The organism is Mariniflexile aquimaris, assembly GCF_042676825.1.
In the GTDB taxonomy this organism is placed as follows: Bacteria; Bacteroidota; Bacteroidia; order Flavobacteriales; family Flavobacteriaceae; genus Mariniflexile; species Mariniflexile aquimaris.
Genome location: NZ_JBHTIB010000028.1, coordinates 57,672 through 104,272 on the forward strand (window position 1 = coordinate 57,672; position 46,601 = coordinate 104,272).

Consider the following 46,601-nt stretch of genomic DNA (forward strand, 5'->3'; position numbering starts at 1 on the left):
CGCATACGTATATTTTCTTGCTTTGGTGTTTTGCAACATCACCAAACCGTTCTTATCATCTACATTAACTAATGCAAATGCCTTTTCTGGAAGTGCATCGAAAAACGATTTTTTCACATCGCGATATTCAGCAAAAGTGCTATGATAATCTAAATGATCGTGTGTAAGGTTTGTAAAGATGCCACCTTCAAATCGTAATCCTTCTGTTCTGTGTTGATGAATCCCATGCGAACTCACTTCCATAAAACAAAATTCAACACCGGCCACATTCATCTCATCCAGGTACTTATTAATTGTTAATGAATCTGGCGTGGTATGTGTTGCTTTATGCTCTACGGTATCAACCATTATTTTAACAGTCGACAATAATCCAACTTTATACCCTGCTTTTTTAAACAATTGATACAACAAACTTGCAACCGTGGTTTTTCCGTTTGTTCCTGTTACACCAACTAATTTTAAGTTTTCGGAAGGATTATCATAAAAATTGGATGCCATAAAGGCCAATGCTCTACTGGAATTATCAACCTCAACATAAGTAACACCTTCTTTTAATTTTTCTGGCATCGATTCGCAAACTACAGCAACAGCTCCTTGCTCTACAGCGCGATCAATAAATTGATGCCCATCAGAAAGCGTTCCTTTTATAGCAACAAAAACACACCCATTTTTAATGTTCCTAGAATCGAAATGAATGGCATTCAACTGAACACCGGTAGATCCTATTACCGCATTAATGGTTACTTTATATAATATGTCTTTTAATGCTATCATGAAGCGGACAAAACGATTAGTTGATTATTTTTTAGTTTTATATTTTGCTCGATGGATTGTTTTTTAACAATGCCACGACCTTCCAATTTTACCTTTACTTTTACCTGCATATTTTCTAATAATGCGAGGGCATCCATAGCTGGTAAGCCAATTACATTTGGCATAATAGTTTTATAGGTTTGTGCTGTTTTATAATAACTATTGTATTCTTTTTCTACCGAAGCTATTTTAACATTTAAAGATTTAACCTCATCTACAATGGGCGTGTCTGTAAATATTTTTTGTGCAATTTTTTTAAATACCGGACCAGATACATCTGCCCCATAATATCCCACACTTTTATCGGGTTCATGAATAACTACAATGCATGAATATTTTGGGTTTTCGGCAGGAAAATAGCCTGCGAAAGAGGAGATATAACTTAATTTATCTTTATTAGCATAATCTTTTTGACAGGTACCCGTTTTTCCTGCCATCGAAAAATTTTCAGAATACAATTTATGGCCCGTACCATGCTTTTTTTCAACAACATTCTTAAGTAACTTTTGTACTTTTAAAATGGTTTCTTCAGAGCAAATTCGCTTATTAATTACTTCCTTTTCAAAAGGCACCACCACCTGATCAAATTCTTTTACTTCTCGTAAAAATTGCGGTTTTACCATCTCACCATTATTAGCAATAGCATTGTAAAAAGTAAGCGTTTGCAATGGCGTGAATGACACCCCATAACCATATGCCATCCATTGCAATGCAATACCACTCCAACGTCCGTTTTTAATCCGTGGATCCGGAATGATAGGTTTTGGCTCTCCAATTAAAGGAAGTTTTAAATCGCTATTAAGATTCATGGAATACAACCGGTCTACAAATTTGCTTGGGTTTTTAGCATAGCCCTTATCTATCGCCCTAACAATACCTGTGTTTGAAGAAACCTCGAATGCTTTTGACACTGTAATTTTACCATAACCACCATGATGCGAATCTCTTACTGCTTTTCCGTAATAATAGATGATGCCCTTTTCGGTATCCACCACATCACTGGTATCAATAACTTTATCTTCTAAGGCCGCTGTTAAGGCCATAAGTTTAAAAGTAGACCCGGACTCGTGAGATTCTCCAATCGCATAATTCAAACGTTCATAATAATAACCATCGCTATTTCGTCCTAAGTTTGAAATGGCTCTTATTTCTCCGGTTTTAGTTTCCATTACCACTACACAGCCATGATCTGCTTTGTATTTTTCCAATTGCTCTAAAAGTGCATGATGTGCTATATCCTGGATATTGACATCGATTGTGGTATAAACATCGTAACCATTTTTAGGGTCAATTTCATTAGCATCATTTAAAGGTTTCCATTGCCCTTTACCAATTTGTTGTTTTTTTCGTTGACCATCGGTACCTCGCAAATATTTTACCCCAAAAGCACCATCTATTCCGGCTCTTGTTACATTGCCATTTTCATCGAAACGTTCGTAACCTATCGAGCGTTGCGCAATGCCACCCATTGGATGTTCGCGTTTAGTTGTTTGCTCAACAATCAATCCGCCCTTAAATGCTCCCAAACTTAACAATGGAAAATTCCGTAATCGTATATATTCTGAATACCCAACATTTCGCGCTATCAAAAAATAACGATTCCGCAAAAGTCTGGCTCTTCGTATTTCGTTCTCATGATAGCTTGACGATTTTCCTGTGTATTTTGATAAAGAATCACTTAATGGTTTAAGATATTTTTCGAAAGTTTTAGATGTTGGTGTTAAAGCATCAAATCTAATATCGTATTTAGGAATAGAGGTTGCCAACAAATTTCCTTTTACAGAATAAACATTACCTCTGTTAGCTGGTATAATTACATTTTTAATAACCCGCTCGGTAGCTAATGCTTTATATTTATCGCCTTGTAAAAATTGAATACTAAATAATTTAAAGGCAACAGCAAGCCCGAAGATGAACATACATCCTGCAACAAAATACACTCGGTTTAATATGCTTTTCTCGTTACCTGCCACGAATTAACCTATTTTTGAGATTTAACTTTTATCTTTTTTGGTGGAATTACCGAAGGCGCTATTCCTTTTTCCTTCATAACCTCCACAATACCCGACTCCATTTTTAGCTTCATAAGTTTAGAACGACCATCTATAAAAGCCGAACGCATTTCACTAGCTTCATTTTTCAATCTGGCAATTTCGTATACTTTTTTATCGGCACTATGCGAACTTGCAATCATTATTATAGCCAACGCTGAAATAAAAATTATAAACCGCCAATTTTTAAATGAGTCGTCGCTCACTAAAAAAGTCCCTTTTAATATTTTATAAACATTTTTTTTCACGTGTCAATATTTATTGCTTTTCAACTATTTTCCAAACAAGCCATTTATCACTCTGGCGTTTTACTTATAACTTTTCGGCAATTCTAAGTTTGGCACTTCTTGCCCTACTGTTTATATTAATTTCTTGCTTAGATGGCACTATTAACCCATTCACTTTTTTAAACGGCACATCAAAATTCCCATACATATCGCGCTCTGGCTCCCCTTCAAATAATCCATTTCTAATAAAACGCTTTACCAATCTATCTTCCAAAGAGTGATAAGAAATAAAACTTAATCTTCCTCCCTTTTTTAAAAGCTCTGGCGTTTGCATCAAAAATTCTTTCAATGCTTCTATTTCCTGATTAACCTCTATTCGAATGGCTTGATATATTTGAGCCAAAACTTTATTTTCATGTCGTGGTGGCAAAAACTTTTTCAAGACTGCTTTTAATTCTTCACTTGTTACAATCGGTTTCAAAGCACGCTGCTCTACAATAACTCTTGCCATTGCTGGCGCCGAACGCAATTCTCCATATTGCAAAAGCACTTGTTTTAATTGCTCTTCATCATATTTATTAACAACCTGATACGCAGATAATTCGTTTTGCTGATTCATGCGCATATCTAAATTTGCCTCAAAACGTGTAGAAAAGCCACGTTCTGCAACATCAAATTGATGTGACGACACTCCAAAATCTGCTAAAATTCCATCTACCTCTTTCACCCCATAAAACCTTAAAAAGCGCTTTATATACCTAAAGTTTTCATTGATCAAGGTAAACCTACTATCGTCAATCGTATTTCTAAGAGCGTCTTGATCCTGATCGAAAGCAAATAATTTTCCTTTCTCACCTAATCTTTTTAGTATTTCTTTACTGTGACCACCACCGCCAAAGGTGACATCTACATACACCCCATCAGGATTAATATTTAACCCATCAACGGTTTCTTTTAATAATACGGGATTATGATATTCCATCTTCGTCATCATCTTGTCCCATAACTTCTTCAGCCAAATCTGCAAAATCAATAGTAGCATCATCAATAGCCTGCTCATACAAATCTTTGTCCCAGATTTCTATAATATTGATTGCCGAAGTAATGACTATGTCTTTTGAAATATTTGCAAAAACTGTTAAGTCTTTAGGTATTAATAATCGGCCATTCATATCAACTTCAACCATTTTAACACCAGCGGTAAAGCGACGAATAAAATCGTTGTTCTTTTTCTTAAACTTATTAAGCTTATTTATTTTCTGCATAAGCACTTGCCATTCGCTCATTGGATACAACTCTAAGCACTTTTGAAAAACAGAACGACGCAAAACAAAACCGTCTTGCAAAACCGAAGACAGCTGTTTTTTTAGTGGCGCGGGCATCATAAGTCTGCCTTTAGCATCCACCTTACAATCGTATGTTCCTGTTAATAAGTCCAATGTGATTTGAAAAACTTTATAAGTTTAAAACTCAAATATATTGAAAATTTTACCACTTTTTACCACTTTATACCACTTTGTTAATAAATTTTCGTTCAAATACGGTTTTTACAGCAACCAAACGCGTTTTTAAAACCATGCATCCTAATTACCAATAGATTAAACAGGTAGAGAAAATGGCCTTGTAAACAATAAACTTTATATTTTGAAATATTAATTTTGAATACCAATAAAGTAGTTGAAATATGAATGAAATAACTATATTTGTTTCAAAGCAATGACTAATTGATTAATGACGCATAGTTTAAAAAAAGAGAAGAATTACAGCTATATTGAAGCTGGTAAAGGCACCCCAATTATTGTTCTACATGGCTTAATGGGAGGTTTAAGTAATTTTGATTCGGTTATAGAATATTTTAGCCAAAAAGGCTATACTGTTGTGATACCCGAACTGCCAATTTACTCCATGTCTTTATTAAAAACCAACGTAAAAAGTTTCGCAAAATACCTACATAATTTTATAGAATTTAAAGGCTATGATGAAGTTATTTTGTTAGGCAATTCGCTAGGTGGCCACATAGGATTATATCACACAAAACTCTACCCAGAAAAAGTAAAAGGACTTATAATAACAGGTAGCTCTGGACTATATGAAAGCGCCATGGGAGGCGGTTACACAAAACGCAGTGATTACGAAGTAATTAAAAAGAAAGCACAAGATGTGTTTTACGACCCCGCTATTGCGACTAAAGAAATTGTTGACGAAGTTTATGCTACGGTAAACGACCGTAACAAACTGGTTAAAACTTTAGCCATTGCAAAAAGCGCTATCAGGCATAATATGGCAAAAGATTTACCAAAGATGCATGTTCCAACGTGCATAATATGGGGTAAAAACGACAACGTTACGCCACCAGAAGTCGCCGTAGAATTTGATAGTCTTTTACCAGACTCTGAACTGTATTGGGTAGACAAATGCGGACATGCCGCCATGATGGAACACCCAGAGGAGTTTAACCAAATTATGGATACCTGGTTGCAAAAAAGGGGATTGTAACGAAACATTCAATAAATTAAATCCAAAGTTTAAATTAATAAATTCTCGTCTTCGCGGGAATGACAAATATTTTTTAGCATGCACATTAAATCTGCTGAATTTGTAATGAGTAATTCCGATGTGGCGAAATGCCCAAAGGCAAAATTACCCGAATACGCTTTTATTGGCAGAAGTAATGTTGGTAAATCGTCGCTTATAAATATGCTAACTGCTCGTAAAAGTTTAGCAAAAACCTCAGGACGACCGGGAAAAACACAACTGATAAATCATTTTTTAATAAATAGCAACTGGCACTTAGTAGATTTACCTGGTTATGGCTATGCCCGTGTTTCTAAAAACGCAAAAAAGACATTTCAAAAATTTATAACCGAATATTTTAGTCAACGCGAGCAATTAGTCAGTGCATTTGTGTTGGTTGACATTAGACACGAACCCCAAACTATCGATTTAGAATTTATGCAGTGGTTAGGCGAAAATGGCGTTCCTTTCTCTATCATTTTTACCAAAGCCGATAAGTTAAAACCAAAAGCCATTTTAAGAAATATTGAAGCTTATAAAGCTGTTCTTCTAGAAACTTGGGAAGAAATGCCTAATTATTTTATAACTTCTTCTTCGAACGAAACAGGCAAAGATACCGTTTTAGAATACATCGACACCTTGAATGACAACATGAAACTTGACGACTTTTAAACACCTGTTAATTCATACGAACAGCAATACTATCACCCATTCAAAAAAATAATATTTTATTAAATGTAAATTTGAAATGCTAAAGGAGTTAAAAAATTGTTTACTTTAGATAAGTACAATTTATTTTATTTTTTTTACAAGATTTCTAAGAACCACAGGATTATGAAAAAGCTTTTTATATTATGTTTCGTTTTAATTACTGGCACTATAACATCTCAAAATAGCGATGACATGTTCTCGCATAAAATAGATGACTTGGTTAGTTTAGATGTGCCAAAAGATTTTATTGAATTAGACACCCTTGTTGATGGGGTGAAAATACACGAAATCAGATTTAAAACTAACTCTTACAGTTTTATTCTTCAAAGAGTACTTTTTGAAAATGAAGACCAGAAAGAAAGCCTATCTAAACTGCCTTATGATTACGCGAGTTTAATTGATGAATATGATCGCGTTGTAGCCAGAATGAGATACCGAGTTCCTTATTTTTTGAAGAGCAAAACGCTTGTTGAAAAACAAGGCTTTACTGGTTATAATTTGAAATTTGCAAACGATTTAGAAACCCCTACCTACGAAGCAGAATTTTATTTGTTAAACAAAAATTTATATACCCTTTTCTACGCAAGCGACACACAATTTGATGCCGATGTTAAAACCAAACTCTTTAATTCTATAAAAATAAATACCAATAAGGACATTAGTCAATATTTAGGTAAACCACCAAAATACAGAATTGGGTATGTAATTGCAACGTACTTTTTCTTAAGTTTAATAGTGGTTGCAATTATAATTTATTCTATTAAGATTTACAGAAAAAAGAGCGGAAAATCTAGTATCTTTCATGAGTAAAAGAAGGGTTATTTCTTCTTTTAAATCATTTTTATAATTAGTTCTTTTAAGTTTAGAAAGACCAACCATATTATAAATAGATCTAGTTTAATAGAATGAATCACCGATTTAGGAATGATTTAGTGAAATAACACCTACTTGAAATAAATCTTAGAACCCATGATATATTTCAACAAGATTACGGTCTTTTTAGTGTGCCTTTTGGGAATTATTTGTTCTTGTTCCTTTAAGCAGAATAAATTTCTAAAAACAAATAACCTCTACCCTTGGTGTATTGTGGCATACGACTCCATGCAGCGTTCACCTCAAGAACGAATTTCTATGCTAAAGGAATTGGGTTTTACCAAGTACGCCTACGATTGGCGAGATAAACATTTAGACGACACAGAAACCGAACTTAAATTAGCACGAGAAAATAACATCGAAATTATTTCTGTTTGGCTTTGGCTTAATGCCGAAAGAGATAGCTTGGGCAGATTAAGTCCGTCGAATGAAAGAATTTTTGAAATTTTAAAAGCACAGCAAATAAAAACTACCTTATGGGTAAGTTTTAGCAATAACTTCTTTAAAAATCTAACTCAGGAGCAATCTATTTTTAAAGCCAGTGAGTTCATTACATTTGTTTACGAGAAAGCACAAGAAATAGACTGTAATATTGCATTATACAACCATAGCGGTTGGTTTGGGGATATAAACAATCAGATTGAAATTATTAATGCGTTGCCACAGCACAAATTAACTATGGTATATAACTTTCACCATGCGCATCAATATTTAGATGACTTTCCGCAAATAGCACAAAAAATAATGCCTTATTTAGCTTGTGTTAATTTAAATGGCATGACAAAAGATGGCCCAAAAATTTCACCAATTGGATCGGGTGATTTCGAGAAAGACATGATAAAGCAATTGCGAGATAATGGCTTTAAAGGCCCTTGGGGGATCATGGGACATGTTGAAAATAAAGACGCTAAAAGTGTTCTTGAGCAAAACATTAATGGTTTACGCTCTTTAATAACAAAGTAGTAGCATAAATTGTTACTAATTTGTTTACAACCTAAGCCTTCACGTCTAAAGCATCGCGCAGTGCATTTCCAACTAACATAAATGCCATCACTAAACTCATAATACAAATACCAGGTATAAGGGCCAGATAGGGCTTTCCAAGTATAATATAATTATAATGATCTTTAATCATAGCTCCCCAGCTTGCCATAGGCGGTTGTGCACCAATACCTAAAAAGCTAAGTCCGCTTTCAATTAAAATGGCTGCCGCAAAATTAGCTGCCGAAATTACAATAACAGGCGCCATAATATTTGGCAATATATGTTTCGTAATGATTCTATAATCGTTGTATCCTAGAGCTCGTGCTGCTGTAACATATTGCATTTCTTTAGCACTAATTATTTGTCCGCGCACTACTCTCGCCACTTCAACCCACATAGTAAGTCCCACTGCAATAAATACCTGCCAAAACCCTTTTCCTAATGCCAGTGTAATAGCAATTACCATTAACAAGGTTGGTATAGACCAGGTTACATTAATAATCCACATAATAAAGGCATCTATTTTACCGCCAAAATAACCTGCCACACTTCCCATAAAAATGCCAATTATCAAGGAAATAAATACTGCTACAAAACCAATAAAAAATGAAATTCTAGCCCCTACTAAAATACGACTTAATAAATCGCGTCCATATTTATCGGTGCCAAAAAGAAATGTTTTTTCCTTTATATATTCATCAACTTTCTTGTTAGTAAATACATTTAATGGTATTGATTTTTCCACTCCCTCCAAGCCATCAGAAGCATATTCTAAATAATTTAAAGTATCGCGACTTACATTATATTTTGAAATTGGAATTTCGGTATCGGTATTTTGTTTTCCGAAGAAAAATTTATCAATCCCGCTTTGATTCGATTCTAGCTGCGAAGGAATTGTAAGCATCGTTACTTTAAACCCCGGTTTTTTTGAATGAATTGTTAAATGCATCTGATTGGCATATTGCGAGTTATCTGGCGCAAAAGCATAAGCAAACACAGAAATGAATCCTACCAAAACAATAAAATAGAAACTAAAAACGCCCCAAAAGTTTTTTTTAAATTTTTGGAGCGCTAATTGTTTTAGCGAGTTCGATTTATGACTCATAAATACACTAATTTTTTACAGCTCTTGCTACCTTTTTAATTGGGTATGATGCTCTTAAATCTTCTAACACATTTACGGCTTCTTCTACGTAAACATCATGAGTTAAACTTTCATGCCAACGCATCCTTTTTTCTTTTAAGTCGGTTGTGTCTTTAGTAAAAAGTGTTTTTTCATAAGAAGTCGAATCGAATGTTAAATTCGTTTTATAATTTGAAAGAGCTTCAAATTGCTTCGCTTCTTCTTCGTTTAGTTTTAAACCAGCTTTATATTTGTTATAATTTAATGGCACTATGGTTTCATCAATTTTATTTTTAACCCATCTCGCGTTATCTTCTATTAGTTTTAACTGCGGATTATTACTCATGCGCTCTTTGCTTTTCTTAATGGCTGTGGTATAATCAAAATAATTATCCCAAGGCGTGTATACTGCAGCATCAATTTCGTCCCATGGTAAGGCGTTTTCCTTATCCTTCTCACCTACCTCTATAAAACTAAATTTACCTGGCACATTAACATCACTCTTAACACCTTCTAATTGCACAGAACCTCCGTTAATTCTATAATATTTCTGGGTGGTTAAGGCTAATGCTCCTAAATCGCCACTGGTATTATTTCGAAGCATATTATTTAGGTTAATTACATTTTGAACTGTTCCTTTACCATAGGTTTGTTTACCACCAATAACGATGGCGCGCTTATAATCTTGCATAGCTGCAGCCAAAATCTCTGATGCCGATGCCGATATTTCATTTACTAAAATGACTAACGGACCATCCCACGAAATGGAAGAATCTCTATCTTTTAACACCTCTTTAGATTCGCCTGTTGATCGTACCTGGACTATAGGACCATCTTTAATAAATAACCCCGCCATTTCTACCACGGTTGGCAAGGAACCACCGCCATTATTACGCAAATCTAACACCAAGCCATCAATACCTTCAGCTTTTAAACGTTCAATTTCTGTTTTAACATCTTTGGCCGCGTTTATGTTTTTATAATCGTTAAAATCTACATAGAATGATGGCAAATCTATAATTCCAAAAGTCATGTTGTTCCTTTTTATAACAGAAGACTTTGCATAAGTTTCTTCTAACTCTACAACGTCTCTTGTAATAGTCACGTCTCTAATAGTACCATCAACTTTTTTAATAGTAAGCGTTACTTTAGTGCCTTTTGGGCCTTTAATATATTTTATGGCATCGTTAATACGCATACCCACAATGTTAACGGGGAACTCTTCGTTTTCCTGCTTCACTTTTAATATGACATCTTCAACCTCAAGCTCTTTACTTCTCCATGCCGGACCTCCAGAAATCAACTCTACAATTTTTATGTAATCCATTCTTTTTTGCAATCTTGCTCCAATCCCTTCCAATTTACCAGACATGCGCTGATCGAAATCCTCTTTGCTTTTAGGCGCTAAGTAATAAGTATGTGGATCAAATTCTTCAACAATGGTGTTTACATAAATAGCAAACCAATCTTCTCTTTCAAAATCATCGATATTATCATTAAAATAAACATTAATCGATTTTAATGTAGATTCGCGCGCTTCTTTCTCGATTTGTGCCTCGGTTTTCATTACATAAGAAGGATCTCTTTCTTTTGTTCGTCTTTCCTGATTATATAAATCATCATAATTAGAAAGTGTGGAAAACTTTAATTGTTGTCTCCAGCGCTCTTTCATTTCTTTTCTGTTTTTTACATAAGGTGTAAGTTCGTAATCAGTATCAAAATTTTCGTCTGTTGAATAATCAAAAGGTTCAGACAAAACTTCTTGATAAATTTCCTTAACCTCTGCAAAACGCTTTAACATACGCTCATGAACTACATTAAAAAATGTAATATCGGTTGCTTTCAACTGATCGTCTATGGTGTATTTATACTTTTCAAAATCCTTAATATCAGACTCGTAAAAATACCGCTTCACAGGATCTAGCACTTCCAAATAATTATCGAATAAATTTTCAGAGAAATTATCATCAAATTCTTTTGGATTAAAATGACCTTGTTGCAAGACAAACGTAATTACCTGAATAAGCAATTTATCTTTATCTGGGTTGCTAAATTTTTTAGTAGTAAAACTACATGACCCAAAAGCCAGCAGTATTGATAACAGCAGCACTATATATTTCCTTTTCATACTTTAATTTTAATAATTAGCCTTCATTATAGACTGAACAAAATTAGTAATCGCTAAACAAAAAACAATAGTGCGTTAAAATCGGCAGCATCCTTATTTTTTATTCAGTTATTAGCTATGGCTTGAAAACAAACCAACATTTTTTTACTAAAATAAAGAAAAAACTATGCCAACAACTGCAATGTGCTACTAATTTTTTGTTAAACTGAAGAAATACTAAGTAAACTGTGGAATTTATGTATTTTAGCGGTACTATTCTTATTATATAAATGAAAAACAAACCTCTTATATTAGTTACTAATGATGATGGCATTAATGCACCGGGAATCAGAGCTTTAGTAAAAATAATGAATACCATTGGCGATGTTGTGGTGGTCGCACCAAACAGTCCACAAAGTGGCATGGGGCACGCTATAACATTAGATGCTACATTATATGTTGAACAGGTTTTTGTTAATGAGGGTCCACAGACTGAATATAGCTGTTCTGGAACACCTGCCGACTGCGTAAAACTTGCAATTAGAGAAAAACTTGACAGAAGACCAGACATTTGTGTTTCTGGTATAAATCATGGGTCGAATGCTTCGATTAATGTTATCTATTCTGGCACTATGAGTGCTGCCATTGAAGCTGGTATTGAAGGCATTCCTTCTATTGGATTTTCGCTTTTAGATTATACCTGGACTGCTAATTTTGATGCATGCGACGACTATGTAAAAACAATCACTGAAAATGTATTAAAACATGGATTACCCAACGGCATTGTATTAAATGTAAATATTCCTAATATTTCGAAAGAAGAGATAAAAGGCATAAAAATTTGCAGACAAGCAAGAGCCAATTGGGTTGAAAAATTTGACAAGCGAATCAACCCGCAGGGTAAAGACTATTATTGGCTTTCGGGTAAATTTGTTAATTTAGATGGTGGCGAAGATACCGATGAGTGGGCGTTAGAACACGGTTATATTTCGGTGGTACCAAGTCAGTTTGATTTAACAGCACATCATTTTATTGAGAAATTAAACTCTTGGGATTTAAATAAATCTGTACAAATTAAGTAACAAATGAAAAAGGATATTTTTACAGGCATGTTGGTAGGCTTAATAGCTAATAGCATAGGATTAATACTAGTGGCTACTTTATTTGGCAATGGGGACGATTTTACTCATGTTATAAAAGCTGCTGCAAACGAAGGTTTTTTAGGAAAATTAATAAGCTTAGGTGCTATTTTAAATTTAGCTGCATTTTTTGTTTTCATAAAAAAAAGACAAGACTATCGAGCTCGCGGTGTGCTATTAATAACTGTATTTGTGGCTGTATTTACTTTTGTTTTTAAACTTTTTTAAATGAAGTATTATATTATCGCTGGAGAAGCTTCGGGAGATTTACACGGATCAAACCTTATGAAAGCCTTGGCTAAGGAAGACCCATCGGCCAATTTCAGGTTTTGGGGTGGCGATTTAATGCAGGCAGTTGGTGGTACGTTGGTAAAACACTATAAAGAACGTTCTTTTATGGGGTTTGCAGAAGTAATCATGAATCTGTCTGCCATATTTAAGGACATCGCATTTTGCAAACAAGACATACAAAACTTTAACCCAGACGTAATTATTTTTATTGACAATTCTGGATTTAATTTACGCATTGCGAAATGGGCAAAACAACAAAATTTCAGAACAAATTACTATATTTCTCCGCAAGTTTGGGCCTCCAGAGCAGGACGTGTACCAGCCATAAAACGCGACATTGATGCCATGTTCGTAATATTGCCATTTGTTGAAGATTTTTATAAAAAATACGATTACAAGGTGACCTTTGTTGGGCATCCATTAATTGATGCGATTGCCAATAGAAAAATAATAGACGAAAAGCAATTTAGAACCGAAAACAATCTAAGCGAAAAACCGATAATTGCCTTATTACCGGGAAGCCGAAAGCAGGAAATAAAAAACATGCTTAGCGTTATGTTAAGCATTGCTAAAGATTTTACAGATTATCAATTCGTTATTGCAGGCGCTCCAAGTCAAGATTACAATTTCTACGAACCGTTTATAAAATCGAAAAACATAAATTTCATTTCTAATAAAACCTACGATTTGTTAAGTGTAGCTTCGGCGGCATTAGTTACCTCAGGAACGGCAACTTTAGAAACTGCCTTATTTAAAGTGCCACAGGTGGTTTGCTACAAAGGCAGCGCCATTTCGTATCAAATAGCGAAAAGAATAATTACTTTAAAATATATTTCTCTAGTTAATTTAATTATGGATAAGGAAGTAGTTACAGAACTTATTCAAAATGACTTCAACAAAAAAAGATTAAAAAAAGAACTTAATATAATTTTAGACGAAAAAGAGCGTTCTAAAATATTTGCTGATTATAACGAATTAGAAAAAATATTGGGCGGAAAAGGCGCTAGTGAAAAAACCGCCAAATTAATTTATAACGCCATCAAAGCATAACCAAACCTATGAAGAAAGCCATTATATTGTTATTAGTAGTTTTTTCTGGAATAAGCTGTAAAACTTCAAACCACATAATAGTAAAAAAAAGACAAGCTATTAAAACTGGTATTGAACAACCTGAGTTCGATGAGAAATTAATTTCATCTGATTTTGAAATAAATACGGCTTACACAAACAGCGTTGAATCTGAAGATGCTAAAGTAATGAGCATAGTCGATTATGCAAAACAATTTAATGGTGTAAAATATAAATTTGGAGGCGCCACCGCAGATGGAATGGATTGCTCTGGTTTAGTTTTTGAATCGTTTAGAGCATTTAACATTTTATTACCCAGAAGCTCTAGGGATATGGCCAGAAAAGGTGAAAAAATCTCGTTATCGAACACACAAGAAGGCGATTTACTATTTTTTAAAACCTCGAACAGAAGAAACGACATAAATCATGTTGGACTGGTAGTTAATAGCGAACCCGGGAAAATAGAATTCATACATGCTACATTAAGTGCAGGCGTAACCGTTTCGAAACTCTCAGAAAATTACTGGAATTCTGCCTTTGTGGAAGCCCGTCGGATTTTATAAGAATTTTTATATCTTTCGGTGAAATGAGACTACTAAATTTCACCATCATAAAATTAACTTTCTGCCTAGTAACTGGTATTATTATTGGTTACTTTTTTAATATTGCTTTAAAGTTAAACTTGATGCTTACCGGGGTCTTGTTTGCTCTACTCCTCTATTCGTATCTCATTGCAAGAAAACAATTCATTAAAACCATTTGGTTTGGTTTATGCACGTATCTGCTAACAATTTCTGTGGGAGTACTACTCACCAATCTACACAACGAAAAAAACAATCGGTTTCATTATACACATCAACTTTTTGAAGCAAAAGATTCTCTTAAAACTATCAAATTTAGAGTGCGTGAGGTTTTAAAACCTGGGAATTATTATGACAAATACATTGTCGATTTGTTTGAAATTGACAGCAAAAAAATCTCCGGAAAAACACTCTTAAATATTCAAAAAGATAGCTTACAAAATACTTTAAAAGTAGACGATGTCTTTATAACAAAAACCGAATTTAAAGATTTAATTCATCCTTTAAATCCGTATCAATTCGACTATAAAATCTATTTGGAGAAGAAGTATATTTATCATCAAATTTTCACATCAAAGCAGGCGCTTTATAGATTAAATTCCGATGAACTTACACTTTTTGGCATTGCGAATAACATACGTAATCATATTAACAAAAAACTAAAACGCTACCCTTTTACGGCAGATGAATTAGCCATTATTAATGCCCTTTTACTCGGGCAACGACAAGACATTAGCGAAGAAATTTATTCCAGTTACACGAATGCTGGCGCTATACATATATTAGCGATTTCAGGACTCCATATAGGTATCATTTTATTGCTTTTGCAATTTGTATTTAAACCAATAGACCGTATTAAAAACGGAGCGCTTTTAAAGTCAATCTTAATAGTTTCAATTTTATGGAGTTTTGCCATTATAGCAGGACTTTCGGCTTCGGTAACCAGAGCGGTTACTATGTTTAGTATTGTTGCCATCGCTATGAATTTAAAAAGGCCAACCAATATTTATAACACTTTAGCGATTTCCATGTTTGTAATATTGCTTTTTAAACCGCTTTTTTTATTCGATGTTGGTTTTCAGCTAAGCTATTTGGCCGTTTTGTCTATTGTGGCTATCGACCCCTTATTATTCAATTTATGGAAACCCAAAAACAAAATTGTGAAATTTTATTGGCATACTTTAACGGTAACTGTATCGGCACAATTTGGCATTATACCACTTAGCTTATATTATTTTCATCAATTTCCTAGTTTATTTTTCCTTTCTAATTTAATTATTATTCCGCTTTTAGGTCTTATTCTAGGTTGTGGTATTGGCGTTATTTTGCTTGCTGTTTTAAATGCACTTCCACCTGTTGCAGCTAGTATTTATGGCTATATTATAAGTTTAATGAATAGGTTTGTTGCCTGGGTATCTCAGCAAGAATCATTTCTATTTAAAGACATCCCATTTAATCTTTTATATGTTATAGTCGCATATATTTTTATTATCGCTTTGGTTGGCTTCTACATTAAGCGCAACTATTCCACTTTAAAACTTTTTTTAATAGCCATTCTAATTTGTCAGGTTGCCATTAGTTATACTTCATTAAAAAAACCAGAAAATGAATTTATAATATTCCACAAAAGCAGGAATTCTCTTTTGGGAACAACAACAAAAAACAAAATTACTGTAGCTTCAGATTTTGACAGTGTTAATGAAGTAAAAAGCAAAATAATTAAAGATTACGTAGTTGGTAATCATATAAAAACCGTTGAAAAAGATTCGATTCAATCAGTGTACTTACTTAACAATAAAAAGATATTAGTAATTGATAGTTTAGGTGTTTACAATATAAAATCGTTTGAACCTGATTATGTATTGCTTCGGCAGTCGCCTAAAATAAATTTAAACAGGCTGATTGATTCGCTAAACCCAAAACATATAATCGCAGATGGCAGTAATTACAAATCATACATTACCCATTGGGAATCTGTGTGCAAAAAACGAAAACTCCCTTTTTACCAAACGAGTAAAAAAGGAGCTTTTGTTATAAAATTTTAGGTTTTCCCCTATTAACAGACGGTGTTAGCTATAATAGTTTATCCTTTAAAGGCTGGTTTAAACGCCGAATAATAGGAGTTAAATTTTTCTTGAGTATCTAAGGTTTTATGCTCATCTGCTCTAAACATTTTTAAATACAATTCTAATTGCGGCGGTGATTGATAGCCTCTTATAGGTGCAATTACATCGCCTTTTTCATCTAGAAAAACAATGGTTGGATATGCCTGAATTTGCAATAATCGAGACAACTCATGAGCTGAATTACGACTGTTAACCAACTCTGGTTTATACCCAGGATTGGTATAACTTTTACCTTTATAATTTACTTTCTCATTGCCCTCGGCATTAAACTTTACCGCATAATAATTGGCATTCACATATTTTACAACATCAGCATTTCTGAACGTGTTTTTATCTAACATTTTACAGGGCCCGCACCAATTGGTGTAAACGTCCATCATAATTTTCTTTGGAGTCTTCTTTTGAAGTTCAATCGCCTTTTCTAAAGACACCCAATTAATTTCTTGTGAAAACCCTTCAACAGCCGTTAAAAGAGTCAATACTAATAATAATCCTAATTTCTTCATAATTCAATTTGTAGCAAAACTTGTTCCGAACTTACAAAAAATGCTCCAAATTAGGAGCATTTTGAAAAATTTTTAACGTTATTTTCGATTAACGAACGCCATGCATTAATTTTTTAAGCAATGGACTTAATGACAGTGCTATAAAACCTATAATAATGGGCACAATTGTAAATATTAAGAAAAAGGTTGAAATATTATAATTAGCGGTAATTTCATCAATCATTGAGCCCATTTTACCAGATGTTTTATTTCCAATGGCCAAAGCTAAATACCAAACTCCAAACATAAATGCAATCATACGTGGCGGCACCAATTTACTCACATAGGAAAGCCCTACAGGCGATACACATAATTCGCCCAGAGTATGGAATAAATAAGCCAAAATTAACCAAACAATACTCACTGAAGCCGTTTTTGCCCCTTGTGGAATACCTGCCGCACCATACGCTAAAAACGCAAATCCAATACCTAAGAAAAAGAGTCCGATGGCATATTTGTTCGCAGGTTTTGGGTTGTATTTGCTTTCCCACCATTTTGAGAATAATGGGGCAAACGTAATTATAAATAACGAATTTAATATTAAAAACCAAGTTGCAGGAATCTGAATTTCATTGTCCTTCTTTCTTACAATTGTAGCATCAATATTGGTATCTATAGAAGTTGCTTGTTCAGGGGTTAAATACTTAAAGTTTGCTCCTTTTTTATCAATATCAATAATGTCGATTTGATCGTTTTTAACAAAATCGTTTGATGATAAAATAACAGTTGTATTTTCAACTAAAACAGCATTATCAGGCACGACTGTTTCGGAATTAACAGGAAATTCTTTTACAATTTCTTTCCCATCAATAGTTTCAGAAATTTGATACGTATTATAAGTAATTTCATAAGAATAAGTATTGAAATTGTTATAAATTTTCCAAATTACAATTCCCCAAATTAGCACGAAGCTAAATGCTAAAATTAAATTTGATAAAAAGTATTTTTTGAAAGTTTGCTTAAACAGTAAAAACAGCACATATGTAATTATAGCAATTGGAACTACGGTTATAATAATATCGACAATATTAAAAATGAAGGCAGCATTACCTGATAAAATACGACTTGTGTAATCTTTTGCAAAAATACTCATAGAACCTCCGGCTTGTTCAAATGAAGCCCAAAAGAAAATAATAAAGAAAGCAAATACAACCACAGCTAACATTTTATCGCGTGTAATAGGACTATATCTTACAATTCTTGAACCCAATAAATACACGAATAAAATAAGTGTTACAACAATTATTTTTCCCGAATAATCGACACCACCAAATTCTAAAAAATTGACAGTTCCAATTTTTGAAAGCGGATCGTTTATAACCCATGTTAAACCCATAATTGAAATCAATACAATTAAAATTTTGTCAATTGTTGTAAATGGGTTCAATTTATCTTCAACCTTTGTATGATCGTCGGTTTCAATGGTTTTGTCCTCTTTATTTGGTCTATTTCCTACTTCACCAAAAATAGGTTGGGCGAAAGTAAATTGTAACAAACCCAACAACATAAAAATACCAGCCAATCCAAATCCCCAGCTCCAACCTAAGATTTCACCTAAATAACCGCAAAGCATAATACCCAAAAAGGCTCCTGCATTTACACCCATATAAAAAATGGTATAAGCCCCATCTTTTTTATCTGGGAAATCTTTATATAAAACAGAAATAAAGGAAGTCATATTTGGTTTAAAAAAACCAGTTCCAATAACTAGTAAAGCTAAGCCTGAATATAAAAAAAACGGATTTGATTCTATCGCCATACTTGCGTGACCCAAGGTCATCACAACAGCTCCTATAATAATTGCTTTTCTATTTCCTAAATATTTATCGGCTAAAGTTCCACCAATGATAGGCGTTAAATAGAGTAAGGCCAAATATGTTCCGTACAATGCAAGTGCGTTCTCTCGTGGCCAGTCCCAACCGCCAATGCCTAAGGCACTTACTAAAAACAGAACCAATAAGGCGCGCATTCCATAAAATGAAAAGCGCTCCCACATTTCTGTGAAGAATAATACAAAAAGCCCTGAAGGGTGTCCTAAAACCTGAGTGTCAAAAAATTCGTTTCTTTTTAAATTCATTTTTTCAAATTAAAAATTTAGTTTCCTGCTTTAGCAGCTGCTTCTTTTGGACGAATAACTAATCTGTCATAAATTGATAATGCTAAAATTGTAACAATACCTATAGCTACAATTACATACCAAATTTTGTTTGGATTGTATGTATCCCAAACCATTTGAGTCATTTCAACTTGAGTCATTCCTAATTTTTCAGATGCGGTAGCAAAATAATCGTTTTTTGTAAATTCTTTAGTTATTTCTGGCATTGCTATATTTCTGGAAGCCATTTCTGTTTGTAATAAACTAATTTTATCTGACCAAGCTTCGTATAAATTTCCAGAAATAAAAGTGGTTAAAAAATTACCTAAGAATATCGGTAAGAAATAAGTCCCCATATATAATGCTTCTTTCCCTTTAGGAGAAATTAAAGCAATGAATGAAGAAAATGTTGGATTCGTCATCATTTCACCAATAGCGAAAATAACAATACCTAAAATTGTATAAAGACCGTTTCCGGTATAAAATGTAATTCCAATACCTATTGAAGCTATAATAAAACCGGTAATCATTGCGCTGACATGACGCATTTTAAGAACAAAATAGGATACAAGTAATTGAAATAAAATAATAGCACCTGCATCAATATTTATCAACATTTCTGGATTAATAGATGTACCACCACCACTCATAAAACTTGCCAACCAGGGAGAAATCTGCGCGATAGAATCGTGTAATGCTGCAGTATCTACCCAATCTTCGATGAATGTAGGAAGTGTATAAAATAATTGATTGAACATAGTCCAGAAACCAACCATTATAACCAAAAGAACAGAAAGACGCGTGTCTTTAACCGCTTCCCACATATTTTTAAGTGAACCTATAATTGCTTCCCCTAATGTATCGGTACTTTTAACTCTATCTTTTTCTTTGTAAAAAAGTAGCAGAATTACTAAGTTAATTGCAATAACCATTGCGGCTTGCAAGAAAATAATTTTCCAGCCGTATTGTGTTCTTAAAGTTGAAGACATTGCAGGACCAACAAATCCTCCAATATTTACCATCATATAAAAAATCCCGAAGCCTAAGGTCGAGTTAGATTCATCAGTATTTTTTGTAATTATAGCTGAAGCTACTGGTTTAAACATAGCGGCACCAACGGCTACCCATAGAAAAACTAAAAATACAGAAGAATAACTTGAAACTTCACCCATTAAATAATAACCAGTGATTAATAAAATATAGGCTATTATTAATGAACGTTTATAACCAATTTTATCAGCAATTACTCCAGTAATCATTGGTAGAAGGTATAATATTGCAGTTACAATACCCATAATTTGTCCTTTCTCAGTATGGGTAAATCCTAGGCCGCCTTCATCGGTTGACCCTGTGAGATATAAGGCTAACACCGCGAATAAACCGTACCAAGCCCAACGTTCAAATAATTCCATTCCGCTTGCCACCCAGAAGTTCTTATTATAAGACTTCATTACACCAAAAAATGATTTTTTTTCTATACTCATAGTAGATATTTTCAAGAAAAGCTCAAGAAACTAATTTCTTGAGCTTTTAAAATTATATTATTATATTTTTTGACATTTTAGTGAATACCTTTCATTGCTTTGTTTAAGAAAGGAGACAATATAACAAGACATAGTCCTGAGCCTAACATTAACATAGTTATAAAAGGATATAACTGGAAATCATATTTAAGTAAAATACTTTCTAACATACCAGCTAAATAGTTACCTGCAGCAAAACTTGCCATCCATAAGCCCATTACAACTGAAACTAATTTTTTTGGTGCTAGTTTAGTAATCATAGAAAGTCCAATTGGAGATAACATTAATTCACCAAGAGTTAAAACAACATAAACAATTACTAACCACCAAGGAGAAACTAAATCTCCGCCAGCAGCAGAATTACTTGCTTGTGTCATAATCCAGAAAGCGAATGCTCCTAAAAATAAACCGATGGCAAATTTTATAGGTGTTCTTGGGTTAAATTTCATGGCATCTAACTTTAACCACATAATAGAAAAAATAGGTGCAAAAATTAAAATTGCAATCGGATTTATATTCTGATACCAAGTTGCAGGAACTTCCCATCCGAATAGAAGCCTATCTGTATTTTCTTTTGCAAATAAGTTCATTGTTCCACCAGCTTGTTCAAATCCTGCCCAAAATGCAACGTTAAAGAAAGCCAATACTAAAATAACAATCATTCTACTCCATTCAGCCGAACCATTAGTTCCTTTGAATACAACAGTCCCGAGACCAATAATACCAACTGCAAAACCTACATAAGTAATTATATCGGTGACATTGTAGGGCAACATTCCCCAAATAAAAACAATTACTAATGTTGCAACTACTAATGCAATAGCATATACAATAATATCGCGCCAATCTTTGCTGTCTAATATAAATTTATCGTCAGGTGAATTTGGTGGTAATCCTTTTTGTTCTAATGTACCTTCTCTCATTTTAAGCCATAAAACACCTATTATCATACCTATACTTGCCGCTAAATAACCATAACCCCAAGACACATTTTCACCTAAGGCACCTGCAACAAATGGTCCTAAAATGGCTCCTAAGTTTATTCCCATATAGAAAATATTAAAAGCAGAATCCTTTCTAGGGTCATTATCATCATAAAAATCTCCCACTATTGTAGAGATATTTGGTTTGAAAAACCCGTTCCCTATAATAAGTACACCTAAACCAAAGTTAAATAGAAACAGTCGTGTTTCTGGATCCAATGAATGTGATAAAAATGCACTTGCAGCCAATAAAGACTGGCCAACTGCCATAACCAAACCACCAATATAAACTGTTTTTCTTTTTCCAAGGAAATTATCGGCAACCCAACCTCCAAGTATTGGAGTTAAGTAAACTAAACCTGTGAAAATGGCATAAAGTGCTAATGATTCTTCTCTATTCAAACCAAATCCACCATTTGCTAATTCAGCAGTAAGATATAAAGTTAATAAAGCTCTCATTCCGTAGTAGCTAAATCGCTCCCACATTTCTGTAGCAAAAAGCGTATAGAGTCCTTTTGGATGCCCTAATCCCTTGTCTTTAGAAAGGTTATTGTCTGTATTCATATTAATTTATTGTTTTATAAAAAATTTAAGCTATTTATTTTTTCATATTCAAATCCAAGTACCATTCAAAAATTTTACTGTTCATTATCTTCTGCTGCATGTGTTAAGCGTTTTAATGGCTTCAATAGTAAAATAAATATCGTTCCAATGAGTACCGTAAATATTAAAATGCCAGAAAACACCGAATATTCGCCGTAATTAGAAGCCGACTCACCAATAAGGCCTGCTACTTTATTTCCTAAACCTGACGATGCAAAATAAACGCCCATAATCAACGAAGCGTATTTCACTGGCGCCAATTTAGTTATAAAAGATAATGCGACTGGAGACAAACATAGCTCGCCAATTGTGTGAAACAAATAAGCCAAGACTAACCAAATCATACTTGAAGTTCCAGAACTCTCAAATTCCATAGCTGCAAATACCATGAAAAGAAACCCAAAACCCATTATGATAATACCCAATGCCATTTTAAATAATGAAGAAGCTTCCTTACCTTTAAGTTTCCGTTTAGCCCAGAAACCAGCAACTATAGTCGCAAAAATGATAATAAAACCAGCATTTAAACTTTGAAACATTACTGTTGGAATTTCCCAACCTAACAACACTCTATTGGTCTTTGTATCTGTATATAAATTCATTAGCCCTCCAGCTTGCTCAAAAGCGCCCCAAAATATTATGACCATTATAAAAGAGAGTAATAAGACTAAGAATCTGTCTTTAAATATTTGCGAATCTAATTCTTTATAAATCATAATTAGCAACGCAGCAATGGCAGTTAAGAAAATGAATAACAAACCAAAGCCCCATTCTAATTTATACCATCCATAAATTGAAGCTAAAAGTAAAATTCCAACAATAAGTAATTGTTTTGGAGAGGTTAACAGATTAGAATATAATTTGCCGTATGATACTTCATTTTCATCGTTAGTGCTTGGTACAAAATCACCCACTTTATCTAAATACTTTTGACCAAAAACATAATTAATCAACCCTAAAACCATAACAATACCGGCAAGTCCAAAGCCAGCATGCCAACCCCATTTCGCCACGACACCTCCAATAATCATAGTTGCTAATAATGATCCGGTATTTATGCCTATGTAGAAAATACTAAATCCTTTGTCTCTTCTAATATCACCTTCTGCATACAATCCGCCAACCATGGTCGAAATATTTGGTTTTAATAGACCCACCCCTAAAATTACAAGGCCAAGTCCCGTATAAAACGCCCAAATATCTGTTAATATTAAAACGCCATGACCCATGCACAAAATTATAGCGCCATACAAAACGGCCTTTTTTTGTCCTATAAATTTATCTGCAATCATCCCACCGGGGATTGACATAACATATACTAACATGGTGTACCAACCGTAAAGTGCGAGTGCCTCTTTACTCGTCCAACCCAAACCTGCGCCTCGCGCATCATCACCCAAAGTCGAGGTAGTCATGTACAACACCAATAATGCCCGCATACCATAGTAAGAGAAGCGCTCCCACATTTCGGTTAAAAACAATACATACAATCCAATGGGTTGCCCCCAAAGTTCTTTCTGGTGTGGTTCTAACTTACTGTTTACCATTTATTTATTATCATTATAACTATTCCTGAATTCATGAATTTTATTCTGGTAAGATTAATATAATCTTGTTAATTTCAATCATTCATTGCGGTTTTATTAAAAGTTTCCAAGTTTACTAAAAATTCTTCAAAAAACAGTAATTAATCACAATTAAATAAGGCTCGACATATATAAATATTAGATGTAGTATCTTTGTGTTTTTAAAATTAAAAAACATGTGTGCTTCAATTTCTGGTTTTTCAAAATTATCGAAATCAAAAAAAATTGATTGGATCGTTGAAACCTACTTTTCTAATGCCGAAGATGCCAAACGTATTTTAAAACAATACTGGAATACCAACGACAAACTTCAGCAACTTCACGACGAATTTATTGAGAATACCATTACTAATTATTACTTGCCATTAGGTGTAGCTCCCAATTTTTTAATTAATGGAAAGCTGTACACGATACCCATGGCTATTGAAGAAAGTTCGGTGGTTGCTGCGGCTAGTAAAGCTGCGAAATTTTGGATGGACAGAGGCGGATTTAAAACCGAAGTAATTTCGACTACCAAAATCGGGCAAGTGCATTTTATGTTTCAAGGGGATTTCGAAACATTGCAGCGCTTTTTTAATGACATAAAATCAAAACTTATTCAAGAGGCATCACATATCACCAAAAACATGCAAAAACGTGGTGGTGGTATCTTAGATATAGAATTAAGAAATAAAACTCAGGATATTCAAGGCTACTACCAGCTCCATGCATCATTTGAAACTTTAGATGCTATGGGTGCCAATTTTATAAATTCTTGTTTAGAGCAATTTGCTAAAACATTTAAAAACGAAGCTTTAAACTTTGAAGGTTTTTCTGCTGAAGAAAAGAACATTCAAATTGTGATGAGCATACTTTCTAACTATGTGCCCGATTGCCTGGTACGAGCAGAAGTAAGCTGTAAGATTGAAGATTTATATGAAGATGACAGCATTTTACCTGAAGAATTTGCCTTAAAATTTATTCAAGCGGTGAAAATTGCTGAAGTTGAACCTTATCGAGCAGTAACGCATAACAAAGGCATTATGAATGGCATCGATGCGGTGGTTTTAGCAACAGGAAACGACTTTAGAGCCATTGAAGCTTGTGTACACGCCTATGCCTCTCGAAATGGAACATACAGTAGTTTATCGCATGCAAAAATTGAAGATGGCATTTTTACTTTTTGGATAGAAATCCCATTAGCCCTAGGAACCGTGGGTGGTTTAACAGGATTACACCCCTTAGTGAAATTGTCTCTAGAACTATTGCACCACCCGTCTGCAAAAGAATTAATGCAGATTGTTGCTGTTGCTGGTCTAGCTCAAAATTTTGCTGCACTCAAATCGCTTACAACCACTGGTATTCAACAAGGCCATATGAAAATGCATTTAATGAATATTTTAAACCAGTTTAATGCTACCGATGCCGAAAAAAGTACCCTAACCAATCATTTTAAAACCAATACGGTAACCCATAGTGCTGTTGCCGAGGCTATTGAAAAATTAAGAATGTAGATTAATAATCAACCAATGCAAAAATTTTATAGCAACGGAAAACTTTTAATTACCGGAGAATATGTGGTGCTTGATGGTGCGTTATCGCTTGCCTTACCTACTAAATATGGTCAATCGCTACAAGTTGAAACGTTTGAAAATCAAACTATCGTTTGGGAAAGTTATGACGAAAAGGGACAAGTTTGGTTTGAGGATACCTTTTCTTTTAACGAACTTGCTTCGGGTTTGACGAATGGTCGCAATGACATTTCGAATAGAATCATTCAAATTTTAAAAGCAGCACGATTATTAAACCCAGAATTTTTAAGCATAACAAAGGGTATTAAAATTTCTACACACTTAACATTTCCAAGAAATTGGGGTTTGGGCACTTCTTCAACCTTAATTAATAATGTAGCGCAATGGACTCAAGTAGATGCCTACAAATTATTAGAAAACACTTTTGGTGGCAGTGGTTACGATATTGCTTGCGCACAACACAAATTCCCCTTAACATACCAATTGAAGAACAGCGTACCACATGTTAATAAAATAGATTTCAATCCCACTTTCAAGAATAATTTATATTTTGTTTATTTAAACAAAAAACAAAACAGTCGAGATGGTATCGCTAGTTTTAAAGCGAATAAAGGCTCTATTGATACCGCTATTTCTGAAATTAGTGACATTACTAATAAAATTATACAGTCTAAAACACTTTTAGATTTCGACACTCTAATTACCCAACACGAAGTCATCATTTCAAAAATAATTAAACAACAACCAGTAAAAGAACTATTGTTTAACGATTATAACGGAAGTATTAAAAGTCTTGGTGCTTGGGGTGGCGATTTTATATTAGTCACTGCCGAACTAAACCCATCGGAATATTTTAAAAATAAAGGCTATCATACTATAATACCATATAAAGAAATGGTACTATTATAAAACAAAAAATGCCTCGATTTATTTCGAGGCATTTTTGTATACATTATTTAATAAGATAACTTCTTATTGAATTTGGTTTTTAGCTCTATAGTCTTCAATTTCTGAAGCCTCTTTTAAAGCTGTATAAAGTTTAGAAGCCACCACATTTAGTTTTTGTTGTTCAACTCTATTAGCGACTGCTTGGTAATTATCTAATTTAGGTGCACGTTCTATTTTAGTTACCTGTACCATATACACACCATTAGCACCATCTATCAATTTAGAGGTTTGTCCTTGTTTCAAAGCAAAAGCAGAACCAACCACAAGTGGTTCTCTTCCCACACCAGTAATGGTTGGGTTTTTCATATTAATTCCGGTAGCAGTTCTTACGGTAGTTTTTTCAGCTTTCGCTAATGCTTCCAAAGTAGTTGCAGTAGCTCTTTTTCTAATCATTTCTGCTTTCTTCTGGTTACGAATAATTGGAGCAACAGTTAATTTAGCATCTTCAACAGACATAAGTCCTTTTTTATGTTTTGCAACTAACTGTGCAATTACATAACCATTCGGAATGTTAAAACGTTTAATATCGCCAACTTTAGCATCTTCTTCAAAAGCCCAACGAACAATTGTACGTTGACTACCAATTCCTGGAATATTTTCATCTAACTCCTTTAAAGCATTCACCGGATTAACAGTGTATTTTTTATCTTTAGCGGCGCTCTCAAAATCTTTATCAACCACGGCTAATTCAAAATTTGAAGCATCTCTAAATACTTTGTCTACTGTAGTTTCAGAAGCTTCAATTTTTCTAGCGATTGTTCCAACTTTAACTGCTTTGTTTTTAGCTTTTTGACCTTCAATTTCCATAATATGGAATCCGAAAACCGTTTTTACAACGCCCATATCACCAACATTACCTTCAAATTCAAAGTCGTTAAATTCAGGAACCATAGAATTATATGGATGCCAATCGTAACGTCCTTCTTTTTCGATACTTCCTTGGTCTGAAGAATATTCTTTTACAAACTCTGGAAATTTACTTTTGTCAGCTTTTAATACATTTAATAAACTGTCTGCAAAAATTTTAGCTTGAGCTTCTGTTCTGCTTACATCTGCTCCTGCACTTTGAGAACCAACAAAAGGAATTAAAATATGTCTTACTTTAGCAGAATCTGGAATTTGCTTAACAGCAATTAGTTTAGACATTTTATAGTAGCCATTATCTTTATATGGACCATAAATTGCACCTTCTTTAAGGTTATAAATACTATCGGCTGCAGCTATAGGTAAACTAGATTTAAACACAAAACGGTTATCAAATTTAATGTCTGAATTCGAGTTAATAAATCCTTCGTTTTCAGTAGTATTTAAAAATCCAACAATAGTTTCACTCGATTTAGAACTTTCGTTATACTCAACTTTATTCTTTAACAGACCTTTTAAATCTGCCACAATCGCTTTCTCATCTTCCGGCGAAGCAATCTCATTAAACTGTACAAATTTAATATCTCTTGTAGCTTCTACTTCAAATTGTTTTTTGCGCTTGCTAATATAATCTGAGATATCTGATTTGCTAATTTTCACTAAACTATCGGCTATCGAAGTATATGGTATTTGAACAAAATTAATATCTACTTTATTACCTTCTAATTTATGCTCTAATTCGCCTTCTAACAAAGTACCCGTTAAACCAGCCTTAACCATATTAATATAGTTTTGCTGTAAAGCGTTTGCTGCGATAGTTGTTTCGTAATCAACCCAACTTTGGTAACCTTGCGGCGATGTTTCTTTTAAATTGGCAATATATTCATTCATTTTATTTTCATCGAATAAGCCTGCTGCATTTAAAAATTCTGGACTACCAGACAATGCCGTTTTTAACAAATCTCTCATTTGTTCTTTCTCGATAGTAATACCAAGTTTCTCGTATTGAGATTCCATTACTGCTTGTCTAACTTCTTGCTCCCAAACTTGATTCATTATTTGAGTGCTTGTTGCATTAGGTCCTGCTTGACGTTGTAAAGCTTCAACTTTTTCTAAAAAATACTCACGGGTAATATCTTTTCCATTTATAGTTGCCACTATATTTTGGGATTTACCTGCAAATGCATTTTCGTTTTTAAACAAATCTGCTAATACAAAAGAAAATAACGCTAATGCTATTACTATTATTAAAAATAGGGAACGTTGTCTAATTTTATTTAAAACTGCCATCTGATATTATTTATTTTACCTAATCTTAGGATTTACTTGTTAAGTTGGTTGCCAACTGCTAATTGACTAATTATCGTGCGCGAAAATACTATTTTCTATTTAATAATAAAAGCAGTTACATGTTTAATTATTTTAAGTTAATCGTCGTCTAAAAGTTTGAGTTCTACTAAGTCTATTTTAGTATTTGAAACTTCTAAAATTGTAAATTGAAATCCCTCAATTTTAACTATCTCATTTTGTTTTGGTATCTCTTCAGTATGGCTAACAATTAAACCTCCAAGTGTCTCAAAATGTTCATGTTCCGGCAAATTAAGCTTGAAAGTTTCGTTAATATAATCAACCTCTAATCTTGCAGAGAACTTATAAGTTGAATCGTCTATTTTTTCTTCAATGGAATCTATCGTATCGTGCTCGTCTTCAATTTCGCCAAACAATTCTTCAACAATATCTTCAACGGTCATTATTCCAGAAGTTCCACCATATTCATCTAACACTACTGCGATGCTTTTTCGTTTTTTAATTAGCACATTAAGCACGTCTTTAATAAGTACTGTTTCTGGCACAAATTCAACAGGAAGCAACATGGCTTTAATGTTTTTTGGCTTTTTAAACAACTCGAAAGAGTGCACATAACCAACAATATCGTCAATAGTGTCTTTATACACCAATATTTTAGTGAATCCGGTTTCAGTGAAGAGGGCGTTTAATGATTTGATGGAATCGTTAATTTCTACAGCTGTTATTTCTGTACGAGGCACCATGACTTCCCTAGCTTTTACTTCGGAAAATTCTAAAGCATTTTGGAAAATTTGAATTTCTGAATCTACATCGTCGTGCGCTTCAACAGATTCCATTTGTTCACTAATATAATTACCTAACTCTACTTTGGTAAAAGCCAGTTGTATTTGATCGCCTTCGGTTTTAAAAACATGTTTTAATACAAAATCTGATATCCAAATAACAAAATCTGAAATAATAGAAAACACAACATAAAACATATACGCGGGTACCGCTAATGCCTTAATTAGTTTGTTAGCATATATTTGAAAAAACACCTTTGGCAGAAATTCGGCAGTTACCAAAATTACCAATGTAGAAATTATAGTTTGTGTTAATAAACTAAAGTCGGTAAGCATTAAATCTAAAAATGCCACCGATGTTGGTACCATTGTTTTAAACCAATCGACCAACAAATCGCCCATAAAAAAACCATAAATAACAAGTGCGATATTGTTTCCAATAAGCATACTTGCAATATATTTTGAAGGTTTAGAAGTAAGTTTTGTTAAAATTCTTGATAGTAAACCATCCTGCTTTTTTTCAATTTCTATATGAATTTTGTTTGAAGAGATATAAGCAATCTCCATTCCTGAAAAAAACGCAGAAAGTATTAATGATACTATAATGATAATAACATCGACACTCATTTAGTTTGAATTATCTTTATTCTGATTTTTTGTGTTAAATCTTCTTCTAAAAAAAAACATAAATATAGCAAGTGCCGCCAATCCTAGCGATAAATAAGAGGCTGTTCTATCTAGGTTCCATTTTGAAATACCATCATATAAAAACAATACAGCAAACACCAAATATGCGTATTGAAAAATCTTAGAAAACATCATAATTATAAGTTTAATCTTGGGTAAAGATAATTAAATTTAATCTTCGACAGTTACATATCCTGTAACTTCTAACACTTCGGCATTAGTGAATTTGGAGTTAGAATCGAAACCATTGCCATTAATAATATCTTTCTCGCTTGAAAAAGTTACTGGCTTATTCGTATACAACCATTCCCTTTTCTGGTCGTAGTATAATTGCTCGGTTTTTAAAATTCTATTATCTGCAGTAGTAATTACAACATTACCTTGTAAATCTATAAGGTTAGTAGCGTCGTAAATAATGGCGTAATCTGAAATTACAGTACTTTTTTTATTCTCTTCATCATAGATATAAAGTGTAATACCTTGAGGGAATTCATTATAAGGGAAATCTCTGTTAGTAAAATCTAGCATTTTCGGACTTAATAGATTTGCCGTTACTCTGCCAGAATCTGTATATTTTAAGTTAATGTTTTCTGCAACACCAACGGGTTCATTATCAGAAATTCCCATTTTCTGAACCTGTTTAAAACTGTCGTTACATGAAAAAAACATAGTCACCAAAAATATGGTGACTATGTTAAAAATATTATTTGAAATTTGTTTTCTCATTAAAGGTTCGGCACTGTTATAGATGCTCCTATCCAACAACCAATATTGATTGTTTTTCCAGCCATACCACCACTAAATATTTCGGCTTTAGTTGGTGCTTTAGATAGGTAACTAGCAGCGGATTGATTTGCATTACCTTGTTGGGTTGCATCAACACGTCCCGCTTTTCTTGCCTCTTCTGCCGCTAACCAATATACAGCTCTTTTGTTAAAGTTAGTATCACCACAACTATTAGCACTTGCAGCATACATAGCAGCAATTGATAAATATGGACGACCGTTTGATGGGTTCAATCTAAGTGATTCTCTGAAAAAGCCTCTAGCTCTACCATAATTACTTTTTGCTTTTAATTTCAATCCGATTCTATTGTTTAAATCAGCTTTTTTGTAATTATCTGTTTCTAATTTAATAGCTTCCTCGTAGAAAGAGATAGCCTCGTTAGATTTTCCTTGTTTATCTTTAAGTACACCTAAGTAATATGCAGACTTAGCTGTTGGGCTTAATTCGTGATAAGCATTTACTAATTTAAAGAATAATGGATCGCCTGTACAGTCTTTTTCAACCATTTTACCTGCTGCTCTTTGTAACCAAACGGCATTTTCTTTATTAGATTCGAAATTCTTTTGATATAAAGGGATTAAGATTTCGCAATTTGCTCTAGACCCCATTTTTTCATCGATACCCGATGCAATTAAATCGTAATTTGTTAAGTAACTTTCGAAATATGCTTTGTACTGAGTATCTTTTCTAGATAATTCTGTTCCTTCTTCTTCCTTAACAATAATCTCATTTAAGCTTTCAGAGTAATTTTTCACTTCCTCTTCTACTTTTTCTACAATATCATCATATTTGTCGAATAATTCTTCAGCAGGTTTTTTTCCGGCATCAAACAAATCAACCATTAATGAAAAATATGTATACAAACTTTGTGGGTTTGTAAAAGTAGCTTTATCTTCTTTATATACAGAATCAAAACACGCATATAACTCATCTATAGATGCGTTCATAGCACCTTTATTATCATACATTAACTGACATGCTTGCGCGCCGTACTCACCTTTTGGGGTTTTGTCTGGAAAGTATTGTGCTCTCTCTCCCCACATTTTTACTAAGTCTTTAATGGCTGCAACTTTCTCTGCACCAGTAAATTTCTCAACTCTGTCTTTTAAGATTTTCTCGCCATCTACATAAATAGCATTATTAAATTCTGGACATTTTGTTCTCACATCCATCCATGGTTGATAAGCTGCGTCATAGTTTTTTGCTTTTACATATTCGTGGAATATGGACAATTTAGTCATGCATTCTTCATCTTGCTGCGCAAAGCTTATATTTAACCCAATAAATAAAAAAGCTAGTAATAATGTAATTTTTGTTTTCATGTTAATAATGTTACGCTGTTAATCATATTTTCTTTTCACAAACCATCTATCGTTCAAAGATAAACTTATTTGGAAATTAATAAAATTCTCTTGAATTAAATTATTTTTTGTAGTTCCTCTTTTCCCTATTTCAAATCCTACGTTCGCATTAGAGAAATAGCTCCCTACTGGTAAACCTACACCAAAAGATATGCCAAACTCATTTATCGACTCATTTTCTATATTTAATCCGGTTTTTTCGTAGTGTAAACCAGCTCTATATACAACACGTTTTAAATAACTATCAAAAGAATTATACATTGGTATATAAAATCCTCCTAAGGCTATAGTACTTCCGTCTTCGTATTTTGTTGCACCACTGCTATACAAATCATTAGAGAAATTGCTCGTTTTTTGTGTTGTGTACTCTGCCCCAACAAACCATTTTCTCGGTTCGCCAATACCAGTTCCTATCGAAAATTTAGAAGGCATTACCAAATCGGTTTCCTTTAAACCAAGAGATTCTAAATCTGTATCGATGGTATTGATTTCAAATTCTTGACCTGTAGTAGCGCTGATGGTGATGGTTGAAAATGATCTTTCATTTTTAGACACCAAACTACTTTCTGGTGTATATGTAGCTCCCGAAACGAGTTCTAACTTATCGGTTATCATCTTTTTATATGATACTCCTAAATTTAAATTGATTCCACTTAAATCTGACCGATTATTTTCTCTTGATTGATATTGCGTTAAATTACCATCACTATCGTAAGTATAAGTAACGGTGCTATTTTGTACATTCCCAAAATTATAATGTAAATCGACACCAATACTTAATTCTTTAGTAACTTGATATCCTAAACCAAGAAAAGCCTTATTTAAACCTCCTTGACCTCTAAATTTATCAATAACATTTCCTTCTGAATCGTTTGACTGTAATTTATAACCAACCGATGTAAAAGGCAGCAATCCAAAACCGAAACCAAATTTTCCAACAGGAACAGATAATGCAAGATAATCAAACGTAGCTGAAGATGCCCTATCGGTTTCTACATCGCTTTTTAATTTAAGTGCATCATTACTACCACCAACCGTAAACTTAACTGGTCTGCTTTCATTATTCCACATTTCCAGACTATTACCAGCATAAGACGCAGGATTTTGTAAATTTATATGAATACTGTCTGTATAAATACTTAAACCACCCATACTTCTATTTTCGACTGTTCCTTTAAATTTTAGGCTACCAATACCATAAAATGAATAAGGTGAAGCTGTTCCTTCTTGTCCGTAACTGCTAATCGTTAAAACTGCAATAAAAACTAATAAAAGTTTTTTTATCATTCGTTTGAATTATAATGTAAAATAAAGTTTAATCCCTCTAAAAGAAAATTAGAAGTCGCAAATATGCTACTTTTTAATTGTTTAGACAAGAAATTACTATCACCTCCTGTTAAAATAACTGTTAAATCTGAATATTTTTGATTATAAACCTCTATAACCCCTTCTATTTCCTTTAAAACACCATAAACAATACCCGAATGTATGGCTTGTTGCGTTGAGTTTCCTGTGATGCTTAAGGGCATTTCGGTATTTAATAACGGTAATTTCGCCGTAAAATTATGTAACGATTTATACCGCATCTGTAACCCTGGTGAAATGGCACCTCCAAGGTATTCGTTCACTTCAGTAATAAAATCGTATGTTATACATGTACCTGCATCTATAATTAGGACATTACTATTTGGAAATTGTTGTACCGAGGCGCATACTAATGCTATTCTGTCCACGCCTAAGGTTTTAGGCGTTTGGTATGAATTTTTAAAAGGTAAGTTTGTGTTCGCATCTAATATTAATACGTCGAAATATTGTTTAATAACAGCAACAGCATCACTTTTTAAACTTCCAACCGAAGAAATAATGGCACGTTTAATTAGCTTAAAATTATTCTTTATGGCCTTAACTTCTTCAATAATTAAATCTAATTCAACTTGTTTTTTATATTCAATCTTGTCGCCGTTAAAAACAGCAAGTTTTACAAAAGTATTACCGACATCGATTATTAAATTCATAATTTTAACTAAAAGGGATAAAATTACAAAATGACAATTTATTAATATTCTAATTTAACTTATTATATTGATTTCAAATTACATAAAGTTAAATATTTCTTACATATAAAAAATCGAGTGATTTTTTGCAATTTTCTTTTGGTGAATAGCAAAAATGAATATATATTTGCAACCGCTTTGGCGAGGTACCTTAGCTCAGTTGGTAGAGCAAAGGACTGAAAATCCTTGTGTCCCTGGTTCGATTCCTGGAGGTACCACGAAAAAATCCCGAAACTTTTGTTTACGGGATTTTTTGTTTATTTATACATGGTACACTTTCTTTATATTCTATTCAGCCCATCTAAAAACACCCATTATATAGGTGAGACTTATAATTTAAATGAAAGATTAGCAAAGCACAACAACCACCAATATACAGGAAGTTTTACAAAAATAGCCAATGACTGGGAACTTGTTTTACATTTAAAATGTCATTCAAAAGATGATGCTATCTATCTTGAAAAATTCATAAAACGAATGAAAAGCAAAAAATTCATTCTCAAAATTATTGACAATCCAAATATTTTAACGGATATACTCAATAAAAAATAACTCTGCCCTGGTTCCTCCGACGCTTCGGAGCTGGAGGTACCACGAAAAAATCCCGAAACTTTTGTTTACGGGATTTTTTGTTTTTTGTAACTATTTCTATGTCACTTCGGACTGAATCTATAACAAAACAAAAAAAGTTTAGAGGTTTTCAAATACAGGACCTTTTGTTTATAACCAGTTTGTTCAACCTTTCTTTTAAATTAAACTCATTTCAAAAGCCATACGCACTAGAGCGGCTGTATTTTTAGCTTCAAATTTAATGAGTAAATTTTTTCTATGTGTATCAACCGTTGTGGTGCTTATAAACAATTTTTCAGCAATTTCGTTATTGGTTAGTCCTTTCGAAATTAACAAAATCACTTCTTTTTCTCTTCTTGTTATTATTGGGATTTTGGTAAGTTCAGAATTATGCATGATTAATGCAGCCTCATGACTCAAAAATAAATCACCTTTTATAACTGCATCTATTGCTTTAATTAGTTCATCTCTAGAGGCATTTTTTATAACATACCCAGACGCACCGTTATCCATCATTTTTTTTATAAAACTTTGCTGATTAAAAGAACTAAGTGCAATAATTTGAATATCTGGGTAATGCGTTTTAATTTCTTTACATAAATCTATGCCGCTTTTGTCTGGTAAGTTTACATCTAAAAAGAGAATATCGGGCTGTTGGTTTTTTATAAAAGCTAAACAAGAATCTGCAGTCATGGCATGACCAAGCCATTCAATGTTTTTTTCGTCTTGAAGTAACGATCGAATGCCTTCAATAATCATATAATGATCGTCTGTAATAAAAACTTTTATTGCCATTTATATATTTATTTCTATCAATACAGAAGTACCTTTTCCTTCTTCTGAATCAATATTGACTTTGCCTCCAAGAAAATCAATTCGATTTTTAATATTCTCCCAACCCATTCCTTTTGAATTTTTAATTTTTTCAGGATTAAATCCTTTTCCATCATCTTCTACGGTTAAGGTTAAAACCGAATCTGTTAATGTTACTTGTACGATGGCTGAATTTGCCTGTGCATGTTTTATGATATTGTTTATTAATTCTTGAACAACTCTATAAATAGTTATTGAGGTGGTTTGGTCTATTTTAACAGCATTAATTCCTATTGATTGGTATTTTAAATTTAAAGCTCCACTTGTGTTTATTTCATTACAAAAATCTTTAATGGCTGTATCTAACCCAAATTTTACCAACGATTCAGGCATCATATTATGAGCTACTCGGCGCATTTCCCTAATTGAACTATCTAACATATCCATACTACGCTCAAAGGATTGTTGGTTATCTGGAGTCATAATAAGATTTTGTTTCATACTTTGGAAAGAAAATTTTATACCCGAGAGCATTCCTCCTAACCCATCATGCAAATCTTTAGCCAACCTAATACGCTCGCGTTCTTCACCTTTTAATACTGCTTCGGTTGCTGTTAACTGTTTTTCCTTTTCTAATTCGTTTATTCGATGTTGCTGCATTTTTTGTTTGTGACTGTAGTTTTTAAATAAAAGAAACATAACAAGTAAGGCTATAATGGTAGAGCCAATAAGAATATAATTTAGTGTGTTTCTCCTTTGCAGTTTTAAATCTTGCAATTTTATTTTAGCGTTTTTTTCTTCAAACGCATATTTCTTTTCTAGCAATAAGGTGTTTTTCTGAATACTTTCGTTTAAAATACTGTCATTTAACAAGGTACTTTTAGTCGCATACAAATTTCCTTCTTTAGTATTTTGAACTGCAAAAGAAAGGTTGGATAAAAGTGTATATATTTTTACGCGTTCTACATTTAATTTATATCTATTAGCAAGTACTAATGCTTCTTGTGCATATTTTTCGGCCGTTGGATAATTCTTTTCGTTCAAATAATAAAACGCCAGTCCTTTAAGGGCGATGACCTCTGTTTCATAAAGTTCCAATTCTTTTGCAAGCATTAAAGCCTTTTCCATAAAAGGTTTAATCTTTTCGTACTCACCTTTTTGAATATAAATATCTCCAAGATTCAGGTTTTGAACAGCAATAGCATTCTTAGAATTAATTTTAATACCTAAATCTAACGCTTCTTTAAAAAGAGCTTCGGCTTTATCTAATTGTCTTAGGCTACAATAATTAGTTCCAAGATTATTAAGCGAGCTAATTAACCAAGGCAAATTATTTAGTTTTTTAAAACCTTTTACAGCCCTTTCGCCATGTTCAATACCCTTCTTATATTGCCGCATATTATAATAAAGAAGTTGAAGCAGGTCGTCTGCCTTATACGCGGTTTCTTCGTTTCCAATTTTAGCAAATATTTTTTTTCCTTGAATATAATAGCTTATCGCATTTTCATAATCACCTAACATGCTATACGAGGTTCCTGTATTAAACAAGGTATTTGCAAGATTTAAAGAGTCGTTAATTTTTTTTGAAAGTGCGACCGCTTGCAAGTTTAAAATTAAGGATGAATCCTTTAAACTTTGCATATTTAGCACATAAGTATAATTAGAAATATATTTAATAATACCTTTTGGATAATTAATCTCTTTGCTTAAATCTCTCGCCTTTCGATAATATTTTTTGGCAATTTCTGGCTCGCTGTCTTCAAATTGCTGACCTATATTTAAATAAAGCAAGACTGTAGAGGTATCCTTTTTTGCGTTTGGCAGCAATCTTAACAAACTGTCTTTATCCATTAAATTTTGTCCATGAGTAATACCACCCAAGCCCAAAAACAATAACAGAAGCCAAACCTTTTTCATAAAACAAGATTTTCTAGATACAATACAAATTACGCATTTTACATACTATTTCTTTATCCCCTTTTTCCATGATTTTTTCAATTTATTGCAATATCCTGTTTTTAGGGGATTGTTTGGTTTTGTATTTATAATCAATTTTACATCAGAAAGTTACGAGATTACAAACACTTAAAACACACATATTATGAAAAAATTTACAGTTCTCTTGTTAATACTTTTTACTTCGTTATCAAGTTTTTCGCAAACAGGTAAAATTCGTATTTCTTTTGCAGGTTTTGATTGTTATCGTGAAACCTGGGATGATATTTTACACACCGATGGTAAGGGTGATGAAGTTTACTTCACATTTGGCATTACACTTGCCGATAAAAACGGCAACACTAAAATAAACTATGATAAACGTACTCCAGTTTATGGCGACGCTACGGGAGCTTATAATAATCGTGTAAATGTTGGCTCTTTTGTTGATGCCTTTGGGAACAAACGCGGTGGAATTAAAGGAGGAGACACATACCGCTGCAATGATATTATAGGTGAGTTTGATATGAACGATGGTAGTATGAAAGTTTTAAACAGTGATGGTGCAACTTTGGCCAATGGCTCTTATACGTTTAATAACAACGTTATTGCTGCTACTTATAATTATACTGGCGGCGGCACATTTTCTATATACGGAAATTACGAAACCAACAGCGGCAAATTAATTGGTACTTGGGGTAGTAAATCCAGTAATACTGATGGTGGTAAATGGGCTATGTTAAAAAAATAGTTTGTTTGTATAAATCTATAACAAATTTTTACACCATAAACCATGAAAAAAATAATATTTCTTACTGTTCTTTTGGGAAAAACTATACTTATATCTTCCCAAACACCTTTTCTGGTAAAGGATATAAACCCAGGAGGGCAACCATCCTACATTACTAATTTAACCAAAGTAAACAACACCTTATTTTTTGCAGCTTTCGACCTAACCCACGGTTTAGAGCTTTGGAAAACCAATGGCACCCATTCTGGTACCGTATTAGTGAAAGATATTAATGTAGGACCTAACAATTCGGCACCTTCAAGATTGACCAATGTTAATGGAACACTTTTCTTTAGAGCGGATGACGGAATTAATGGTCCTGAACTATGGAAAAGTGATGGCACCGAGACTGGTACGATGATGGTAAAAAACATCAGACCAAGCACTCTTAATGATGGTATTTCACATATAGCTGAACTTACAAGTGTTGGAAACCTACTTTTTTTTGCGGCAAATGATGGTGTTAACGATTATGCCTTATGGAAAAGTGATGGCACAGAAACTGGAACGGTTATGGTAAAAGATATTAACCCAACAACGCAATTAACTTCTTTAGGACGATTTATTGATATTGATGGTACGCTATTTTTTGGAGCTTTTGATGGTGTGAATGGGCATGAATTATGGAAAAGTGATGGAACTGAAACTGGAACTGTAATGGTAAAGAACATTGCTGCCGGAATTCAAGATGGTTTTACTGCTTATCCTTTTATGACCAATGTAAATGGCACGCTATTTTTTGTTGCCAATGATGGCAAATATTTACATGAACGAGAACTATGGAAAAGCGATGGGACTGAAGCTGGAACCACAATGGTTAAAGATATCTATCCCGGCGATAATGGATTTACCGCAAACAGTTCTGTACCCTGGGATTTAAAGAATGTGAATGGTACTTTATTTTTTCAAGCGCAAGATGGTATACATGGAAGCGAGCTCTGGAAAAGTGACGGTACTGAGTTTGGAACAGAATTAGTAAAGGATATCAAATCAGGAATTTTTTCTTCAAGTCCGAATCTTTTAAGCAATTGTAACGGAACGCTTTATTTTCGAGCCGTTGATTCTTCAGGCATTATTGATGTTTGGAAAAGCGATGGGACTGAAACTGGAACTATATTATTAAAAAATCCATCTACTGGCCACTTTTATTCAGAACCAGCAGAGTTTACATATCTTAATGGCTATGTTTATTTTGTTGCAACTGGTAACACCATTGGCAGAGAATTATTTCGAACAGATGGTACATCAGAAGGAACAATTGGATATAATTTAAGATATCTTACCGAGAGTTCATCGCCTGAATATTTAACCATCGTTGGCAACACTCTCTTCTTTATTGCAGACAACGGAGCTAACGGCAATGAACTTTGGGCTCTCGAAACGCAGTCGTTAGATATAAATGATAACAAATTAACAAAATCAAATCTTTCCATTTACCCAAATCCATCAAATGGCTTTATTAATATTAAAAACGAATCGAATATAACAATTGAAAAGCTGATTGTTTATAGCATCACAGGCAAACATATTATTGAGCAGAACAATGTTTCGAACGGCATAAATATAGCTCATCTGAAAAACGGCTTGTATTTTATCAGAATTCAATCAAGCAATGAAACTTTCACTTACAAATTTGTGAAAATTTAAAAGAATGATAACTGCTATAACTTTAATCTAACAATGGAATTAATCAGCCCTAAATTTTATTAACTAATTAATTATGAGATATATGCGAAATATTACTAAAATTATTACTGTTTTTTGTTTTTCATTACAATCAATTGCAATTGCTCAATGGAACATAAATACAAACCAAAATAACCCAATTTGCAATATTGTGGGTTATGATGTAAGTTCTCCACAAATAGTATCCGACGGTAAAGGTGGTGGCATAATTGTTTGGAGCGATAATAGATCTGGGACTACTACAGATATCTATGCACAAAGGATAAACGCTGATGGTTATGTACAATGGGCGATTGATGGAATTCCAATATGTACTGCAACCGGAAATCAAAGCCAAGTAAGAATTATAAGCGATGGGGAATTTGGTGCAATTATGACTTGGGTTGACACTAGAAATGGAAATTGGGACATTTACTCACAACGTATAAATGAAGCAGGGATTCCTCTATGGGCTAATAATGGCATTGTAATTTGTGACGCACAAAATTTTCAAAATAAGCCACGAATTATTCCTTATCAAAATAATGGTGCAATCATAAGTTGGACAGATAGAAGAAATAATTCAACAAACGACGATATATATACGCAAAGAATCGATGGCAATGGAACCATCCAATGGGCTTATAACGGAATTCCTGTTTGTACTGATTGTATTGAATCGTTCTCTACCACAAGTATTCCTCAAATAGTCGCCGATAACACAACACAAGAGATTTTCTATACTTGGCCAAATTTAGATGCGAGCGAAACCGATATTTATGCTCAAAAATTAAATTCTAATGGTATTCCTCTATGGTCAACAAATGGAATTCCTATCTGCACTTCACCAAATATTCAATCAAAACAAAAATCCGTTTTAGATAATACTGGAGGTATAATTGTATGTTGGGAAGATAACAGAACAAATACTGGTAATAATATTTTTGCGCAAAGAATAAACGCCCTAGGCAATATACAATGGGCTCTTAATGGTATAGAAATTTGTAATGCTGCTGGTTACGAACAAAACCCATACATGCTTGCCGATGGTAATGGAGGTGCTTACATAGCTTGGGAAGACGAAAGATTCTTTGTAAAAGACATTTACGCTCAAAAAATTAATAATAATGGAATTTCTCAGTGGCAAGCAAACGGTATTCCAATATGTACGGCTGCAGGTACACAATCTGGACCTGCCATAAAAACAATAAACCCATCAGGTATTGTTATTGCATGGGAAGATAATCGAAATGGAAGCGGCGATATTTATGCACAACAAATAACAAATAATGGAAACGTTCTTTGGGCATCAAATGGGGAAATTATAACTAACGCTTCAGGTCATCAATATACCTTCGATTTAACAAATGGAATCTCAAACAACTTAATTTTTACTTGGGAAGATAACAGAAATGGTCCTACAGATATTTACGCCACAACATTGAATTCTAATGGCACCTTAAATAGTTTAACAACTAATTCTACCGAACAAATTAGTGTTTATCCTAATCCAACAACAAGTTTTATAAATATAAACAACCCAAACAATTTTAAAATTAACAAATATATTATCTCAGATATGTCTGGAAAAAAAATTACCGAGCTAAACGGAGACTCCAGCAGTTTAAATATTTCGATGTTAAGTAATGGACTTTACATTATGCAAATACATTCAAATCATACAATATTTTCTACTAAAATCATTAAACATTAAAATTGGAAACAATGAAAATTCATTTCCTAATAACACTATTTGTTTTGAATATTTCCACTGGTTTTGCTCAAAAAACTAAAAACGAACAGGAAAAACCGCCTACACAAGCCGAAATGCGGGAAATGTTAGAGGAGTTTCAAAATATGAGTGAAGAAGATAAAAAGGAACTAGAAAAACTAGGAGTAAAGATTCCAACATTAAAAGACATTCCGCAATTAAGTAATGCCAAACTAGTGGATGCTTGGGAACATGAAAACCGACTAATTCCAGTTCGAAATGTTGCAAAAAATGCCTCTATATTAAAGGATGTTCCGTTGGAGCGCATGGAATTCTATATAAACGCCGTTCAGAAAATAGTCAGTGAGTCATTAAAAAACGACGAAAAAGAGATTTGTACAAAAGCTTATAACTATATACAAACACTTTCTAAAAATAATATAGAACAAGGCAATATGGCCATGGGGTTTTGGCTTGCAGGTAAACCTACAATTGCTTTACACACGTTAGGACAAGTGTTGCTTACTTCTCCAGTAGATGATAATAATTTATCAAACTATGCATCAATGCTTTCCTTATTAGGCGGGCAACACTTAGCCATACCTGTGTTAAACAACCTAAACTCAAGATACCCAAATAATAGTACCATACTCAATAATTTAGCACAAGCTTGGTTTGGCCTAGGAGAAATAAATAAGGCTGAACAATTTCTAGACCGTGTTCTTTTAATGTCACCAAAGCATCCTCAAGCTACTTTTACCAAAGCCATTATAGAAGAAAGCAAAGGCAATACCGTAAATGCTATAAAGTATATTAAAACATCCATTCAAGCTGGATATTCAACAGAAAAAGAAAATAAATTGGAAGAATTAGGCTCAAAACTAACGCTTAATGACGTCACACTTTCTTTTAAACCTGGACCAGATCCGCTTAGTCTAGGCAGTATTCATCGACCAGATTACCCCACTAATTTAAGTGAACTAAAACGCCTTAAACCTGAATGGGAAAAGTTTAATGAAGCATGTGACGTGAAATTAAATAAGCTTCAAATAGAGTTAATTGTAGTTGGCGAAAACTATTCGAAAGATTTAAACAAGTTGGCTGCTGAAGATATAAAGGTATTTCAGCAAGGAAATCCATTATCAAAATATACTAAAGTTCCAATGTTAGCAAAAAAAGCCACACTAGCTATGACTGAAGCACAAAGGCATTATGATGTGCGAATAAAACATTTAACCGACGAATTTATAGTCTTAACAAACGATTTATCCAAAATTAAAAACTCGCATAAAAGAGCAGTTCCAGAGGCGCCTTGTAAAAATCATGTAGATATCGAAAATAATTATTTAAAAAAATATAATGAACGTAAAAAGATTTATGATGAAGAATTTTTAACCACCCATAAACAATACCTAAATGAAATAGGTTACTGGTCTCAATTTACAAGTTTAGATGAAAATATTTTTGAAAGCATTCGTATACAATTTTTAATTGATTGGTTATTAAAGAATAAAGAATACCAGCCTCTACTATATTCCGAATATGAATCTTTTGAATGTGTTGATGAAGATAAAAATCAAAGTCAATGGAAATTATCAGAATTTGATAAAGTTGCCTGTAAATACAATGATACACTCGATTTAAAAATAATCAAATTTTATAACAACTGTAGCCGCATGACCAGCAAACTGGATCTTAAATTTCTTGAAATAACGCGGCTCGATAATTTTGAACGAGCCATAGACGATGAATATGAAAGCTGTACTATAAAAATAAATGCAGAAAAAGGTATTGGAACATTTGAAAAAGGACCTTTAAAGATAGAAGCAACCGCCGGAGTAAGTATCGAATTTGAGTTAGACCGCGACGGCATTAAAGATGTTAACGCAACCGCAGGTGCCGAAGCACAAGCTACTTTAGGACCAAATGTTGGAAAAAAGGCCGTTGATGTAACTATTGGTATTGAAGGGAAAATTAGTCTTATTAGTGGAAAAACATCAATAACAACAAGTTCAAAAATCAATGGTTTGAGCAATTCTAAAATTGTCGAACTAAATTAAAACCATATCAAATGGAATCTTTTAAATAGTCATCAACCTTTTATCATTAGTTCCTCGTTCCAACAAACTAAAAATAATCAGCAACAACATTATCTAGCCAAGGCGAGATAACAAAAACCGAAAAAATACGAGGGCTTAACGATACCAATAACTCAGATACAGAAATTTATAAAGTTTTACAAAACAATAATATTAATAACTAAAAATAAAGAAAATGAAAAAACTAATTTTTACTCTTTTGATGCTCCCATTACTTGTTGGCGCACAAAAACAAGATGTTTATGTAAAGCTAGTTGATGCAAAAGGAACTATGCTCAAAGGCGATGTTGTTACAAGAGGATTCGAAAACCATTTAAACGCTCTCACCCTTGCCACGACAGGTTCTAACAATTCAGTAGTAAATTTTACTATGAATATTACAGGTGCATCGGCAGACCTCAAAAAAGCAATAGCTAATAAAGAATATTTAATGTCTGGATACATAACGGTAACACAAATTGGCAGTAATGGCATGCCAATAACCGTTTATACCATTGCGATGGAAAAAATTAAAGTGCAATCCTGTAACGAAAGTATGGGTTGTAATAGCGAAATGACCACGTCTGTAACCATACAACCCGTAAGAATTGGTTGGACTTACTATCAAAATAATATAAAATCAGGCATTAAAACGGTTTCTAATAAATATGGTTTTGATGCCGAAACTGGTGGTGCATGGACTAATTTCTAATGTCAATTAGAAAAAAATATTTCATTTTAATTATTACTAATTAATACAGTTTAAATTATGAAAAAACATGTAATAGTATTAGGAGTTCTATTATTGAGCATGAATTTAAATGCGCAATTATTGAAAAATCTCAAAGAAAAAATAGTGAGCAAAACAGAGCAAAAAGCCGATGCTAAAATTGATCGTAAGATTGATGTAACTATAGATAGTGTATTAGAAGGAAATATTCCGTTTCCAAAAAAAATGAAATCTAATAAAAATGATTCTATTTCAAATAACCAAAACAATCAAGAAACAAAGCGAAGTATTAAACCCAATTATGTTTCTAAATTCGATTTTGTACCTGGTGCAACTATCTTGTACTTCGATAATTTTGAAAAAGATAATATAGGTGAAGCACCTGAAGGCTGGATAACATCAAGATCTGCAGAAGTTGTTAGCATTGAAGGTTTAGAAGGCAACTGGCTAAAACTTGCTTCCACTTCTGCAAATCACTTAACTCGAAGCAAAAAACAATCTTGGGGAAATAACTTTAGCGTGGAATTTGATCTTTTGATGCTAAAAAATAATTACGACCCTCGCATAGATATTTCTTTAATAAACACAGGAGGCAATCTGGTTACAGATGAAGCTATTCTAAATTCAGGGAAAGCAGTCATTAACTTTTCAGCAATTGTTAGCCAAGGAAACTCCAGTAGAGCAAGCTTGTATGCCTTAGATAAAAAGATATCCGATGGAATGTCCGAAAATTTGCCATATGATAGTTCGGCGCCAGTTCACATAAGCATATGCGTTCAAGGAAAAAGATTTAGAATGTGGTGGAATGAACGAAAGCTTTATGATCTTTCGGCAGTAAATGAAGAATATATGCCCAATCAATTAGGTATCTCCTTTGGAAGTGTTGGCGGCACCGATTTTTTCATTTCAAATATTAGAATTGCTAAAGATGTACCAGATACCAGAAAACGCTTTGAAGAAGGCAAATTAGTGAGCAATTTATTATTCTATTCTGGCACGGCAACGCTTAAGCCTGAAAGCATGGGCACATTATTAGATCTAAGCAAAATTTTAAAAGAAACAAATTCTCCGGTAAAAATTGTAGGGCATACCGATAGCGACGGCGATTCTGCATTCAACCAAAATCTTTCAGAGCAACGCGCAAACGAAGTAAAGAAAATACTCGAGACCGTTTATAACATAGATAAATCATTACTCACAACAGAAGGAAGGGGCGAATCGCAACCCATAGCCGATAATAACACACAAGAAGGGAAAGCACAAAACCGACGCGTAGAATTTATATTTAAACCAGAAGCCGACACCTACGAAAAAACTATTGGCATAAACACAACAAGCTCTGGTCAAGCACAAACTCTAAAATCTATAAATACTTTAAATAATCAAACAACAGCGACGACAAATACCGAAGTAAAAATTCAAAGTGCCGTACTTACAACGTCATTACCATTTGCGCAATTTATAAAGTCTTCAGACAATAAATATACCTTTATCGCAAGCAAAGAAGAAGGAAATAGTAAAGAGAATTTTATAAAAATCAAACTGGAATCTGTAAACTCAAGCTTAAAACCAGAAACTTTTAACTTCAAAGAAATCAATCAAAAAAACACTTTATATGGAACAAAAAGTTTTGCCGAAATAAGCAATACAGAGGCAGTCCTTTATTACGGTGCTACAAAATCTCCATATATCTACAAATTTTCACCAATTATAGCAAATGGGCATATGGCGACTTATTACGATGAATCTCTTGCAAGTAATCTTCCCGCTATATCATCAAATTGCAAATTTGTAATTGAAAAAATAGAAGATGGCAAAGCCACTGGCTACTTTATTGCGGGGATAATGTCACAGGGTTTAAAACCTATCAAAAAAGGCGATGCCATGCAAGAAACCTTCACAACCGGATTTACTGGCGAAATAAAATGTGTCTTCAGTAATGTCCCCATTTATTAAAACCAAAGAGATAATAAAAACAATAATTAGCGGGATTTTTAATTTATAATGGCAAGTTTTTATAAAACATAAAAACCGCGCTATCCGTTGTATCTTTTTATGGGGGACT

General features: G+C 33.4%; 39 protein-coding genes and 1 tRNA gene (1 of these 40 only partly in view). 19 read left to right on the plus strand and 21 right to left on the minus strand.

Annotated elements, in window-relative coordinates:
- The 5 genes from ACFQ0I_RS16210 to mraZ all read right to left on the minus strand — a co-directional run.
- On the minus strand, positions 1-774 hold the 5' portion of the coding sequence (locus ACFQ0I_RS16210; RefSeq protein WP_379944009.1) for a UDP-N-acetylmuramoyl-L-alanyl-D-glutamate--2,6-diaminopimelate ligase. 690 nt of this gene lie to the left of the window's left edge; only the first 774 of its 1,464 coding nucleotides appear in the window; its start codon is at positions 772-774; the stop codon falls past the left edge of the window.
- A complete protein-coding gene (locus ACFQ0I_RS16215) occupies positions 771-2,732 on the minus strand; it encodes a penicillin-binding protein (RefSeq protein ID WP_379944055.1) in 1,962 nt (653 codons plus the stop codon). The genes ACFQ0I_RS16210 and ACFQ0I_RS16215 overlap by 4 nt, the downstream gene beginning before the upstream one ends.
- A gap of 62 nt (positions 2,733-2,794) precedes the next feature.
- Entirely contained in the window at positions 2,795-3,112 is a 318-nt protein-coding gene (locus tag ACFQ0I_RS16220; RefSeq protein ID WP_379944011.1) for an FtsL-like putative cell division protein, read from the minus strand.
- 64 nt (positions 3,113-3,176) lie between these two features.
- Entirely contained in the window at positions 3,177-4,073 is an 897-nt protein-coding gene (rsmH, locus tag ACFQ0I_RS16225) for a 16S rRNA (cytosine(1402)-N(4))-methyltransferase RsmH (protein ID WP_379944012.1), read from the minus strand.
- Positions 4,060-4,530, minus strand: coding sequence for a division/cell wall cluster transcriptional repressor MraZ (mraZ, locus tag ACFQ0I_RS16230; protein WP_379944013.1), 471 nt, complete (start codon positions 4,528-4,530; stop codon positions 4,060-4,062). The genes rsmH and mraZ overlap by 14 nt, the downstream gene beginning before the upstream one ends.
- Positions 4,531-4,822: 292 nt before the next feature.
- Between mraZ and ACFQ0I_RS16235 the strand changes: the two genes are divergently transcribed.
- The 4 genes from ACFQ0I_RS16235 to ACFQ0I_RS16250 all read left to right on the plus strand — a co-directional run bounded on the left by ACFQ0I_RS16235 (position 4,823) and on the right by ACFQ0I_RS16250 (position 8,152).
- Positions 4,823-5,587, plus strand: a complete 765-nt coding sequence (locus ACFQ0I_RS16235) for an alpha/beta fold hydrolase (RefSeq protein WP_379944014.1) — start codon at positions 4,823-4,825, stop codon at positions 5,585-5,587.
- Positions 5,588-5,665: 78 nt separating this feature from the next.
- Positions 5,666-6,277, plus strand: a complete 612-nt coding sequence (gene yihA, locus ACFQ0I_RS16240) for a ribosome biogenesis GTP-binding protein YihA/YsxC (protein ID WP_379944015.1) — start codon at positions 5,666-5,668, stop codon at positions 6,275-6,277.
- Between the two features lie 162 nt (positions 6,278-6,439).
- Positions 6,440-7,126, plus strand: coding sequence for a hypothetical protein (locus tag ACFQ0I_RS16245; RefSeq protein ID WP_379944016.1), 687 nt, complete (start codon positions 6,440-6,442; stop codon positions 7,124-7,126).
- Positions 7,127-7,402: 276 nt separating this feature from the next.
- Positions 7,403-8,152, plus strand: a complete 750-nt coding sequence (locus tag ACFQ0I_RS16250; protein WP_379944017.1) for a sugar phosphate isomerase/epimerase family protein — start codon at positions 7,403-7,405, stop codon at positions 8,150-8,152.
- Positions 8,153-8,183: 31 nt separating this feature from the next.
- On the opposite strand, the gene ACFQ0I_RS16255 is transcribed toward ACFQ0I_RS16250, so the two are convergent.
- Both ACFQ0I_RS16255 and ACFQ0I_RS16260 read right to left on the minus strand, forming a co-directional pair.
- Entirely contained in the window at positions 8,184-9,278 is a 1,095-nt protein-coding gene (locus tag ACFQ0I_RS16255) for an ABC transporter permease (protein ID WP_379944018.1), read from the minus strand.
- A 7-nt stretch (positions 9,279-9,285) separates the two neighbouring features.
- On the minus strand, positions 9,286-11,424 hold the full coding sequence (locus ACFQ0I_RS16260; protein WP_379944020.1) for a carboxy terminal-processing peptidase: 2,139 nt from the start codon (positions 11,422-11,424) through the stop codon (positions 9,286-9,288).
- 269 nt (positions 11,425-11,693) lie between these two features.
- Here ACFQ0I_RS16260 and surE point away from each other — a divergent pair, with 269 nt between their 5' ends.
- Genes surE through ACFQ0I_RS16285 form a run of 5 tightly spaced genes read left to right on the plus strand, consistent with a single transcriptional unit; the run spans position 11,694 to position 16,527 of the window.
- Positions 11,694-12,485 carry a 5'/3'-nucleotidase SurE gene (surE, locus tag ACFQ0I_RS16265; protein WP_379944021.1) on the plus strand — a complete coding sequence of 264 codons (792 nt, stop codon included), beginning with the start codon at positions 11,694-11,696 and terminating at the stop codon, positions 12,483-12,485.
- 3 nt (positions 12,486-12,488) lie between these two features.
- Positions 12,489-12,770, plus strand: a complete 282-nt coding sequence (locus ACFQ0I_RS16270) for a hypothetical protein (protein ID WP_379944022.1) — start codon at positions 12,489-12,491, stop codon at positions 12,768-12,770.
- Entirely contained in the window at positions 12,771-13,883 is a 1,113-nt protein-coding gene (gene lpxB / locus ACFQ0I_RS16275; RefSeq protein ID WP_379944023.1) for a lipid-A-disaccharide synthase, read from the plus strand.
- Positions 13,884-13,891: 8 nt separating this feature from the next.
- Positions 13,892-14,464, plus strand: a complete 573-nt coding sequence (locus ACFQ0I_RS16280; protein ID WP_379944024.1) for a C40 family peptidase — start codon at positions 13,892-13,894, stop codon at positions 14,462-14,464.
- 23 nt (positions 14,465-14,487) lie between these two features.
- A complete protein-coding gene (locus tag ACFQ0I_RS16285; protein WP_379944026.1) occupies positions 14,488-16,527 on the plus strand; it encodes a ComEC/Rec2 family competence protein in 2,040 nt (679 codons plus the stop codon).
- A gap of 38 nt (positions 16,528-16,565) precedes the next feature.
- Here the strand turns inward: ACFQ0I_RS16285 and ACFQ0I_RS16290 are convergent, their stop codons facing one another.
- The 5 genes from ACFQ0I_RS16290 to ACFQ0I_RS16310 form a co-directional block, all read right to left on the minus strand.
- The gene (locus ACFQ0I_RS16290) at positions 16,566-17,114 is read right to left on the minus strand and encodes a thioredoxin family protein (protein WP_379944027.1); all 549 of its coding nucleotides are present in this window, start codon (positions 17,112-17,114) and stop codon (positions 16,566-16,568) included.
- A gap of 88 nt (positions 17,115-17,202) precedes the next feature.
- Entirely contained in the window at positions 17,203-19,230 is a 2,028-nt protein-coding gene (locus ACFQ0I_RS16295) for a peptide MFS transporter (protein WP_379944028.1), read from the minus strand.
- Between the two features lie 17 nt (positions 19,231-19,247).
- A complete protein-coding gene (locus tag ACFQ0I_RS16300; RefSeq protein WP_379944029.1) occupies positions 19,248-20,732 on the minus strand; it encodes an MFS transporter in 1,485 nt (494 codons plus the stop codon).
- Between the two features lie 77 nt (positions 20,733-20,809).
- Positions 20,810-22,318, minus strand: a complete 1,509-nt coding sequence (locus ACFQ0I_RS16305; protein ID WP_379944031.1) for a peptide MFS transporter — start codon at positions 22,316-22,318, stop codon at positions 20,810-20,812.
- A gap of 74 nt (positions 22,319-22,392) precedes the next feature.
- Positions 22,393-23,904 carry a peptide MFS transporter gene (locus ACFQ0I_RS16310; protein ID WP_379944032.1) on the minus strand — a complete coding sequence of 504 codons (1,512 nt, stop codon included), beginning with the start codon at positions 23,902-23,904 and terminating at the stop codon, positions 22,393-22,395.
- A 215-nt stretch (positions 23,905-24,119) separates the two neighbouring features.
- Between ACFQ0I_RS16310 and ACFQ0I_RS16315 the strand changes: the two genes are divergently transcribed.
- Positions 24,120-25,436 (plus strand): hydroxymethylglutaryl-CoA reductase, degradative, encoded by a 1,317-nt coding sequence (locus ACFQ0I_RS16315; protein ID WP_379944034.1) that lies wholly within the window; start codon positions 24,120-24,122, stop codon positions 25,434-25,436.
- A gap of 15 nt (positions 25,437-25,451) precedes the next feature.
- Complete coding sequence (locus tag ACFQ0I_RS16320) at positions 25,452-26,363, plus strand: GYDIA family GHMP kinase (protein WP_379944035.1); 912 nt, start codon at positions 25,452-25,454, stop codon at positions 26,361-26,363.
- Positions 26,364-26,426: 63 nt separating this feature from the next.
- Here ACFQ0I_RS16320 and ACFQ0I_RS16325 read toward each other — a convergent pair whose 3' ends face one another.
- The 7 genes from ACFQ0I_RS16325 to ACFQ0I_RS16355 all read right to left on the minus strand — a co-directional run bounded on the left by ACFQ0I_RS16325 (position 26,427) and on the right by ACFQ0I_RS16355 (position 34,205).
- A complete protein-coding gene (locus tag ACFQ0I_RS16325) occupies positions 26,427-28,556 on the minus strand; it encodes a SurA N-terminal domain-containing protein (protein WP_379944036.1) in 2,130 nt (709 codons plus the stop codon).
- 137 nt (positions 28,557-28,693) lie between these two features.
- Positions 28,694-29,983, minus strand: a complete 1,290-nt coding sequence (locus ACFQ0I_RS16330; protein ID WP_379944037.1) for a hemolysin family protein — start codon at positions 29,981-29,983, stop codon at positions 28,694-28,696.
- Entirely contained in the window at positions 29,984-30,178 is a 195-nt protein-coding gene (locus tag ACFQ0I_RS16335; RefSeq protein ID WP_379944038.1) for a hypothetical protein, read from the minus strand.
- A gap of 36 nt (positions 30,179-30,214) precedes the next feature.
- Entirely contained in the window at positions 30,215-30,769 is a 555-nt protein-coding gene (gene lptC / locus ACFQ0I_RS16340; protein WP_379944039.1) for an LPS export ABC transporter periplasmic protein LptC, read from the minus strand.
- Positions 30,769-32,151 carry a tetratricopeptide repeat protein gene (locus ACFQ0I_RS16345; RefSeq protein WP_379944040.1) on the minus strand — a complete coding sequence of 461 codons (1,383 nt, stop codon included), beginning with the start codon at positions 32,149-32,151 and terminating at the stop codon, positions 30,769-30,771. Before ACFQ0I_RS16345 ends, lptC begins: the two co-directional genes overlap by 1 nt.
- A gap of 18 nt (positions 32,152-32,169) precedes the next feature.
- Positions 32,170-33,477 carry a hypothetical protein gene (locus tag ACFQ0I_RS16350; protein WP_379944041.1) on the minus strand — a complete coding sequence of 436 codons (1,308 nt, stop codon included), beginning with the start codon at positions 33,475-33,477 and terminating at the stop codon, positions 32,170-32,172.
- Positions 33,474-34,205, minus strand: coding sequence for a type III pantothenate kinase (locus ACFQ0I_RS16355; protein WP_379944042.1), 732 nt, complete (start codon positions 34,203-34,205; stop codon positions 33,474-33,476). Before ACFQ0I_RS16355 ends, ACFQ0I_RS16350 begins: the two co-directional genes overlap by 4 nt.
- Before the next feature lie 184 nt (positions 34,206-34,389).
- Between ACFQ0I_RS16355 and ACFQ0I_RS16360 the strand changes: the two genes are divergently transcribed.
- Both ACFQ0I_RS16360 and ACFQ0I_RS16365 read left to right on the plus strand, forming a co-directional pair.
- Positions 34,390-34,462, plus strand: a tRNA-Phe gene (locus ACFQ0I_RS16360).
- A 49-nt stretch (positions 34,463-34,511) separates the two neighbouring features.
- Positions 34,512-34,796: a GIY-YIG nuclease family protein gene (locus tag ACFQ0I_RS16365; RefSeq protein WP_379944044.1), complete on the plus strand. Its 285-nt coding sequence runs from the start codon at positions 34,512-34,514 to the stop codon at positions 34,794-34,796.
- Positions 34,797-34,991: 195 nt separating this feature from the next.
- Here the strand turns inward: ACFQ0I_RS16365 and ACFQ0I_RS16370 are convergent, their stop codons facing one another.
- Together ACFQ0I_RS16370 and ACFQ0I_RS16375 are read right to left on the minus strand one after the other, a co-directional pair.
- A complete protein-coding gene (locus ACFQ0I_RS16370; RefSeq protein ID WP_379944045.1) occupies positions 34,992-35,609 on the minus strand; it encodes a response regulator in 618 nt (205 codons plus the stop codon).
- A complete protein-coding gene (locus tag ACFQ0I_RS16375) occupies positions 35,610-37,544 on the minus strand; it encodes a tetratricopeptide repeat-containing sensor histidine kinase (protein WP_379944047.1) in 1,935 nt (644 codons plus the stop codon).
- A 184-nt stretch (positions 37,545-37,728) separates the two neighbouring features.
- On the opposite strand from ACFQ0I_RS16375, the gene ACFQ0I_RS16380 reads away from it, so the two are divergent.
- From ACFQ0I_RS16380 to ACFQ0I_RS16405, 6 genes are all read left to right on the plus strand, one after another.
- Positions 37,729-38,313 carry a hypothetical protein gene (locus tag ACFQ0I_RS16380; RefSeq protein ID WP_379944048.1) on the plus strand — a complete coding sequence of 195 codons (585 nt, stop codon included), beginning with the start codon at positions 37,729-37,731 and terminating at the stop codon, positions 38,311-38,313.
- 42 nt (positions 38,314-38,355) lie between these two features.
- A complete protein-coding gene (locus ACFQ0I_RS16385) occupies positions 38,356-39,999 on the plus strand; it encodes an ELWxxDGT repeat protein (RefSeq protein WP_379944049.1) in 1,644 nt (547 codons plus the stop codon).
- Positions 40,000-40,081: 82 nt separating this feature from the next.
- A complete protein-coding gene (locus ACFQ0I_RS16390) occupies positions 40,082-41,731 on the plus strand; it encodes a T9SS type A sorting domain-containing protein (RefSeq protein WP_379944050.1) in 1,650 nt (549 codons plus the stop codon).
- Positions 41,732-41,742: 11 nt separating this feature from the next.
- The gene (locus tag ACFQ0I_RS16395; RefSeq protein WP_379944051.1) at positions 41,743-43,788 is read left to right on the plus strand and encodes a tetratricopeptide repeat protein; all 2,046 of its coding nucleotides are present in this window, start codon (positions 41,743-41,745) and stop codon (positions 43,786-43,788) included.
- Positions 43,789-44,002: 214 nt separating this feature from the next.
- Positions 44,003-44,518 carry a type VI secretion system tube protein Hcp gene (locus ACFQ0I_RS16400; protein WP_379944052.1) on the plus strand — a complete coding sequence of 172 codons (516 nt, stop codon included), beginning with the start codon at positions 44,003-44,005 and terminating at the stop codon, positions 44,516-44,518.
- Positions 44,519-44,575: 57 nt separating this feature from the next.
- Positions 44,576-46,492 carry an OmpA family protein gene (locus ACFQ0I_RS16405; protein ID WP_379944053.1) on the plus strand — a complete coding sequence of 639 codons (1,917 nt, stop codon included), beginning with the start codon at positions 44,576-44,578 and terminating at the stop codon, positions 46,490-46,492.
- Positions 46,493-46,601 lie beyond the last annotated feature (109 nt).

Bases quoted from the DNA above. Each gene is read 5' to 3' on its own strand.
- ACFQ0I_RS16215 (WP_379944055.1), bottom strand. From the start codon at position 2,732: ATGTTCATCTTCGGGCTTGCTGTTGCCTTTAAATTATTTAGTATTCAA.
- rsmH (WP_379944012.1), bottom strand. From the start codon at position 4,073: ATGGAATATCATAATCCCGTATTATTAAAAGAAACCGTTGATGGGTTA.
- ACFQ0I_RS16235 (WP_379944014.1), top strand. From the start codon at position 4,823: ATGACGCATAGTTTAAAAAAAGAGAAGAATTACAGCTATATTGAAGCT.
- yihA (WP_379944015.1), top strand. From the start codon at position 5,666: ATGCACATTAAATCTGCTGAATTTGTAATGAGTAATTCCGATGTGGCG.
- ACFQ0I_RS16245 (WP_379944016.1), top strand. From the start codon at position 6,440: ATGAAAAAGCTTTTTATATTATGTTTCGTTTTAATTACTGGCACTATA.
- ACFQ0I_RS16255 (WP_379944018.1), bottom strand. From the start codon at position 9,278: ATGAGTCATAAATCGAACTCGCTAAAACAATTAGCGCTCCAAAAATTT.
- ACFQ0I_RS16260 (WP_379944020.1), bottom strand. From the start codon at position 11,424: ATGAAAAGGAAATATATAGTGCTGCTGTTATCAATACTGCTGGCTTTT.
- surE (WP_379944021.1), top strand. From the start codon at position 11,694: ATGAAAAACAAACCTCTTATATTAGTTACTAATGATGATGGCATTAAT.
- ACFQ0I_RS16270 (WP_379944022.1), top strand. From the start codon at position 12,489: ATGAAAAAGGATATTTTTACAGGCATGTTGGTAGGCTTAATAGCTAAT.
- lpxB (WP_379944023.1), top strand. From the start codon at position 12,771: ATGAAGTATTATATTATCGCTGGAGAAGCTTCGGGAGATTTACACGGA.
- ACFQ0I_RS16280 (WP_379944024.1), top strand. From the start codon at position 13,892: ATGAAGAAAGCCATTATATTGTTATTAGTAGTTTTTTCTGGAATAAGC.
- ACFQ0I_RS16285 (WP_379944026.1), top strand. From the start codon at position 14,488: ATGAGACTACTAAATTTCACCATCATAAAATTAACTTTCTGCCTAGTA.
- ACFQ0I_RS16290 (WP_379944027.1), bottom strand. From the start codon at position 17,114: ATGAAGAAATTAGGATTATTATTAGTATTGACTCTTTTAACGGCTGTT.
- ACFQ0I_RS16295 (WP_379944028.1), bottom strand. From the start codon at position 19,230: ATGAATTTAAAAAGAAACGAATTTTTTGACACTCAGGTTTTAGGACAC.
- ACFQ0I_RS16300 (WP_379944029.1), bottom strand. From the start codon at position 20,732: ATGAGTATAGAAAAAAAATCATTTTTTGGTGTAATGAAGTCTTATAAT.
- ACFQ0I_RS16305 (WP_379944031.1), bottom strand. From the start codon at position 22,318: ATGAATACAGACAATAACCTTTCTAAAGACAAGGGATTAGGGCATCCA.
- ACFQ0I_RS16310 (WP_379944032.1), bottom strand. From the start codon at position 23,904: ATGGTAAACAGTAAGTTAGAACCACACCAGAAAGAACTTTGGGGGCAA.
- ACFQ0I_RS16315 (WP_379944034.1), top strand. From the start codon at position 24,120: ATGTGTGCTTCAATTTCTGGTTTTTCAAAATTATCGAAATCAAAAAAA.
- ACFQ0I_RS16320 (WP_379944035.1), top strand. From the start codon at position 25,452: ATGCAAAAATTTTATAGCAACGGAAAACTTTTAATTACCGGAGAATAT.
- ACFQ0I_RS16325 (WP_379944036.1), bottom strand. From the start codon at position 28,556: ATGGCAGTTTTAAATAAAATTAGACAACGTTCCCTATTTTTAATAATA.
- ACFQ0I_RS16330 (WP_379944037.1), bottom strand. From the start codon at position 29,983: ATGAGTGTCGATGTTATTATCATTATAGTATCATTAATACTTTCTGCG.
- ACFQ0I_RS16335 (WP_379944038.1), bottom strand. From the start codon at position 30,178: ATGATGTTTTCTAAGATTTTTCAATACGCATATTTGGTGTTTGCTGTA.
- lptC (WP_379944039.1), bottom strand. From the start codon at position 30,769: ATGAGAAAACAAATTTCAAATAATATTTTTAACATAGTCACCATATTT.
- ACFQ0I_RS16345 (WP_379944040.1), bottom strand. From the start codon at position 32,151: ATGAAAACAAAAATTACATTATTACTAGCTTTTTTATTTATTGGGTTA.
- ACFQ0I_RS16350 (WP_379944041.1), bottom strand. From the start codon at position 33,477: ATGATAAAAAAACTTTTATTAGTTTTTATTGCAGTTTTAACGATTAGC.
- ACFQ0I_RS16355 (WP_379944042.1), bottom strand. From the start codon at position 34,205: ATGAATTTAATAATCGATGTCGGTAATACTTTTGTAAAACTTGCTGTT.
- ACFQ0I_RS16365 (WP_379944044.1), top strand. From the start codon at position 34,512: ATGGTACACTTTCTTTATATTCTATTCAGCCCATCTAAAAACACCCAT.
- ACFQ0I_RS16370 (WP_379944045.1), bottom strand. From the start codon at position 35,609: ATGGCAATAAAAGTTTTTATTACAGACGATCATTATATGATTATTGAA.
- ACFQ0I_RS16375 (WP_379944047.1), bottom strand. From the start codon at position 37,544: ATGAAAAAGGTTTGGCTTCTGTTATTGTTTTTGGGCTTGGGTGGTATT.
- ACFQ0I_RS16380 (WP_379944048.1), top strand. From the start codon at position 37,729: ATGAAAAAATTTACAGTTCTCTTGTTAATACTTTTTACTTCGTTATCA.
- ACFQ0I_RS16385 (WP_379944049.1), top strand. From the start codon at position 38,356: ATGAAAAAAATAATATTTCTTACTGTTCTTTTGGGAAAAACTATACTT.
- ACFQ0I_RS16390 (WP_379944050.1), top strand. From the start codon at position 40,082: ATGCGAAATATTACTAAAATTATTACTGTTTTTTGTTTTTCATTACAA.
- ACFQ0I_RS16395 (WP_379944051.1), top strand. From the start codon at position 41,743: ATGAAAATTCATTTCCTAATAACACTATTTGTTTTGAATATTTCCACT.
- ACFQ0I_RS16400 (WP_379944052.1), top strand. From the start codon at position 44,003: ATGAAAAAACTAATTTTTACTCTTTTGATGCTCCCATTACTTGTTGGC.
- ACFQ0I_RS16405 (WP_379944053.1), top strand. From the start codon at position 44,576: ATGAAAAAACATGTAATAGTATTAGGAGTTCTATTATTGAGCATGAAT.